The following is a 55351-nucleotide window of genomic DNA, read 5'->3' on the forward strand; positions in this document are numbered from 1 at the left end:
CTGAGCCTCACCCCACCTTCTCGATCACCGCACGGCGGATGAGGAACTTGCCGGGCTCGCGGACCTGTTCGAAGGCCGCGTTGTTGAGCAGGACGCAGCTGCCGGAGACCGAGGCGACCTTCACCGTCGTGGACTTGTTGTTGTCCAGGTTGGTGACCTTCAGGGTCGTCCCCGCCGGGAACTGGTTGCTGGACGCGGCCGGTGCACCGCCCTCGCCGGAGAGCGTCACCGTGGAGCCCTTGCAGACCTGCTGGCCGGAGGCCGCGGCGGCGTCACCGGCGGCGTCACCGGCGTTGTCGCCCGCGTCCCCGGTCTGCCCCGGCTGGGCGCTCTGCTGGGCGCCGCCGGCCTGCTGGTCACCTCCGTGGGCGTCGCCCTGCTGGCCCGCGCCCTCCTGGCCCGCGCCCTGCTGGCCCGCGCCCTGCTGGCCCGCGTCGCCCTGCGCCGCCTGGGAGTCCTGAGCCGACTCCCCAACGGTGCAACCGGACGCCTTCTGCTGGACCTTGATCTGCTCGATGACCGCCTGGCGGTTGGCGATCCGGGCCGCCGACTGCCCGTCCGGGTTCGCCTTCTGGCCCTCGATGAACTTCTCGTTGTTGCCGAGGGCGGTGGCCAGCCCCTGACAGGCGGTCGAGTCCGCGGCGGACAGCGTCTTCGCGTTCTGCGGGCTCTGCGCGGCGTTCGACGTGCTGGCCAGTGCGAAGGCCCCGCCGCCCGCCACCGCCGCGGCACTGACGAGCAGCGCGACCTTCTTCTTCGTGCCGAGAGTTCGCTTACGCGACATGCGCGCCTCCTGAAGAGGTAGGGGAGCGTACGCCGCTATGTACGAGATACCGAACGGGGCTGCTCAGCGGTTACAGGAGTTATCGAAGTAACCTGCGTCACAGTGGAGTTGGGGCTTCTCAGCTCCTGCTGTGGGTGAGGGCCTCCCGCACCGCCTCCTCGGTGCGGGCCACCAGGGCCGTTCCGTCGTCGGCGGTGATGATCGGGCGCTGGATCAGCTTGGGGTGCTCGGCGAGCGCGGTGATCCACCGGTCCCGCGCGCCCTCGTCCCGCGGCCACTCCGTCAGGCCCAGGTCCTTGGCGGCCGCCTCCTGGGTGCGGGTGATGTCCCACGGTTCGAGGCCCAGCCGCTCGAGAACGGCCCTGATCTCGTCCTCGCTGGGCACGTCCTCCAGATACCGGCGGACGGTGTACTCGGCCCCCTCGGCATCGAGCAGGCTGATGGCGCTACGGCACTTGGAGCAGGCCGGGTTGATCCAGATTTCCATGCGGCACACGGTACGCGAAAACCGTCTTCCACCTGCGTCACTGGGGCCCCGAAAGCCCTCGTGGCCAGGGACGTTTGTCAGTGGTGGGCCGTAGAATAGAAGCAGTGTTCGAGGGCATCGCCGGACTCTCCCGGTGGTGTTCTGACCGCGACAGGAGGATGCCTGTGCCCGCTGCCGCCCTGAAGACGAAGCCGTTGCCGACCCAGTCCACCGCCACGCGTTCCGTGCTGTTCGACTCGCCCTACGAGCCCGTGGCGAAGCGACCGCTGCCGGCCGGGCGGCCGCGCGAGTGGTACGTCACGCACAACCGGCGCCTGAAGGCCATGCGCCTCGCCATAGCCCTGCTCGACTCCGGGATCTACCTGCCGGGCCAGGCCCGGGACGAGACGATCCGCAGCACGGCGGAGGACATCGGGATGCGCCCGCCGTCCGACACGACGTGCCACATGGTGCGGGCGTTCATGCGCTACAGCCGGTGAGACCGGCGCCGGGTGCCCCGCGACCGATGTCAGGGCACCCGGCCTGCCGCCCCTGCGGTACGGCGGGATGGCCGACTGGCCGCTCGCCGCGACGCCCGGCCGGGAGACCGACCGGGCGGGTACGGGTGGCAGGGGTCCGTGTGGGGCCGGCTGCCTCAGCCGGGAGGCCGCGAACTCCCGCCGGTCCACCGCATGGCCACGGAAGCACAGGCCCAACCGGTGCCCGGCAGCGGGGAGTTCGAGCCGGGTGTACCCGGCGCGGGCCCACAGCGCGTCCTGCGGGGCCTGTATGACGGCCAGCGCGTCCTGCGGGGCCTGTGTGACGGCCGGCGGGATGACGGCCGGCGGGATGACGGCCGGCGGGATGACCGCGTCGGTGCCCGGAACCGCCGGCACCGCCCGGCCCTCGTACGCCCCGAAACCTCCAGGGCGGGGGAGCCGCGCCAGCTGTCCGGCGTACGGATGATGGCGCTGAACCGGCCCCGGCCGTCACCGAAGGGCACGTCCCAGGCCTTGTGGGCGGAGACGGCGGGCGCGCACAGCCGCACGGCCGCCACCCGGCGCCCGTATCGCCGTACGAGATCGGCGACCGTCCGGCCGCTCCTGCTGAAGCCGACCGCAACCAGCGGGTCGCGGGCCGGTGCATGGGCGTCGAGCACCGCCACCGCCTGCTCGAATCGCCGACCCCGTGCCCGAAAACGGGATGCGGCCGTGGGAGTGGCCTCCCTACGCTGAACGAACGTCGCGAAAGCGACACCCCCCCGTCACTCACCCCACCGCCCCTTGCCGCACTCACCTCACGGAGGTCCGATATGCGGGGCATCGTCGCTACCGGGACCGTCGTCCTGGTGCTTCTCGGATTCGGAAACCATCTCTGGTGGCTCGCCGCCGTCGCGCTGCTCTGTCTGTGCGCGACGCACGGCCGCGGTTCGCCCGCCGCGCCACTCCCGCCCGCCGGTGCGGGTGCCGTCCCCGACAGCTACCGGGCCTACCGTGAGCGCCGGGAGCGGCAGGCCCGGTGGGAGCGCCGCTACCGGCGTGAGCACCCCCTCGAGGTCCGGCGCCAGGGGCGGGAGAAGAGCGGGTGAGCCAGAACGTCCCCGGTCACAGGCCGGGGGCGCCCCACACCGGGAACCAGCGGCTCAGCTCCTGCTCGATCCGCAGATCGTTCCCGAGCGCCGCCTTCACCCGCAGTTCCAGCGCGTTGTCCCGCCGCTCGGCGGCACCGGGCAGCGGAGCGAACGGGTAGAAGGTGCCGCGCTTGTAGAGGTAGACGAGCGCCAGCCGCCGGCCGGCGTCGTCCGTGAACCCGGCGAACGAGCACAGCAGTTGGGGGCCGAAGCCGTCGGCCTCCAGCGAGCTGTTCACCGCGTGCAGGTCGTTGACCAGTTGCGGCAGCTGGTCGGGGGTCCGCCGGGACACCAGCCAGGAGTAGCCGTAGCCGTCCTGCCGCAGCTCCACCGGCGGGCCGGTGCGGTCGGCGTCCGCGTCGAGCAGCGCCTGGACCTCCCGGTGGGTCTGTTCGAAGGCCGCGCCCTCCACCGTGGCGAAGCACACCGCCCCGCATCCGGTCGGCGTGAAACCGGCCGCCGCCTGCAGGGTGACGGCCGCCGAGGGCAGCGCGAACAGCTGGTCGAGATCGGGTGCGACCGGTTTCGTGCGCCCCAGCAGGATGTCCAGCAGCCCCAACGCTCAGCCCGCCTTCCGCAGTGTCGTGTCCTTCTTCAGCGTTCCCCGGGCCGCCGCCCGGGAGTGGCGGCCTCACCCAGCTCCGCGGAGATCCGGCCCAGCTGGTCCAGCCGCTGCTCCAGGGTCGGGTGGGTGGAGAAGAACCGCTCGATGCCGGGCTCCTTGCCGGTCGCCGGGCTGAAGTAGAACGCGTTGAACGCCTGGGCCGTGCGCAGGTCCTTGGTCGGGATCCGCGCGATGTCCCCGGAGACCTTGGTGAGCGCCGACGCCAGCGCCGAGGGCCGGCCGGTCAGCTGCGCGGCGGCACGGTCGGCCGCCAGCTCCCGGTACCGGGACAGCGCCCGGATCAGCAGGAAGCTGATCGCGTACACGGCCGCCGAGACGCCCAGCACGGCGGCGAAGACGGCGGCGGTGTTCTGGTCCCTGCGGCCCCCGCCGAAGAGCTGCGAGTAGAAGGCGAACCGCACGATCAGCCCCGCGATCACCCCGAGGAACGACGCGATGGTGATCACGGCGACGTCCTTGTGTGCCACATGCGACAGCTCGTGCGCGAGCACGCCCTCCAGCTCGGCCGGCTCCAGCCGCCGCAGCAGCCCCGTGGTCACACAGACCACGGCATGGTCGGGACTGCGGCCGGTCGCGAACGCGTTCGGCATGTCCAGCTCGGACACGGCGACCACCGGCTTGGGCATGTCCGCGATCGCGCACAGCCGGTCGACCACCGCGTGCAGCTCGGGATACTGCTCCCGCTCCACCACCCGTCCGCGCATCGCGAACATGGCGATCCGGTCGGAGAACCAGAACTGCGCCACGAACATCGCCCCGATCAGGACGACGACCAGCAGCCAGGACTTCAGCAGCACGATCAGCGCGGCGACGAATCCCACGTACAGCAACCCGAGCAGGAACAGCGTGAGACCCATGCGCACGGTCAGCCGCCGATCGCTCCGGAAGCGGCTCTGCATCTTGCATCACCCCGCAGTCAGGCACTCGTCCCGTGTCCAGTGTGCACCTGCCGACTGCCATGAGGAGGTCGCGATCGGCCCCAGGAGCGCAAAGCCTCCGCCCTGCTAAGAGGAGCGCATCTGCACATAGCCGATCAGGATCATCACCACGGCCACGCAGCCGATCACCACGGCCGTCGACGCCCAGGACGACCGGCGCCGCGCCACCGGGGCCGGGTCGGCGCGGAACGGTGCCGGATCCGGTGGGTTCTCCCTCCAACGGGCGGCGAGCATCCGGGCCCGGGCGGAGGGCTCCTTGTGCTCGGCCGAATTCGCCCAGGCGTGATCGAACTCGCGCTCCCAGCCGTCCTGTTCCGTCATCCCCGTTCAACCTCTCTCGTCCGACAGAGTCAGGAGGGATGATCCCCCGACAATAGGAAGGCTGGGAAGCGGGAAAGGTTGCACACGAATCCGGAACGCCCCGGCCGGTCCTAGCCCAGCGCGGCCGCCGACGGTACGACGACGCCGTACAGGTCCTCGATCGTCGCGAGCGCGCTGTGGTGGACCTGCTCGGCGGAGACCTCGGCGACGGCGGTCCGCAGCGGCCGGGTCGCGCTCGCGTCGGCGACCACGGTGGGCCGGTTGCCACGCAGGAAGGCGCCCTGCGCGGTGCAGGCGACGCACATGTGGGTCATGAAGCCGGCGATGATCACGTCCTTGCGCCCGGCGGCGTCCACCCGGTCGGCCAGGTCGGTGCCGAGGAACGCGTCCGGTACCTGCTTCACGACCACGGCCTCGCCCTCGACGGGCGCGACCTTCGGGTGGATCCGGCCGATCTCGGCGCGGATGTCGTACGGCGTACCCGCGCCGCCGTCGTTGATGACGTGGATGACCGTCGCGCCCGCGGCACGGGCCCGGGCCAGCAGTTCGGCGCCGGCGTCCAGCGCGGCCTGCCAGCCCTCCAGCTCCATCACACCCTGGGTGTAGGTGTTCTGGTAGTCGATCAGGATCAGCGTCGAGTCCGCGAGGGATGCCGGGGTCTGATCGAAGCCGTTGAGTTCACGCAGAGTTGTCGTAGCCATGCCCGCAACGCTATGGGCGGCCCCGCGTGGCGGCAATGTCATGTAACTTGCAGATGCAGACATCCACGCGGAGGGGACGGGGGACGGATGAGCGGCGTCGACCGGTTCATCGCCGTCCTCCTCTTCGAGGGCGTCGACCTGCTCGACGTCACCGGGCCGCCCGAGGTGTTCGCGGCACTGCGCCGCGAGACGGACGACGCGACCGGCTACCACGTCGTGCTGGCCGCCGAGACCCTGGATCCCGTCACGACCGCGGCCGGTGTGCGCGTCCTGCCCGACCTCACCTTCGCGGACGCCGCGGCACGCAGCATCGACACCCTGCTGGTCCCCGGCTCGGTGGAGATCGACGATCAGCGCCGGGCCCGCGCCCTCACCGATCCCGGCCTGGTCCGCTGGGTGAAGACCCTCGCCGGCCGGGCCCGGCGGGTCGCGTCCGTCTGCGTGGGCGCGCACCTGCTCGCCGCCGCCGGACTGCTCGACGGCAAGCGCGCCACCACCCACTGGTCGACCGCGCAGCAGCTCGCCGCCGACCATCCCTCGGTCGAGGTCGATCCCGACCCCATCTTCATCCGCGACGGCACGGTGTGGACCGGCGCGGGCATCACCGCCTGTCTGGACCTCTCCCTCGCCCTCGTCGCCGAGGACTTCGGCGAGGCCGTCGCGCTGCGCGTCGCCCGGCAGCTCGTGATGTACCTGAAGCGACCGAGCGGTCAGAGCCAGTTCAGCGTCCCGATCGAGCCCGTATCGACCACCCGGCGCATGGACGAGCTGCGCCGCCATGTCACGCAGAACATCACCGCACCGCTCACGGTCGCCGATCTCGCCGCCCACGCCCATGTCGGCGAGCGCCAGCTGACCCGGCTGTTCAAGACGGAACTCGGGACGACCCCCGCGTCGTACGTCGAGGCGGCCCGTGTGGAGGCGGCCCGCAACCGGCTGGAGTCCACGGACCACACCCTGGAACGGGTGGCGACCGCCTGCGGCTTCAACACGGTCGACACCCTCATCCGCGCCTTCCGGCGCAAGCTCAACACGACGCCGACGGAGTACCGCAACCGGTTCCGGCACACCCCCTAGGCACGGGAGGGCCGGACACGACGAAGGCCCCCCGGCCGCTCTCCGGAGGGAGAGTGCCGAGGGGCCTGTCGGTATCGAGGGACCCGCGAGGGTCCGTCTGTCACACGTCGAAGAAGTGATGGGGCGTTTTCCTGACCTGCGGTCCTGTAAGCGATCAACGCTGTGACCTGTGGTTGGTCCGTCGACGGTTGTCAGCGTTGGTCGCCCTTGCGCGCCCTCGCACGGCCCGGAGACGGCCCGAGACTCCCGCTGGGGAATGATCTCCTTGGAGGGGTGGTGCTGGTGGACATGCTTGAGCTGATGGCGTGGCTGGCCGAGCGAGGGATCACGACCGTGTTCAAGGTCGACGGTGATCGCATGGCCGAGCACAGGAAGGCATGGATGGTCATCGTCAGTGGTGGGCCGCTTGGCGAGGACTCGTTCTTCCGTGCGGACCTGAGTACGGCCGACGCGTGCCTTGATTCGTTGCTCGCTCACCTCGAGAGCAAGGGCTTGTCGCCGTTCGCGTGACCGCGTCGTCCTGGTGGTCGACGCAGCCACTCGATGCGAACTACGAGCAGGGTGGTCGCTGAGGTCTGCTGGGCTGGTCAGGAGGGCTGCGAGGATCATCGACGGGTGATGCCGGTCGGCATGGTTGCTGTACATCGCTGCTGTACTGCAACCGCTCCGGTACGTATCGACAAGCGCCAATGCCCGTACAGCGAAGGGACTATGGGCTGTTGTCAGTGGCCGCACGTAGCATCCCCGCTATGGAGCTCGGCAACTTCCTCTACACGGTCGGTACCACCTTCGGGGTAGGCACTGACGCCAGCACAAGCACCGACGCGGCTCAGCTACTTCGAGGAGCGCCGGATGAGATCGGGCACTTGGTCCCAGCCGGCTACCTCGTTGAAGGCAGCCCGGGCAGGGGCAACGCCGCAGTCTGCCCATGGGTGTCGTTCTTTGACCCCGACGAGACAACCAGCGCTACCCGCGGCATGTATCTCGTCTACCTCCTCGCCGAGGATAGGAAGACATACGCACTCAGCCTCAACCAAGGCGTCACAGAGATCACCAAAGCTCTAGGCGCCCGCGAAGCGCGCAAAAAGCTGGCTGCACAAGCCGAAGCCATCAGAGAAGCCCTCCCAGTAGAAGTCCGGACGGGCCTGGACACGGTGATCGATCTCGGCGGCCGATCAGGGTTGCCCCGCTCCTACGAGGCCGGCAACCTCCTGGCCATCACTTACGAGATTGCCGCGCTGCCTGACGAGCAGACGTTGCGCGCCGACCTCAGCCGTATGATCACTCTCTATCAAGAGGCCTTGGCAGTGCGCGAGGAAGTTCGTCAAACCACGCGAGACACCATCGTCACCGTAGTCGAACAGTCACCCGTCAAGTCGAGCGAAATCCTGCTGCACTTCGCTCCCAAGAGCGACGAAGAGTACGTCCAGGTTGTTACGGCACGGCGGCTACGCAAGAGCCGCAGCCACGAAACCCTCGTACATCAGTACGGCACGTTCCTGCGCAATCGAGGTATCGAGGTGGGTACGAACGTCCACCCCCGAGACATGGTTGTTATTGCCAACGGAGCTCATTGGCTCGCTGAAGCCAAGTTCATTCGCCGTGGCAACGCTACGGGTGCTGTACGTGAGGCCCTGGGACAGCTGGCCACCTACGCCTTCTGTCTCTACCCCGAAGACGCACAGCCCCACAAGATGGCCCTGTTCTCCGAACCCATCGGCGACGTGTATACCCGACTCCTGGAACATCACGGCATCGCCGCAGTGTGGCGCACAGACGAAGGCTGGGCCGGCTCTCCGTCCGCCCGGATCGCTGGGCTTGCCTAGAAGCCAGCTAGCAGCACCCGATCCAGTTAGAGGTCGTGTCCCATCGCCTCAGCTCACCGGTTCACAAGCTTTCGTTGCCAGGCGAGAGCTCCGGGCTTAGGCATGGCTCAACCAGTGTCGCAGATCCAATCGGGTGACCTGCGGCTGTGGCTCGCTACGACTGTCGTTAGTAGTCGTCACCGGTCGCCACTGAGGGGCCTCGGACGGCCCAGGGACGGCCCAGCATCGGCACGGCTCACTCAAGTGGCTGGGTCGCCACCCAGGGCCGGAAGACGCAGCCGAGGCGTCCAGATGCGCTGCACGACAAGTGGAGAGACGATGTAAAGGTGTTATGTAGGTAGTCCTGCTCTAAACGAAACGACACCGCCGAACCTATAATGCGGGGGTTTCGAGATGGCCTTCTCAGTTGTTGATCCCGAAGAATACCAGCTTCGGCGAGCAACTGTCCCACAGTGCACGGACAATCAATTCGTGACAGCAGCCCTGTTCGACAAGATTGCTGGACACCAGAGTATGCATGCGCTGGCCGAGATGGCACTGGGAGATCACCCAAATCGCACAGCAAGGCGACTATTGGAAGGTGTCAGAATCGAATATATCCGTGCCCTCCTATACTCGCCGCAGGTAGTGGTGAACCGGATGGCATTTTGGAATAATCCGCTCCTCGTAACGTCATCCCTCGGGGCTGATCGAGAGGGTTTGGTGACGCTTCTCGCGCGAGGTGTGATACTGCCCTACCTCCACCGAGAGGATTCATTTGGAGATGACCCAGGTGGTCCAGATTGTCTGGAGCTCGGAAAAAGGGCAATACGCAGTCTTGCAACCGACCCCGACCTAGCAGACCTGACATGCGTCCGATTCGGCGGCTCAGATTCCGACAGTAACAGAGATCACACCGAGACCATCTCTGAAAGGTTTCGGACAGAGTTGCAGAGGCCCCGTCAGGTGCAGCAGGAAAGAGTTGAGTCAATAGCGAGGTCGCTGCTCGGCGGCAGCAGAAGAGCAAGTGGTGCCAGCTCGGCGCTCATAATGCGTTTGCGCGAGCTAGCCACATGGATGGACGTAAGAAACCAGGAGGCTATCGCAGCAAGCGCCAAACCGCCGAGTCGCAACGACGTTTATCGAGCTTTTGTGACTGAGGGGGATCCGGTCCGAACCCCATATCGCACGGATCCATTTACGTTCGAGCTAAAGAAGTGGATTGATCTCATCTATAACGGGATCTTGCCGTGGCAATTGAGTGCCCGAACGTTCACTCCCCGCGGCTTCCCCACCCCACTTGACGTAGGAATGGATTTTGCCATGGCGGCCAAGGGGAGTGCAGGAATTTTGGCCGAGGACTCTCCTGCAGTCATAGACGACTCCCTTGAGAGGGCGCGAGCCCATGCAACTTGGACGGCTTACAACAGTATTCAGCAGCAAGTAGCCGTCCCCGTGCCTTCGCCCCAGGAGCTAACACACCTCGACGTAGTCACCATCCGAAAGTGGGCCGAATGGCATACTATGATGGCGGCAATGGCCGACCATCTAGAAGAGCCATTCGATATCCATCACATGGACGAGTTCTCGCGAAGCTATGACGAGTTCGTCGCCAAGCTGGGAAAATGGTGGGTAAAGGATCGAAAGAAGGAAGCAAGGCGTTCTTACGCAGCAGCCGTAGCCCGGGTATACCGGGTTGGCCAGTGGTTTGTAGGAGTCATGCAGATGGGCGGCTTTCTGTTCCCCATCCTGCCGCCTCCGGGCGCTCCTCTACCCCTCCCGCCAGGTGATGTTATACGGGTGGTCGTTGAGTCAGGCCTATATCTTTATCAGCGAACCGGTGTCGAATGGAAGAGGAGCCAGGCTGCGCGCGGTATGCAAAAAGTCGTCAGGATGCAGCGTGAGGATCTGTTGCGAACTGCACGAGATATTCGCCAGATCTGGCCTGAGCTACAAGATGAAAACTATCCCGGCCGCGACAATCTCGGCAAGAGCGCGATTGAGGAAGATTGCACTAGCGAGTAGTCCGAGACGTCCGCGGTAGCTAAGCTTTTATAGGAGAAGTTGTGGACCTGCCTACGCCGAATCAACCGCCTCCTATAAGACAGCTAGAGCAGAGGTCAGTCTACTCGAACCGGTTTTTGCGAATCTACGACGACATAGTCTCATTCGCTAACGGCAACCCTGGGACTTATGTTCGTATCGTCGAGGCAGAGGGAAAATCCGGGGCTGCCATTCTCCCTCTTGCGGGCGGACATGTTGGGCTGGTCTGTACGTACCGATATCCGATCCGTGAATGGGAGTGGGGAATTCCAAGGGGTTTCGCGCATGGGTCAGATCCCGAAGTTACGGCTCTGGCAGAACTGAGTGAGGAGATTGGCGCTGAGCCTGAGGCGTTGAAAAGAATTGCCACCATCAACCCCAATTCAGGGATCCTCTCTTCGGCCGTTCACGTCTTCGTTGCTCGCTACGCCAAACCCATTTCATGTCCAAGTGATCGCGACGAGATATTTGATGTCCGCTGGCTACACAAAGACGAGTTGATGGCTCACATCGCCTCAGGATGCATAAAGGACGCCTTTACTATCGCGGCTATTGGAGCGACTATCGCCTCCGGGCAATTCTGAGGCTGGGTCACCAGGCAAGTGGAGGTCGGTGTAGCGGCTTTGGGCTGGAGCTGCTTTGGCGCGAGTGATCATGGCCCCGTAAGCTTCCGGCGCGTCGGGCAGTCTGTGGACCTGCCCGGTAAAGCACGACGTTGGGGCCATGATCTTCGAGGCTCGCGCCAAAGTGGCTGCCTAAAGCCGTGGAGCCGACCGGCCTCAGCCACAGAAGGCTTTTTTCCTGCTCTGCCCGCTGCACGTAGCGCGCCGCCGGGCGCGGCCAGCCGGGGCGAAGACAAGAGGCAGGCCGCGCCGCAGAGGCGGCGCGCGCCCGCGCCGTGCGCGGGCCTTGATGCGGCAGGGAAACCGTTACCGCTCCTGGCTGAAGTAGCCGTCACGCGTCGATGTCAGCGGGGCTCTACCGACGGCCAGCAGGTGTGAACTGGCGGCAAGCAATTCCGGGTACGGCTCCGCCATGCGCGCCGCCTCCATCGCGGAGGCGATCAGCTCATCAGTGGGGCCCTCGCCGGGCTGTTGCTCGGCTGCCTTTACGAGTGACCACGCGGGCCCTTCGATCCCGAAGACCTGCACGTCCGTCAGGCCGGAGTCCGCCAACTCAGCTACAAGCTCCTCGGCCCTGTGGAAGTAGGACAACGTGAACCCTCGTGCGCCGTCATAGACGGCCGTCTCAAGGATCTTGGAAACGGAGTCACGAATGCGCTCCGTATGCAGGTGGGCGTACGTGACGTGCTCGAAGAGCGACGCGTAGCGGTTGATTGCAGCCGCCGCGACCAAGCCGCCCGGCTTCACTACGCGGTGAGCTTCCGACAGTGCCTTACGTCGGTCGTCGGATGCAGGGAGGTGGTAGAGCGGCCCTAGGAGCTGCACGACGTCGAAACTGTCGTCGGGCTCGCGTAGCTCACGGGCGTCTCCCAGAACCGCAGTGCAGACCGCCGACGCGCTCTCCACATGACGGGGCACCGGGTCCACGAGTGTGACCTCGTACCCGTCCTTCACCAGCCATTCAGCGTGAACCCCGGTCCCCCCTCCCACGTCGAGTACGCGTGCCGGCGCGGGGGGCAAGAAGCGTCGGAGAAGCTCTTGAGTCCTCGCCAGCTCCATACGTCCGTCTGCCGACCTGCGCAGGCGGCTGTCCTCGTTCACTGTCTCGCCGTAGAACCGCATCACAGAGGGAGCCAATTCGGGATTCGACATGCCCGCAGTATCGTGTGTACCGGTGGACCAGTCCAGCGCGCGGAGAAGGGGAAGCCATGGCTGTTCTGAAGTACGAAGAGATCGCGGAGTCCCTACGCGCGCGCATCGCCGCTGGTGAGTTCGCCCCTGGCGACACCATCCCATCCGGCCGCGACCTAGCAGAGCAGTGGGACGTGTCACGGGCCACCGCCATCAAAGCCGTGGACGTGCTGCGCAACGACGGCGTGGTGGTCGCCAAGCAAGGTACCGGTTTCGTTGTCACGGAAACGCCCGTGGCGCGTCCTGCCGGCGCACGCCGGGCCGGGTCGGCGCGCATCTTGGGCGGGATGCCGTTCCTGCGCATCGGTGTGCCCGACTGGTCAGAACCTCCCCCCCGTGTCGCCGCCGCGCTCAGGCTTTCGCCCGGGGTGCAGGCGCTCCGGCGCATCCGTGTTCTCCAGCTACCGGACGGCACCCCGAATAGCTGCGTGGAAGCGTGGTTCCCTCCTGAGATCGCGGAGGCGTCACCCCGCCTCGCCGATACCGCCCCCATCGCCGAGGGAACGACGCGCTATGTCCGTCGGCAGACGGGACGGTTCCCAGTCGAGGGAGTCGATGTGACCACCGTGCGCCTCGCCACGGACGAAGAGGCGCACCGTTTGGGCGTACCTCTGGCAAGCGCGGTCGCCGTACTCCTTCACACCGCGTACGACCAGGAGGGTCGCCCTCTGGTCTGCGAAGAGGGGGTCACCCCCTCCTCACTGTTCGAGCAGGTGGACACCTACGCGATGTAGGAAACGTGACAAAACGGAGCTGGACCGGTCCGCCGGTCCAGCTTTTTTGATGCACTTTCAGGTCCATTGAGCTGCAAAAACTCACCTCCACAGCTTTCAACTACCATTTCATCTGTTGACTGGACCGGTCCACCGGTCCAGTCTGTAGGTGCAACGCCGCCCCGCCTCTGGGGGAGCGGCGGCTGGACCGGGATAGCTCGCCACAACAAGGGGCCCCGTGCTGGCAGTTGCTTGAGAACTGCATAGGTGGGCCCCGTCTCCCCGAGTCGAAAAGACGGACCGCGCGACCAGATCGCGCATCGACCTTCGCAGCGTCCAGTGCTGCGACCGGTTGCCTTCGCTGCTCGTCTCGTACGAGCAGCGCTGAGGGGAGCCGGATGTTCCGACTTCAACGGCGCGCGCCCCCGGAGCGGCAACTCCGGGGGCGCTGTTCGGGCCGTTCCTGTCTGAGAGGAAGCAGACCCAATGAGCCCCATCGTTACTGTTCAGGACGCTGTTACCGCGTTCGCCGACTTCATGGAGCCGACGGACGCCGAACTGGACGCGATCGAGCGGGAAATGCCCGCGATCCTCGCGGACGTCGACCTGCTCGACGCGGTGATCGTCAGCCTGGACCGCACCCCGAGTGAGCTGGACGCGCGGCGTATCCGCCGGGCCCGTCGCCAGGTGCTGGCCGAGCGGCGCTCGCTGGCCAACCGCACCTCTGGCGCGACCGGGGGTGCCGCATGAACGCCGACATCCGCGCATTCCTCACGGCGGTCCTGGAGGCCATCGACATCCCCGCACCGGCCACGGTCGGCGATCGCGAAGCCTTCGCGCTCCTGCTGGAAGACCGTGTATTGGACGCGGTCGTTGCCCTGACCGGCGCCTTGGGTGAGCCTCCCGCCGCCGACTGCGGGCTTGGCTGGCACACCGAGTACCTGCGCAAACGGCTCGCGCAGAAGTCGCCGACCACCTACCGCCACTACGGCGTGACCGGGGGTGCCGCATGAGTGGCATCGAGCAGAAGCTGAGTGCCGCGCATGCGGAGGTGAAGGCGGAGATCGCCCGCACCGACAACAAGACGGCACTGCTGCTGGCGTTCGTCGGCGCAGTGCTGGCCGGCGCCTGGTCCATCGCCCGCGACCTGCCGTTGAATCCCGCCGCCGCCGTCGTGGGTGGGCTCGGGATGGCGCTGCTGGTCGCGGCGGCCGCACTGCTGCTGCGCTCTACCCGGCCCAACCTCAAGGGACGTCACGGCTTCCCGCTGTGGGCCACCCTTACCTCCGACGAGATCCCGGACGTCCTGAGCGGCAGCCGCGCCGCCGACGTCGCCGGTCTGTCCCGTCTGGCGGTCGCCAAGTTCACCTGCCTGCGCCGCGCGGTCGACCTCACCCAGGCCGGTGGCGCCCTGCTCGTCCTCGCGCTACTGCTCACCGCCGGGGGTGCCTGATGAACCGGACCACGCTGACGAAGGTTCAGATCGGCGTCCTGACGGCCGCGTTCGTGCCCATGCTGGCCACGGGCGTGATCGGCGGAATCGGCACCTACAGCAACATCGGACACGCCTACGGCCGCGGCACCGCGCTCGGGGCCCTGGGTGCGGGTGAGGGGGCCACGGCGGTGCTCGCCCTGGTCCTGCTCGGGCTGACCCTGCTGGGCCAGTCCTCCCCGCGCGTGGTGCGCGCGGGGTTGTGGGCGCTGCCGGCCGCCGCGTCCGCGATGGGCGCCATGGCCGCACCCGACACTGGGCGTCTCGTCATCTACGCCCTGACCCCGCTGGGCATGTCCGTCTCGGCCGAGGGCATGGCGTTTTTGGCCCGCCGGATCGTGGTGCACACCGATGGCCGCGACGCGGAGATGGAGCGCCGCACCGCCGATCTCGTGCAGGCGCTCGCCTACCATCGGGCCCGCGCCGCGCAGCACCCGAGCAGTCGGGTGCAGTGGTGGTCGGAGCGTAAGTCGTGGCGGCTCGCCCGAAAGATCGGCGTCGGGGATGCGGCGCTGGAATCGAGGCTGCTGGACGTCCAGCGCGATCGGGTCACCGAGGGCGCCGATGCCGCCCTCGCGTCGATGTTCACCACCTCCGCCACTCCCGCACTCACCGTATCCGCGAATGCGGAGGAATCCACCGAGAACATTAGGAAACGGTCTATGGCTGACCTGGGGGAATCGACCCCTGCCCTGGCCGTGACGCTGACCCGACTGTGCGTACCGGAACCGGTCGCGATCGACGCGGGCAAGTCGATTCCTCCGCTCAAGCCCATGCCCGCCATCCCCGCCCCAACTCCCGCCCCGCCGACGTTGATTGTGGCCCCGGCGGGGCGGAGTGTGGCGGTCCGATCGACTCCGCCGCGGGGGGTGACCGGACGGGTTCCCGACGCGGCCCGATCGCCTAGGCCCAAGCGCACCCGGGAACAGCTGCTGGCTGAGGCACGCTCGGCCACGGCCGGTTGGCCGGATGCGAAGGTGACAGCTGAAGGCATCCGCCGCGCGATCCGCACCTCACCGGCCAACGCCCGGATGCTGCGCGACGCGCTGCTTGCGGAGCGGGCCCGCGCCGTGGGGGTGGCGGAATGAGCACACCCACTACGGCTGCGGTGAAGTCGTTCAGCTTCGGCGGGGGCGTGCAGTCGATGGCCGCGATGGTTCTCGCGGCCACGGGTGAGCTGGACTACCGCAGCTTCCTGATGGCCAACGTGGGGGACGACTCCGAGCACCCCGGCACCCTCGCCTACCTGCAAAAGTACGCCATCCCCTACGCCGAAGCACACGGCCTTGAGCTGGTCGTCCTGGACCGGGTGATGAAGCGCTCGGGCGAGGTCCGCACGCTGTACCAGGACCTCACCCGAGAGGCATCCCGTTCACTGAAGATCCCGGTACGCATGTCCAACGGGGCCCCCGGCACTCGTTCCTGCACGGCCCAGTTCAAAATCAAGGTCGTCGGGGACGAACTCAAACGCCGCGGGGCGAGCAAGGACGCGCCGGCCACGGTCGGCATCGGCATCAGCCTGGACGAGATCCACCGGGCGAACAAGCGCCGCTGCGAGCCACACGAGCGCATCGAATACCCGCTGCTGGAACGCGGCATCCGTCGTATCGACTGCGCCCGCATCATCCGGGACGCCGGTCTGCCGGTGCCGCCCAAGTCGTCGTGCTGGTTCTGCCCGTTCCACCGGCCGGAGACCTGGCACGACATGCGCCGCAACGAACCCGAGCTGTTCGAGCGCGCATGCCAGCTCGAAGACCTCCTCAACCGCCGCCGTGACGAACTCGGCAAGGACCACGTGTGGCTGACCCGGTTCAACCGGCCGCTCCGCAAGGCGATCCCGGACGGCGTGGACACCCTCCCGTTCGACGAATGGGACTCCGGCTGCGACTCCGGATGGTGCATGACCTGACGGGCCCCGCCCGCACCCGCACACCCCTCAATTCCACCTGCCTGAGGAAGGTCAAAGACCCATGGCCAAGCCCGACACCCGCCGCCTCGACAAAGAGATCCGGCTGACCGAGCGCAAGTTGGAAGCCGTCCGAAACGGCGAGATGTGGCCCCTGACCAGCCAGGAACGCCGTCAGGTGCTGCGTGGCCTGGTCGGGGGCTCCTACCGGGTGGCGCGGGGCAAGAGCACCGCCCGCGCCGAACAGCAGATGGACTCCGTCTCGGAGTCCGCGCAGATCCGGCTGATCGCCGAACTGACCGCGTTGCAGACCGAGCGGCAGCGCATCGTCAACGAGGCCGCCCAGGCCAAGGCCGCGAAGAAGTCCTCGGGGTGGTGGTGAGCATGGTCGCCCAGCAGACGCCTCCCGGTGAGTTTCCGCAGTGCTGGCAGCACGCCTACGACCGGCGCATTCACCGCAAGCTGAAGCCGCGTGAGGACTGTCCGCAGTGCGTCGACCACATGGTCAACGGTGGCCCCTACATCGTGCCCAAGAAGAAGTCGAGTTGGTGGTGACCACGCCCATCGGACCCGCTCTTCCCGCCGCCTGACCAGCGGCTGTGCATCGCCTCGACTGCCGGGGCGGCCGTACCTGCCACGGACTCGGCCGCCCCGGCAGCCTTCCCTCAACTCCCGCCCTGCTTGGGGCAGTCAGGAGGGAGCTTCAGCATGTCCGAGAACGTCGTTCACCTGCGCAAGAACCCCCAACCGCCCGCCGCCGAACCGGCCGCGGATGCGGGCAGCGTGACCACGCTGACAGTGGTCCCCGACCTGGCACCGGCCAAGCCCGTGCCGTTGTGGGTGCGCTCCGGCCGCGCCGTGCGTACGGCCGTCACTCACGAGACCACCAAGACGACCGTGCGCGCCGTGGCGCGGCACGGCCTGTACATGTTCAACGGGGGCCGGATCGTGGCCCGCCGCACCTGGGACGCGCGTACCCCGGCCCGCTACGAGCGCATGCAGCGTGCTGCCGAAGCGGCCGGCAACTACGAGGTCGCCGCGGAGTGGGAAGAGCGCGGGCAGCGCTTCCGCGAAGCCCGTCACCGCCGCCGCATGGACCTGCTCCACTCGCCCCTCGACGCTGCGAAGGGCATCGGGGTCGGCGTCGGCACCGGGGCCGCCGGCCTGATTGCCCTGGGGGTCGTGATGGCCATCAACAGCCACGACGTCAAAGACGTCATCACCCCGATCAAGGCCGTCATCGACTTCATCGCCACCCTGATCCGGATCGTGCAGATCGTCTGGCCCTACGCGGTCGTGCTCGGTCCGCTGTTCGCCCTGCTCGCCCTGTGGGCGGTCGGCAGCAAGCAGCAGGCCGCACCCCAGTGGGCGCTTCCCGCCAACGTCCGCAACGGTGAGGGCGAGCCGATCACCCCGTCCATCGTCGTCAAGGCCCTGCGCGACCTCGGAGTGCCCGCCCTGCGCAACGCCATCAAGGAGATGGGCGACGCCGGCGCGTCTATGCTGTCCCCGATCACGATCGCCGGGTGCGGCATCGAGGTCGACGTCACGCTTCCCTCCGGGGTGTCGACGAACGAGGTGCAAGACCGGCGCCGCAAGCTGGCGGAGAACCTGTCTCGGCATGAGCACGAGGTGTTCATCAGTATCCCGCCGGCCGCTCGCACGGTGCGGCTGTGGGTCGCCGACTCCGGCGCGCTGGACGAGCCGATCGGCCCGTCCCCGCTGGTCACCGATGCCACGATGACCGCGAACTACAAGACCGGCAAAGCCCCGTGGGGTCAGGACCTGCGCGGGGACGCCGCGGAGCTGAGCGTGTATCAGCGCCACCTGCTCATCACCGGCCGCTCGAACCAGGGCAAGACCGCCTCGCTGCGCTCGCTGGCACTGTGGCTGGCGCTGGACCGGTCGGTCGAGTTCTGGCTTGGCGACCTCAAGGGCGTCGGCGACTGGAAGATGTTCGACGGCATCGCCACCCGCCTGATCCAGGGCCCCACCGACGAGCACGTCATGCAGGTCACCGAGATGGTCGAGGACGCGGTCGATGAGATGAACCGCCGCATCGACGTCCGTCTGACCGACCCCAACGCGGCCTTCCCGCCGCTGATCGTGCTCGTGGACGAGGCGCAGGTGGCGTTCATGTGCCCGGCCGTCGACGAGGACAAGAAGCCCTACGGCGGCGCCAAGGCCACCAGCCGCTACTTCATGGCCGTCCGCAAGATCCACAATCAGGGGCGTGCGGTCGACGTGCTGATGTGGCAGGGCACCCAGGACCCCACCGACCAGAACCTCCCGAAGCTGGTCCGCGAGGGTGCCCACACCCGCGCCTCCCTTGTGCTGGGTACCGAGTCGCAGTCGCGGATGGCGCTGGGCGACAAGGCCGTCGACGACGGCGCCGCCCCGCACCTGCTCAGGCAGGGCCTGGACAAGGGAACCCTGGTGGTCGCCTCCGACGGCATCGCCATGCCCAAGGGTCAGTCGTCCATCACGGTGCGCACCCACTTCATTGACGATGACCCGGCAGCCGAGGTCGCCGAGCGGGCCAAGGCCCTGCGCGACGGAGTCACCACGCTGACCGTCATCGACCGGGGTGAGGAGACTGACGCGCTCGCCGACATCGCCTCTGTGATCGGCGATGCGTCGCGTCTGCTCACTCTCGACATCCTCAAGCGGCTCGCCACGCTGAACGCGGACGCCTACGGCGACTGGACGTTCGGGGACCTCAAGCGCGTGCTGGAGGCCGAGGGCGAGGAACCGAAGAAGTCCAACGGGCGCATGGTCGTCCACCGAGACCACGTCATGCGCGCGCTCGCCAACCGCGACAGCGACGGTTCCGTTTCCGCCTCCGAGTAGCAGGGAGACGCACCCTCCACGGCAGGGAGGCGGGGGGCACTCCCCATCCGCCTCCCCACCCCGCCTCCCCTGCGTTGATCAGCAAAAACACCGTTTCAGGGAGGCAGGGAGGCACCCCAGGCCAGCTCGAAAACCCCCTCCACAGCACCCCTCGAAGGGGGTGTGTCCGCCTCCCCAAACCACCTTCGGAAGGGATTCCGCATGCACGCCGACAACGCCCCCACCGGCGTCCTCCCGGACGCCGTGATGACCGAGGACGAGGCGGCCGTCGAGGCCCGGCGGATCATCGCAGATGCCTACCGGCCCGCCCCCCAGACGCCGACCGCCTACCGCGACGACACCCCGCTGCCCGCCCACGGCCCCACCCCGCCCGTCGCCCAGCCCGGCCGGCCGCCGATGAGCCAGGGCGCCAGCGACGCGAGCGTGCTCATGCTCGCCGGCGCCACCGCCACCACCATGGTCGGCGGCACGGCAGCCGTGCTCATGTACGTCTCCCAGTACGCCGATCCGCTCGTGTGCGGGCTCGTCTTCGGCGCCCCCACTGCTCTCCTGCTCGCGCTCGCCCGCCTGGTCAACCGGGCCAAGCCCGCCCCGGACATCCACCACCACTACGAGGGCCCCGTCCATCAGGACCGGCGCACCGTCCACACCCGCACAACCGGCGTGTGGGCCAAGACCAACAACCACCAGTAGCGACGCCAAGGGCGGCCCCCGTCTCGGCAAAGGTTGGGGCCGCCCTGGTCTCCAGCCCTCATCAGACCTGTTGGAGGTCTCCCAGCATGACCCAACAGACCCCCATCCGGCGAGTGGCGCTCACCCTCGCCGCTGACGGAGTGCCCGTGCTGCCGCTGCGGGCGGGCAAGCTGCCGTTCGGCAACTGCCCGGCCTGCGTCGACAACGCGTGTGGTGGCCGACCGAACATGAAGAGCCCCGGCCCCTGCACCTGCCCGCATCCCTGCCACGGCTGGGCCGCCGCCACCACCGACCCCCACACCCTCAGCTCACCGGCATGGGCGCGGGCGTGGCGTGACGCGGCGGCGGTGGCCTACCACCCCGGCGGTGCGGGCCTGACCGTGGTCGACCTCGACAACGCGGACGCCATCGCCTGGGCGCGCCGGACGCTGTCCGCCACCCGGACCGTGCCCACCACCCGGGGCGAGCACTGGATCTACCGGGGAACCATGCCGTCCTCGAACGCGGTCCGGCCCGGCGTCGACATCAAGTCCCTTATGCAGTACGCCCGTTGGCTCGGAAACGGCACAGGCGCCACGGCCGCTCTCCCGGCCGCTGTGCGCGCCCTGACAGTAAAGGAACCGACGCCCGCCCGCAGGGCGCCACAGAGCCTCACAGTGCCCCTCAGGGGCGGGCAGGGGCAGTGCCGCCACCGCACGCCCGCCTACTTGGAGCGGGGCATCGCCATGGCCGTACAGCGCATCACCGAGGCCCGCAGCGCGATCCACCACACCGTCTACCGCACGTTCCTCGCCGTGCTGTCGAGGCACGGCGGGTGCGGCTGCCTTACCGACGCCCACGTTGCCCGGCTGTTCGCCGCCGCGCAGGCCAAGGGCGAATCGGCCCGGCACTGCACCGACGCGTGGACCAACGCCCGTACCGCACTGGGGATGTGACCGTGTCCGAGGACGAGAAGACTCCGGCCCGCCAGATCATCACCGACTACGCGCAAGCGCACTTCCGGTACTTCCGCACCATCGACGGCACCGTCTACGCGCAGAAGAACGGCCACCCCGTCGCCCGCCCGATCCGCTCCCAGGGCACCACCGGCAGCCATCGCCAGGAACTCATGGTCGGCCTGTTCAAGGACGGGGTCGGCGTGTTCAACGGCACGGCACTCAAGGAGGCACTCGACTTGATCGAAGCACTCGCCCTGACCGAGGACGTCCAGCCCACCCATATCCGCGTCGCGCCCGGATTCGACGGAGCGACCTGGCTCGACCTGGGCCGCACCGACGGCCAGTCCGTCCGCATCCACCCCACCGGCTGGGACATCCGCACCCCCGACCCGCAGGAAGTCTGCTGGCGGCGCACCCAGCTCACCGGGGAACTTCCCCTGCCGGCCAAGGACACCAACGGCAAGGGCATCGACCTCCTGCTGCGCCTGTGCAACTTCGCCAGTGCCGAGACCGAGTGCCTGGCTCTGGCCTGGCTGATCGGCTGCCTGGAACCCTCCGTGCCCGTCCCCGCCCCCTTCCTCACCGGCCCCCAGGGGGCGGGCAAGTCCACCGGCGGCCGGATGCTCGTGCGGATCATCGAAGGGATGAGCGGCGACCTGCGCCGGGCCCCGAAGGACGAGGAGAACATGATTACGGCCGTTGCTGCCGGATGGGTCACCGCCTTGGACAACCTCTCCCATCTGCCCCCGGACCTGTCCGACCTCATGTGCTGCATCGTGACCGGTGCCGAGAGCATCAAGCGCGCGCTCTTCACCGACGGCGACGTCGTCCGCTCCCGCTACCGGCGCCCCATGCTGCTGACCGGTATCGACGTCGGCGTCATCCGGCCCGACCTCGCCGAACGCCTCCTCCCGCTCCGTCTCGTGCGGCCCCGGGTGCGGCGGACCGAGGCAGAGCTGTGGGCGGAGTACGCGGAGATCCTGCCCGTCGTCCTCGGCTCCCTGCTGGACCTGACGGTGAAGGTGCGGGCCGCCCAGGCGGACACCCCCACCGACCTGCGGATGGCCGACTTCGCCCACCTGTGCGCACAACTCGACGCGGCAACCGGCTTCGGCTCGCTGGCCGCATACCGGGCCAGCCTCGACGACCTCAACGACGACGTCATCGAAGGTGACCTGCTGGCTCAGACGGTCCTGAAGCACGCGGCCGGACTCGACGAGGGGACGGAAGTCCGCATGACGTCCTCGGAGTGGCTGCACTGCCTCACCACCCTCTACAGCGGTGAGGAGTGCCGTCCCCTGCCCAAGGGCTGGCCCACCACGGGCAAGGTCCTCTCCGACCGTCTCAAGCGGCTGCAACCAACCCTTGCCGCACGCGGCGTGCTCATCGACTGGGGACGCACCAGCGCCGCCCGCTACATCGAGATGACCCGCGCCGCCGCGCTCGCCCCCCACCAGCAGGAAGCGGCGTTCTGAGCCGCGCCGGCGCTCGGACAAGCAAGAGGAGCACCCCGGCCCGGCCGATGGTGCTCCTCTTGTTGTTCCGGCGGCGTGCCGCCGCATAGGCGTGCCGCTGCGCGGCTCCGTATTCGCGTCCTGAGCCGCGCCGCACCACCACAGATACCACCCCCTTTTTTTCCTAAGAGAAGAGCCCCTGCGTCACCCACGTCACCAGCCACCCGAACTCGGTCGCTGACCAGCGGCTACGACTGTGACGCAGACGGCCAAACCCAGCGTCACCCCCCGTCATCCGCGTCACAGGTGACAGAACCCCGCCCCGCCCTGTGACACGCCGCGGACTGCCCGCGTCACCGCATAACCGCAGGTCAGAACCACAAATGACGTGCGTGACGCGATGACGCAGAAATCCCCGCTTCGGACAGATGCAGGCTCCCGCCGCCTGCACGCCCCCGGCGCCCGAACCCACCGCAGGACACCTCACCCAACCCCATCCCGGACATGAGGAGTCACCACCCATGGCCAGCAAAGAGCCGACCGACCCGCGCGCGATCCTGCGCGGCGGACTCCCGGACTGCTACCTGACCCCGGAAGACCTGGTCGTCATGTTCAAGCTGCCGAGCGTCGAGACCGTCTACCAGTGGCGCCGCAAGCGCATCGGCCCGGCCGGCTTCCGCGTCGGCCGCTACCTCCGCTTCAACCCCGCCGCCGTACAGGCGTGGGAGGCCGAACGCACCGCCTTCGACGACGCGGCCTGAGCCTGCCGCACCCCGTACCACCCAACTTCCAGGGGAGGGCCACGCCCTGGCCCTCCCCGTCCCATGCCCAGAAGGGACCACGCCCCACATGGCAGGCCACATCCAAGACCGCTGGTACAAGACCGAGACCGCATCCAACGGCAAGACGATCAGGGCAAAGACCGACCGGTACGGCACGGGCTTGCGCTACCGGGCCCGCTACGTCGCCCCAGACGGAAGCGAACGCAGCAAGTCCTTCCCGGACAAACAGAAGCGACTCGCAGAGGCGTGGCTGACGCAGATCGCGGCTGACATGACCCGTGGCCAGTACGTCGACCCGTCGGCCGGCAAGGAGACGTTCAGGGAGTTCGCCACCCGGTGGCTGGCCTCCCAGACCACGGACCCTTCCACCATCGTGAATATGGAGCTGAGGTTTCGGCTGCACGCATTTCCGTACATCGGTTCTCGCTCCCTGAGCGCTTTCCAACCCGCCCATATCCGGACGTGGGCACGGACCCTCGCAGACTCCGGGATGGCAGCGTCGTATCAGCGGACCGTCTTCGCGAACGTCTCCGCTGTGTTCGGCGCCGCCGTAGACGACGGAGTTCTGGTCCGGAACCCTTGCCGTGCAGGCTCAGTGCGGGCACCCAAGCTGGATCGACGGAAGATCAAGCCGTGGACGCGTGACCGGGTGGTGGCCGTAAGGAACGGACTCCCGAGCCAGTACGCGACCGCCGTGGACGTCGGTGCCGGGTGTGGTTTGCGGCAGGGCGAGATTTTCGGGCTTGCTGTAGACGAAGTCGACTTCGTCGGGGGAACAGTGCACGTCGTGCGACAGGTCAAGCTGGTCGGCCCGCAGATGGTGTTCGCCCCGCCTAAGGGCGGCAAGCTGCGAGACGTTCCTCTGCCCGACGTGGTGTCGGATGCACTCGCCGCGCACATCACCCGTCGGCCCCCTATCGACGTCACCTTGCCGTGGAAGACCCCGGATGGGCCGCCGGTCACAGCGAAGCTGCTGTTCTACTCGCGGGAGCGTAAGGCGCTGAACAGGAACTACTTCAACATGTACCTGTGGAAGCCCGCCCTGATTACGGCCGGCGTCATCCCGGAACGGGTGCCTGGAGAGCGGTTCAAACCGTCGCGTGAGCACGGCATGCACGCCTTGCGGCACTACTACGCATCGGTGCTGCTGGACTCGGGGGAGAACATCAAGGCCCTGGCCGAGTACCTCGGTCACTCCGACCCGGGATTCACGCTCCGGACCTACACGCACCTCATGCCGAACAGTCGGGACCGTGCTCGTAGGGCCATCGACGCCGCGTTCGGCGTACCGGCTGCGGTCACCGACACCGGCGGAGCCGATGCGCTGATCTGAGCGGCGGCGGTGCCGTGGCTCGCGACCGTCATCCGCGGTACGGGGCCCAAAAAAAGGGCCGTCGGCCGTGCCCTTCCAGAAAGGAAGAACACGGCCGACGGCCCACACACGGCCCAGGGGAGCGGAAACCCGCTCTGACCTGGGGCGATATCACACGTCGAAGTACAGCTCGAACTCGTGCGGGTGCGGACGCAGCTGCAGCGGCGCGATCTCGTTGGTGCGCTTGAAGTCGATCCACGTCTCGATCAGGTCGGACGTGAAGACGTCACCCTGGAGGAGGAACTCGTGGTCGGCCTCGAGCGCGTCGAGGACGGCGTTCAGCGAGGTCGGGACCTGGGCGACGTTCGCGTGCTCCTCGGGAGCCAGCTCGTACAGGTCCTTGTCGATCGGCTCGGCCGGCTCGATCTTGTTCTTGATGCCGTCCAGACCCGCGAGGAGCAGGGCGGAGAAGGCCAGGTACGGGTTGCCGGAGGAGTCCGGGGCGCGGAACTCGACGCGCTTGGCCTTCGGGTTGGAGCCGGTGATCGGGATACGCATGGCCGCGGAGCGGTTGCGCTGCGAGTACACCAGGTTGATCGGCGCCTCGAAGCCCGGCACCAGACGGTGGTACGAGTTCACCGTCGGGTTGGTGAAGGCGAGCAGCGACGGGGCGTGCTTGAGGATGCCGCCGATGTAGTAGCGGGCGGTGTCCGACAGGCCCGCGTAGCCGGCCTCGTCGTAGAACAGCGGGTCGCCGTTGCTCCACAGCGACTGGTGCACGTGCATGCCCGAGCCGTTGTCACCGAAGATCGGCTTCGGCATGAAGGTCGCGGTCTTGCCGTTGCGCCAGGCCACGTTCTTCACGATGTACTTGAAGAGCTGCAGGTCGTCGGCGGCGGCGAGCAGGGTGTTGAACTTGTAGTTGATCTCCGCCTGGCCGGCGGTGCCCACCTCGTGGTGCTGGCGCTCGACCTTCAGGCCCTGCTTGTCCAGCTCCAGGGAGATCTCGGCGCGCAGGTCGGCGAAGTGGTCGACCGGCGGGACCGGGAAGTAGCCGCCCTTGTAGCGGACCTTGTACCCACGGTTGTCCTCGAGGGCGCCGGTGTTCCAGGCACCCGCCTCGGAGTCGATGTGGTAGAAGGACTCGTTCGCGCTGGTCGCGAAGCGCACGGAGTCGAAGACGTAGAACTCGGCCTCGGGACCGAAGTACGCGGTGTCCGCGATACCGGTCGAGGCGAGGTAGGCCTCCGCCTTCTTCGCCACGTTGCGCGGGTCACGGGAGTACTGCTCGCCCGTGATCGGGTCGTGGATGAAGAAGTTGATGTTGAGGGTCTTGTCGCGGCGGAACGGGTCCACACGGGCGGTGGACAGGTCGGCACGCAGAGCCATGTCGGACTCGTGGATGGCCTGGAAACCACGGATCGACGATCCGTCGAAGGCCAGCTCCTCGTCCGGGTCGAACGCCTCAACGGGCACCGTGAAGTGCTGCATGACGCCCGGCAGGTCGCAGAATCGGACGTCGACGAACTTGACGTCCTCGTCCGCGATGAACTTCTTGGCCTCGTCGGCGTTCTGGAACATCCAGCTCCTCCTACTCCCGACCGTCCTCGCCGGGGTGGTAGATCGTTCGTGCGGCCAGTGCGGTGGCACACGCTGGTCTCGACCCTAGGGATGGGTGATTTCTCGGGCGTGACCCGTTTGTTTCGCAGAAGTTAACGGCCACCTGTCCACCGTAGCCCCGACACACCCCTCGGTGTAGTGCCCGAAACCGGGCACAGTACCGTGGACGGGTGGACAACAGGCAGGCAATCGGATCGTGGCTCTCCGGGCCGCGCGCGGCCATGGAAGAGGCCGGTGCGGACTTCGGATACCGGGGCGAGCGGCTGGGTCTCCCGGAGGAGGGGCCGAACTCGATCGCCCGGCCCGGACGGCGGCTCGGCGCACTCGCCGTGGACTGGGCGCTGTGCGTCCTGATCGCATACGGTCTGATCACCGACGGCTACACCCCCGCTACGAGCAACTGGGCGCTCGGCGTCTTCTTCGTCCTGAGCGTCCTGACCGTCGGCACGGTCGGCTTCACCCCGGGCAAGCGCCTCTTCGGCATCCGGGTCCTGGCCCTGGAGACCGGCACGGTCAGCCCGATGCGCTCCCTGCTGCGCACGGTCCTGCTCTGCCTCGCGATCCCGGCCCTGATCTGGGACCGGGACGGCCGCGGCCTGCACGACCGGCTCGCGAAGACGGTCGAAGTACGGATCTAGGGGCCCAGGAAGCAGGCCGGCTGACGGGCCAAGGCCACCCGCACCGCCCGGGGCGGGTAGGGCCTTCGCGTGTTTCAGGCGGGTGAACCGGTTCAGCGGGTCCGAAGGACCGCCGCCAGCACCTCCCGCAGCCCGGCCTCGGGATCCGGTACGGCCCCGGGCGAGCGCCAGGCCACGAACCCGTCGGGCCGTACCAGTACCGCCCCGTCGGCCGCCGTGCCGTGGACCGCCGCCCAGTCGTCGCCCTCCGCGTCGTACGCCAGATCGGCATCCGCCCCCGCACCGATCCGGTACGTGTCCAGCCGTACGCCGTCCGTGTCGGCGATGCGGCGGGCGGCGGCCTGCCAGGCGGCGCCCGCGCCGGACCCGCCGCCGCTGAGCAGCACCAGTGACCGCTCGTAGAGATCGAGGGTGGAGAGCCGTTCGCCCGCGCGGCGCAGCCACATGTGCGGGGCCCGGCTGCCCGGCTCTCCGGTCAGGCGCATCCCCTCGGGTACGACCGGCTGGGACGGGTCGGTGCCCACGACGGCGCCCTCCGGGTAGCGGTAGCCGAGGACGATGTTGAGGATGCCGCCGCGCCTGCCGCCGCCGATGCCGGGGGCCGGGGCGAAACCGGGGTGGCTGTGTTCCACGGAGCGGGCCGAGGCACGGGCGCTGGTGGCCAGGGCGACGGGCCGGCGCTCGGCGTCATACGTCTCCAGCAGTCCCGGTCCGGCCCAGCCGTCGAGGACGGCGGCCAGCTTCCAGGCCAGGTTGTGGGCATCCTGGATGCCCGTGTTGGAGCCGAACGCGCCCGTCGGGGACATCTCGTGGGCGGAGTCGCCGGCGAGGAAGACCCGGTCGGCGGCATACCGTTCGGCGACGCGTTCGGCGGCGCGCCAGGACGCCTTTCCGGTGATCTCGACGTCGAGGTCGGGAACGCCGACGGCGTGGCGGATGTGCCGCTGGAGCCGTTCCTCGGTGAACTCCGGCAGCGTCTCCCCGTTTTCCGGGTGCCAGGGGGCGTGGAAGACCCAGTTCTCCTTGTTGTCGACGGGCAGCAGCGCGCCGTCGGCCCCGGGGTCGGTGAGGTAGCAGCAGATGAAACGCCGCTCGCCGACGACATCGGCGAGCAGCTTGGAGCGGAAGGTGACGCTCACGTTGGCGAAGAGGTCGCCGGGTCCGCTCTGCCCGATGCCGAGCCGCCCCCGGATGGGGCTGCGCGGGCCGTCGGCCGCGACCAGGTAGTCCGCGCGGACCGTGTAGAGCCTGTCGCTGTCGCGGTCCCGGACGTACCCCGTCACTCCTTCGGGGTCCTGTTCGAACGACTCCAGCTCGTGGAAGTACCGGAGGTCACCGCCGAGCGCGCGGGCCCCCTTCAGCAGCACCGGTTCCAGGTCGTTCTGGCTGCACAGGCACCACCCCGTGGGGCTGAACCTGGCGAGGCCGCCGCCGGGGTCGATCTCCTTGAACAGCCACTCGCCGGCGTCGCCGACCAGGGTCGGGGTCTGCAGGATGCCGTGGTTGTCCGCGAGGAGCGAGGCCGCCGACTTGATGTCCGGCTCGACGCCGGCCACCCGGAACAGCTCCATCGTCCGCACGTTGTTGCCGCGGCCGCGCGGATGGATCGAGGTTCCGGAGTGCCGCTCCACGAGCATGTGGCGTACGCCGAGACGGCCCAGGAACAGGGACAGGGACAGGCCCACCAGAGAGCCGCCCACGACGAGGACGGGAACCTGGTGATCGGCTTTCTGCTGCATCAAGGACTCCTGAGGCAGGGGTGGGGGTGCGGGGCGTGTTGGAGTTTCCATGCCCTCTGGGAGGGCTTCCGCGTGCTCAATCACCCACGTGGTTCACGCGAGTCGCGCGCATCGGGGGACCGGCACAGGATCAAAAGGCGCTGACGTCGCGTCATCGGCGGCCGGCGTTCGCCTCTGCCCCCCGTGAAGGAGATGTGCGCAGTGACCACCACATCGCAAAAGGTCTCGCAGCAGTTGACGCGACAGGCGTCGAAGCGGGTCTCCCAATCCGTGTTCGACGGCTCCCGCCTCCGGGTCGTCCTGCTGGTGGACGTACACGACGGCGCCCAGCAGCAGTTCCTGGAGGCCTACGAGCAACTGTGCAACCAGGTCGCGTCGGTGCCCGGCCACGTCAGCGACCAGCTCTGCCAGTCGATCGAGAACCCCTCCCAATGGCTCATCACCAGTGAGTGGGAGAGCGCACCGCCGTTCCTCGCCTGGGTGAACAGCGAGGAGCACGTGCGGATGGTGGAACCACTGCACAGCTGCGTGCGGGACACCCGCTCGCTGCGCTTCCACATCGTCCGCGAGACGGGCGGCGACGCGGCCTCGGCCTCGGCGGCACAGCGCCGGCTCCAGGCGTCCCCGCGGATCGGCGACGGTGTGATCCGGCACGCGCTCACCTTCACGGTCAAGCCGGGCAGCGAGCCGGAGGTCGCGAAGATCCTCGCGAACTACGCCTCGCCCAAGGCGCGGGTCGACGAGACCACCCGTCTGGTGCGCACCTCCCTGTTCATGCACGGCAACCGGGTCGTACGGGCCATCGAGGTCCGCGGCGACCTGATGGCGGCGCTGCGCCACGTCGCCCGGCAGCCCGAGGTACGGGCCGTCGAGGAGGCCATCAACCCCTACCTGGAGCAGGAGCGGGACCTGGACGACCAGGAGTCCGCCCGCGTGTTCTTCACCCGGGCGGCGCTGCCGGCCGTGCATCACGTCAACGCGGACGAACGGCCCGAGGGCGAGCGGCACGCGCTGTACTACCCGGCCCGGCCGGGCCGCGGGATGCAGCTGGCCGAGCTGCTCGCCCGGCAGGACGAGGAGGCGGCGGACGACCCGGGCAGCCCGGTCCTGCGCAGCACGATCTTCCAGCGTGACGACGTCGTCGTACGGCTGATCGACGTACGCCCCGGCCCGGGGGCCGACGCCGCGCTGCCGAGGTCCGGTTCCCAGGCCCCGCTGAAGGCCCTGCTGGACGGCGACGCCGTCCGCATGGAGCTCATCACCGACCGCCGCTCGCCGGACGCCTGACCCCGTCAGGCGCAGCACACCCACGGAGGAACGTCGTGATCAAACCCCTTCCGAAGATCGTGGACCTCAGCGAGGTCGAGCCGAACACCCGGCGCGGCGGCGATCTGCGCGCCATGCTCACCCCGGCCACGGTGGGCTCCACCAGCGGTTTCATGGGCGTGGCCATCGTGCAGCCCGGCGACCGCATCGGTGAGCACTACCACCCCTACTCCGAGGAGTTCGTGTACGTCCTGTGCGGGCAGCTGGAGGTGGACCTGGACGGCGAGCCGCACCCGCTCCGGCCGGAGCAGGGGCTGATGATCCCCATCAACATGCGGCACCGGTTCCGCAATGTGGGCAACGTGGAGGCGCGCATCGTCTTCCACCTGGGTCCGCTGGCCCCGCGCCCGAACCTGGGCCACGTCGACACGGAGGAGACGGAGCCCGTCACCGTCGCCGCCGAGCCGGCCGGCCGGGGGCAGGTCCGTTCATGACCCGGCGCGTGGCGGTCACCGGCATAGGCATCGTGGCTCCGGGCGGGATCGGCGTACCGGCGTTCTGGAATCTGCTCGCCGAAGGCCGTACCGCGACGCGGGGCATCACCTTCTTCGACCCGACCGGGCTGCGGTCGCGGATCGCCGCCGAGTGCGACTTCGATCCCGTCGCGCACGGCCTGGACACCGAGCAGGTCGAACGGGCGGATCGGTACATACAGTTCGCCCTGGTCGCCGGCGCCGAGGCGGTACGGGATTCCGGTCTCGACCTGGCCCGGGAGGACCCCTGGCGGGTCGGGGTCTCCCTGGGCACCGCCGTCGGCGGCACCACCCGGCTGGAGCACGACTACGTCCTGGTCAGCCATCACGGGCAGCGCTGGGACGTCGACCACACCGAGGCGGAGCCCCAGCTGCACCGGGCGTTCTCGCCGAGCACCGTGGCCTCCGCGGTGGCGGAACGTTTCGGTGCCCATGGTCCCGTGCAGACCGTGTCCACCGGCTGCACCTCCGGCCTGGATGCGGTCGGGTACGCCTTCCACACCGTCCAGGAAGGCCGGGCCGACATCTGCATCGCGGGCGCCTCGGACTCCCCGATCTCCCCGATCACCATGGCCTGCTTCGACGCGATCAAGGCCACGTCCCCGAACAACGACGACCCCGCGCACGCCTCCCGGCCCTTCGACAACAACCGTGACGGCTTCGTCATGGGCGAGGGCGGCGCGGTGCTCGTCCTGGAGGAACTGGAGCACGCCCGGGCCCGCGGTGCCCACGTGTACTGCGAGTTCGGCGGCTACGCCACCTTCGGCAACGCCTACCACATGACCGGTCTGACCAAGGAGGGACTGGAGATGGCACGGGCCATCGAGACCGCCCTCGACCAGGCACGGCTCGACCCGACGGCGATCGACTACGTCAACGCGCACGGCTCCGGCACCCGGCAGAACGACCGCCACGAGACGGCGGCCGTGAAGCGGGCGCTCGGCCACCACGCCTACGACACCCCGATGAGCTCCATCAAGTCCATGGTGGGGCACTCCCTCGGGGCGATCGGCGCCATCGAACTGGTCGCCTGCGTGCTGGCCCTGGCCAAGCAGGTCGTACCGCCGACCGCGAACTACGAGATCCCCGACCCCGAGTGCGACCTGGACTACGTCCCGCGGGTCGCCCGCGAACAGAAGCTGACCAGCGTGCTGTCCGTGGGCAGCGGATTCGGCGGCTTCCAGTCCGCGGTGATCCTGACCCGGCCGAGGGAGTGAGGACACGATGAGCGAACCACAGGACCGGCGTGCGGCCGTCACCGGCATCGGCGTGGTCGCGCCCAACGGCACCAGCACCGACACCTTCTGGAAGGCCACCCAAGAGGGCCTCAGCGTCCTCGACCGGATCACCCGCGAGGGCTGCGAGCACCTTCCCCTGAAGGTGGCCGGTGAGGTCCGCGCCTTCGATCCGGCCGCGACGATCGAGGAGCGCTTCCTCGTCCAGACCGACCGGTTCACGCACTACGCCATGGCCGCGGCCGACTTCGCGCTGGAGGACGCCCGGCTCCGGCAGGCCGACACGCCCGACGCACCGTACTCCATCGGCGTGGTCACCGCCGCCGGGTCCGGCGGCGGTGAGTTCGGCCAGCGCGAGCTGCAGCGGCTGTGGGGCAAGGGCAGCCGGTTCGTGGGCCCCTACCAGTCCATCGCCTGGTTCTACGCCGCGAGCACCGGCCAGGTCTCCATCCGCCGCGGCTTCAAGGGGCCCTGCTCGGTCGTCGCCTCCGACGAGGCCGGCGGCCTGGACGCCCTCGCGCACGCGGCACGGGCGGTGCGACGCGGCACCGACGTGATAGTGGCCGGCTCCACCGAGGCACCGCTCGCGCCGTACTCGATGGTCTGCCAGCTCGGTTACGAGGAGCTGAGCCGCGAGGCGGACCCGTCCCGGGCGTACCGTCCGTTCACGGAGGCGGCGTGCGGGTTCGTGCCGGCCGAGGGCGGCGCGATGCTCGTGGTGGAGGCGGCGTGCGCCGCCCGCGCACGCGGTGCCGAGATCCGGGCCGTCGTGGCGGGTCACGCGGCCACCTTCACCGGCGCCTCACGCTGGGCGGAGACCCGCGAGGGCCTCGCCCACGCCATCCGGCAGGCCCTTTCGGAGGCCGACTGCGCCCCGGAGGAGGTCGACGTGGTCTTCGCCGACGCCCTCGGGGTGCCGGCGGCGGACCGCGCCGAGGCGCTGGCACTCGCCGACGCCCTCGGCGGGCACGGCACCCGGGTGCCGGTCACGGCGCCGAAGACCGGAATCGGCCGGGGGTACTGCGCGGCCCCCGTCCTGGACACCGCGGCGGCCGTGCTCGCGATGGAACACGGCCTGATCCCACCGACGCCGAACGTCTTCGGCGTCTGCCACGACCTCGACCTCGTGACCGGCCGCGCCCGGGTCGCCGAAGTGCGGACGGCACTGGTCCTCAGCCGGGGACTCATGGGGTCGAACTCGGCGCTGGTGCTACGGCACGGCGCCGCGCAGTGAGCACAGCAAAGGAGGAAAGCACATGCCCCAGATCACCGTGGAAGAACTCGCCGCGCTGATGAAGAAGGCCGCCGGGGTGACCGTCAGCCCGCAGCAGCTCCAGGAGAAGCCGGACACCGGATTCGACGTCCTCGGCATCGACTCGCTGGGCCTGCTCGGCATCGTCGGCGAGCTGGAGAACGCGCACGGCACCCCGATGCCGGTCGACGCGGAGCGCTGCAAGACGCCCCAGCAGTTCCTCGACCTCGTCAACTCCACCCTGATGGCAGGAGCCTGAGATGGCAGGACACACCCAGAACGAGATCACCATCGCCGCCCCGCTGGACCTGGTCTGGGACATGACCAACGACCTGGAGCGGTGGCCGCAGCTGTTCACCGAGTACGCGTCGGTGGAGATCCTCAAGCGGGAGGGCAAGAAGACGACGTTCCGGCTGACCATGCACCCGGACGACAACGGCACGGTCTGGAGCTGGGTCTCCGAGCGCGAGCCGGACCGCGACAGCCTCACCGTCAAGGCGCGCCGGGTCGAGACCGGGCCCTTCGCCCACATGGACATCCACTGGCGGTACGAGGAGGTCCCCGCCGGCACCCGGATGGTCTGGACGCAGGACTTCGCGATGAAGCCGGACGCGCCCGTCGACGACGCCTGGATGACCGACAACATCAACAAGAACTCCAAGATCCAGATGGCTCTGATCCGGGACAAGATCGAGAAGGCGGCCACCGGTCACCGGCCCGCCCCGGCCCTGGCCGACTGAGCCGGACGACAGGAGAAGACCGTGCACCAGGCCCTGATCGTCGCCCGCATGGCCCCGGGTTCCGCCCCCGACATCGCCAAGGTGTTCGCCGAGTCCGACCGGGGAGAGCTGCCGCACCTCGTCGGCGTCGTCCGGCGCAGCCTCTTCCAGTTCGGCGATGTGTACATGCACCTCATCGAGTCGGAGCGCGAGCCGGGACCGGCGATCGCCAAGGTCACCTCGCACCCGGAGTTCAAGGAGGTCAGCGAGCGCCTCTCGGCGTACGTCAGTGCGTACGACCCGGAGACCTGGCGGTCACCGAAGGACGCGATGGCGCAGCGCTTCTACCTCTGGGAGCGCGACGCCGGCGTCTGAACCCCGTCCGGCCACCGGTGCCGGGCCCGCGTCCGACGCGGGCCCGGCACCGGTGTTTCTCCGGGGGGAGTCTTCGATTACGCGGTGACCGTGCAGTCGAACGCGTGCAGGTAGGGGTTGACCGGCCGGATGTCGCCGATGGTCAGGCCCGCGGCCCTGAGCCGCCCGACCATGCTGTCGGTGGTGTGCTTGGCCCCGCCGACGTTCAGCAGCAGCAGCAGGTCCATGGCGGTGCTGAAGCGCATCGACGGGGTGTCGTCGACGAGGTTCTCGATGACGACGACCCGCGTGCCGGGCCCACCCGCCTCGACGACGTTGCGCAGCAGTCTGGCCGTGGACTCGTCGTCCCACTCCAGGATGTTCTTGATGATGTAGACGTCGGCCTTGACCGGGACGGACACACGGACGTCGCCGGGCACGATGCGCGCCCGGTCGGCGAGGTCGCCGCCCGGCCGCAGCCGCGGCACGGCGTTCTCCACCACCCGCGGCAGATCGAGCAGGAAGCCCTGCATCGCCGGATACTTGTCCAGCAGACTCGCCACCACGTGCCCCTGCCCGCCGCCGAGGTCCGCGACGGACGAACTGCCGGACAGGTCCAGCAGCGCGGCGACATCGCGTGCCGACTGCTCGCTGGAGGTCGTCATCGCGCGGTTGAAGACGTCGGCCGACTCCGGGGCGTCCTCGTTCAGGTAGACGAAGAACTCCTTGCCGTAGAGGTCCTCGACGACGTTCCTGCCGGTGCGCACGGCCTCGTCCAGCTTCGGCCAGGCGTCCCAGGTCCACGGCTCGGTGCACCACAGGGAGATGTACCGCAGGCTGTTCGGGTCGTCCTCGCGCAGCAGCCGGGACATGTCGGTGTGGGCGAAGGTCCCGTCGGGCCGCTCGGCGAAGACGCCGTAGCAGGACAGGGCGCGCAGCAGCCGGCGCAGCGGCTTCGGCTCGGTCCTCACCGCGGCCGCGAGGTGCTCCACGGTCATGGGGGCGTCCCCGAGCGCGTCGGCGAGGCCCAGCCGGGCGGCCGCGCGGACGGCGGCGGCACATGCCGCCCCGAACACGAGCTCTCTCAGCCGCATCGACGGCGGAGGGGGTGGGGGTGCCCCCTGCTCGAGGGGAGCCGAGAGCTCGGGGGATGGTGCGGTCATGTGCCGCCTTCCTTCCTTGCGTGAGTGAGGTACGGCCGTCCGGTCAGCACAGACCCGCGGGCTTGGAGGCCCGGCAGGAGTTGTGGTCGAAGGCGTTGCCGCTCTTGGCGGCTTCCTGGTTGACGAGATCCGCCGGGGAGTTGTTCTCCAGGCGGTTGCCGGTGATCCGGTTCCGCTCGCTCGTGACACCCACGAAGCTCTTGAACAGGACGATGCCACCCGACAGCGGGGACTTGCCCGAGTGGCCGGTGACCACGTTCTGTGTGACCAGGGTCTTCTCGGTGCCGGTCAGCACGATGCCGGAGCCCTGCAGATAGGGCAGCCGGGCGGTCTTCGCGCAGTACTTGTTGTTGCGCTCGACGCGGTTGCCGCTGACGGTCAGGGCACCCGCCTTCGGCTTGTTCTCGTCGCCGACGACGAACACACCCGCGCAGTTGCCGGTGAGGTAGTTGCCCGTGACGGCAAGGTTCCGCAGCCGGCGGACGGTGATGCCGATCCGGTTGTTCGTGAGGCGGTTCCACTCGATCACGGCGCCGTTGCTGTTCATGGCGCCTTCCTCGGCCTTCACGTTGTTGGCCAGGAACAGGCCCGCGTCACCGTTGCCCCGGGCGGTGTTGCCCCGGAAGACGCCGCGGGTGGAGTGCTCCTGGGCGATGCCCCACTGCCCGTTGTCGTCGGCGGTCACCCGCTGCACGGTCAGGTGGTCGGTCCCCATGGACCACAGGCCGGTGGTGGAGAAGCCGGTCACCCTCAGGTCGGCGACGGTGACATCCGGGAGGGCCTTGTCCTTCCCGCCGACCACGCAGATTCCGTTGCCGCTCTCGAGACAGCTGACGGAAGCCTTTCGGGTGCCCGGTGCGGTCTTCTTCGGGGCCGTCTTCCGGACCGGCGTGATCACCGTGCGGTCACCCACGCCGCGCAGGGTCAGTCGCGGCGTTCGCACCGTGATGCTCTCGTGGTAGGTGCCGGCCAGCACGAGCACTGTGTCGCCCGGCCGGGCGGCGTTCACCGCCTTCTGGATCGACTCACCCGGCCGCACCACGTGGAAACGGTGGGCGGCCGATGCCGGGGCGGTACCGACGAGCGCGCCGAGGAGCGCCGTCGTGCATGCGAGGTACGTAATATGGCGTTTCGTCACATTGCGAAGGCTAGGAGCGAATGAGCCGATTACCGGCCGGATGCTCCGTTCGGCGGCGTGTCATGGAAAAGAGCGGCGCCCACCTGCGCCGGACAGCAGTCCGGGGCAGGTGGGCGCCGCGTCTTCGATCCCCGCGTCACCCGACCGGGGCTCAGCGGCCCTTCGGCATCCGCATGCCCTTGGGCATGGGGCCCTTGGGCAGCGGCATGTTGCTCATCAGGTCGCCCAGGGCGCGCAGCCGGTCGTTGGTGGCCGTCACCTGGGGGCCGGTCAGCACGCGCGGGAACTTGAGCATGGTCGTGCGCAGCTTCTTCAGCTCGACCTGGCCCTCGCCGTTGCCGACGATCAGGTCGTGCACCGGTACGTCCGCGACGATACGGTTCATCTTCTTCTTCTCGGCGGCCAGCAGGCTCTTCACCCGGTTCGGGTTGCCCTCGGCGACCAGCACGATGCCGGCCTTCCCGACCGCCCGGTGCACCACGTCCTGGCTGCGGTTCATCGCCACCGCCGGAGTGGTCGTCCAGCCCCGGCCGATGTTGTCCAGCACGGCCGCCGCCGCGCCCGGCTGACCCTCCATCTGGCCGAAGGCGGCCCGCTCGGCCCGGCGGCCGAACACGATCGCCGTCGCCAGCAGGGCGATCAGCAGTCCGAAGACGCCCAGATAGATCGGGTGGTCGATCAAGAAGCCGATCGCGAGGAAGACACCGAGGGTGCCGATGCCGACGGCCGCGAGTACAAGGCCGATCTTCTTGTCGGCCTTGCGGGTCATCTTGTACGTGAGGGCGATCTGCTTCAGTCGCCCTGCGTTCGCGGCGTCCGCCGCGGTTTCCTTCCTCGCCATGCCACGAAGTCTACGTGGCTCCCGGAGCGCCGACGACGGCAGTGCCCGGCGGTAAGGGCGTCAGGAGCGGGTGGCCGCCTGCTCCAGGACGCGCTGAGCCTCGACGCGGTCCTTGGCACGGCGGCGGTCCTCCAGGACGGAGGTCCAGGCGTTGCGGCGGGCGGTGCGCTGACCGCTGCTCATGAGCAGGGACTCGACGGCGCGGAGGGCGTCGGTGAAGGACGGGATGGCGGTGGCGCGAACGGGCGCGGCCTGCATGATCGAGGTCCCCCCTCGGTCTGAGTGTACGGGGCGTGATACCAGAGTCACTCATTGGTGTTACCAGGGCGTGACGGACCGGTCAAACACGCATGAAGCCTCGATGCGCAGTGGCGAAACGCCGACGCGGCCCTGACGGTCGCCCTATCAGCGAGGACGGTCAGGACCGCGTCGTCTCGGCCATTACTGGCCAGTAATTACTTGTGCGCGAATTCACACGCTTGGCTCACACCGCCTGGGCGGCGATGAACGTCCCGCCCTGCTGCGGAGCAGCCGACTGACGCTGTTCGATCGCCATCCCGTACAGGCGGCCGGCGCGGTACGAGGAGCGCACCAGCGGGCCGGACATCACACCGGAGAAGCCGATCTGCTCGGCCTCCTCCTTCAGCTCCACGAACTCCTGCGGCTTCACCCAGCGCTCCACCGGGTGGTGCCGCACGGAGGGGCGCAGGTACTGGGTGATGGTGACCAGCTCGCAGCCGGCGTCGTGCAGCTGCCTGAGCGCCTCGCTGACCTCTTCACGGGTCTCGCCCATGCCGAGGATCAGGTTGGACTTGGTGACCAGGCCGAAGTCGCGGGCCTCGGTGATGACCTTGAGGGAGCGCTCGTAGCGGAAGCCGGGGCGGATGCGCTTGAAGATCCGGGGGACCGTCTCGACGTTGTGCGCGAAGACCTCGGGGCGGGAGGAGAAGACCTCGGCGAGCTGCTCGGGGACCGCGTTGAAGTCGGGGGCCAGCAGCTCGACCTTGGTACGGCCGCCCTCGCGCTCGGCGGTCTGCGCGTGGATCTGGCGGACCGTCTCGGCGTACAGCCAGGCGCCGCCGTCCGCCAGGTCGTCGCGGGCGACGCCGGTGATGGTGGCGTAGTTCAGGTCCATGGTCACCACGGACTCGCCGACGCGGCGCGGCTCGTCACGGTCCAGGGCCTCGGGCTTGCCGGTGTCGATCTGGCAGAAGTCGCAGCGCCGGGTGCACTGGTCGCCGCCGATGAGGAAGGTCGCCTCGCGGTCCTCCCAGCACTCGTAGATGTTCGGGCAGCCGGCTTCCTGGCAGACCGTGTGCAGCCCCTCGCTCTTCACGAGGTTCTGCATCTTCGTGTACTCGGGACCCATTTTCGCCCGGGTCTTGATCCACTCGGGCTTGCGCTCGATGGGGGTCTGACTGTTGCGGACCTCCAGGCGCAGCATCTTGCGTCCGTCGGGTGCGACTGCGGACACGACCGGCTCCCTGTAGCTTCGATTCTTCGGCGTACACCAGGGTACGCCCGTGCTCATTGCGCCCTGCCGTGGAGGCCAACCTCACTGCCGCAGGGTGCATTCCCCGACGGAGGCGGTCAGGCGGTCGCCTTCTCGATCACCCGGGGCCTGAGGTCCGCCTTCTCCAGCACGTCCTTCAGGTGCTTCTCGACCACCGGCAGAACCTCCTCGATGGTGACGTCCCGGCCCAGCTCGCCCGCGAGGGAGGCCACTCCGGCGTCCCGGATCCCGCACGGGATGATCCGGTCGAACCACTTGTTGTCGGGGTTCACGTTGAGCGCGAAGCCGTGCATCGTGACGCCCTTGGCGACGCGGATGCCGATCGCGGCGATCTTCCGGTCCTCGCGGCGCTGGCCCGCGTTGGAGGGCGCGTACTCGGGGCCGTTCAGACGGGGATCGAACTCCTCGTCGTGCAGTCGCGGATCGAAGTCGAGGGAGAGCCCGCCGAGCGCCGGCCGCCGCTCGACGGGATCGCCGAGCACCCAGACCCCGCTGCGGCCCTCGACCCGGGTGGTCTCCAGGCCGAACTCGGCGCAGGTGCGGATCAGGGCCTCCTCGAGGCGTCGTACGTGGGCGACCACGTCCACCGGGCGGGGCAGCTTCTGGATCGGGTAGCCGACGAGCTGGCCGGGACCGTGCCAGGTGATCTTGCCGCCGCGGTCCACGTCGATGACCGGTGTGCCGTCCAGCGGGCGCTCGCTGTCCTCGGTGCGCCGGCCGGCCGTGTACACCGGGGGGTGTTCCAGGAGCAGCACGGTGTCCGGGACCTCGTCGGCGAACCGGGCCGCGTGCACCCGGCGCTGCTCGTCCCAGGCCTCCTGGTACTCGACGGCATCCGCACCGAACCCCATGCGGACGAACCGCAACCCACTCACGGCAAGCGCCTCCCTCAGTGACCGGTGTGCCAGGCGCGTCACGCGCCCACGCCACTGTACGTCCGACCGGCGCACGTCAGCCCTGCGGGCAATCCTCACACGATCGGATGAATGCACACCGAAGAGTGCGATCGCCTGCTCACTCTCCGCTACATTCGCGCCGTTCGTGAGGCCATAAGGGCTGCTGAAAGGCAATCCGGGCACTTCAAGGGCCCGGAAGGCAGGAGACCGCACCGCAGATGACGGACCGACCCGCGCAGCGCACCCCCAACCGCCAGCTCGCCGCGCTCATCGCAGAAGCGGGGTTCTCCAACGCTGGTCTGGCCCGTCGCGTCGACCAGCTCGGCCTGGAGCACGGGCTGGACCTGAGATACGACAAGACATCGGTCACCCGGTGGCTGCGGGGACAGCAGCCGCGCGGTACGACGCCCGCCCTCATCGCCGAGGTGTTCACACGCCGGCTCGGACGCCGGCTCACGGCCCAGGACCTCGGCCTGGACGCCTGTGCGCCGGTCTACGCCGGGCTGGAGTTCGCGGCCACCCCGGAGGAGGCCGTCGACATCGTCAGCGGACTGTGGCGCAAGGACTCCGGCAGCCATGCCGAGCTGCGCAAGATCGCCTTTACCCCGGCCGGGCTCGTCGTGCCCAGCCGGGACTGGCTGATCGGCAAGTCGGACGACAAGGTGGCCCGGGACCCGGCCCCCCGGGTGCCTCCGCAGGTCCGGCCCGGTGCCGCCAAGGCCCAGCCGGTCAGTCCGCCACGGGCCCGTGGGCACGCCGAGCGCGGCGCCGGCCACAAGGTCACCGGCGGCGACATCGCCGCGCTGCGCTCGGTCGGCGAGCTTTTCCGCACCCTCGACGACCGGTTCGGCGGCGGCCACGCCCGGCAGGCCCTGGTGCGCTACCTGGAGCACGAGTGCGAGCCGATGCTGCGCGGCAGCTACGGCGAGCAGACCGGCCGCCGCCTGTTCGCGGCCGCCGCCGATCTGACCCGGCTCGCGGGCTGGACCTCGTACGACATCGCCGCGCACGGGCTCGCCCAGCGCTACTTCGTCCAGGCCCTGCGGCTCGCCCAGGCGGCCGGCGACCGGGCCTACGGCTCCTACGTCCTGGTCACCATGAGCCGCCAGGCCGTCTATCTGGGCCACGGCAGGGAAGCCGTGCAACTCGCCCGGGTCGCCCAGCAGGGGGTCGGCACCGGTGCCCCGCCGGTCGTCCAGGCGCTGCTGCACGCGGCCGAGGCGAGGGCGCACGGGGTCCTGGGCGAGGTGCGGGCGTGCACCGCGGCGCTGGTCCGGGCCGAGCGCGCCCTGGAGGCGGCCCGCCCCGGGGACGAGGTGCCGTACTGGGTCAAGTTCTTCGACGAGGCCCAGCTCGCCGACGAGCTGGGGCACTGCCACCGGGATCTGCAGCAGTTCCGGGCCGCCGCCCAGCACGCCGAGCGCTCCCTTCAGCTGCGTGCGCCCTCCTACGCCCGCAGCCGCCTGTTCTGCCGGGTCGTCCTCGCCACCGCCCGCCTCGGTCTCGGCGAACTCGACCAGGCCTGCGCGCTGGCCGCGGAGGCCGCCGGCCAGGCGGTGGAGATGCGGAGCGCTCGCGCGATCGAGTACGTCAGGGACTTCGAACGCCGCCTGGAGCCGTACAAGGACGCGGCACCGGTGAGGGGATACCGGCAGAAGGTGGCGGCGCTGGGATGAGGGGGTCACTGCGCGACCGGGGACGGGATGGGGTGGCCGGGCGGAGTTCGGCACCGATGGACACCGCCGCGGTGGCTATGCGCCGTCGCGGTGGTGCTCACTTCCCGTCCGGGGGCGCCGAACCCGCTCAGCCGCCCCTGGCTGAACGCCGTCTGTTCGTCTACGCCGCTCGCGGCACCGCCGGTCTCACGCCGCCCTCGGCAGGGTCGGTGCGGGAGCGGCGCTGTTCATCGAGCCCGCCGCGCCCAGGTCGGCCAGTATCGCCGCGGCGGCCCGGTGGGCCGAGTGCAGGGCGCCCTGGACCGTGCTGGTGTCCCGGTGGTCGCCGCAGACGTACAGCCCGGCCAGCAGCCGTACCGGCCGGCGCAGGTCGTGCGGCGGGCGCATCGCCGGGACCGCCTCCGGCGTGTGGTGCACGGCCAGCGTCTCCCAGCGGCGCGTCGAGGTGCCGTAGAGCCGGGCGAGGTGGATGCGGACCGCCGTGTCCACGCCTTCCGGCGGGGTGCCCAGCACGGTCGAGGAGACCAGCATCCGGCCACCCGGGGCCCGGCTCGGGTCCACGTTGCTGAGCACGGACGTGTGCGCCACCGGCCCGCCCCGGTCGGCGTCCAGCAGCAGCGAGGTACCGGTCGAGAAGGCCACGGCCGGGTCATCGGTGGTGTGGTGCACCACCGTCACCGGGTGGAAGTCCGGCACCCTGAGCCCCGGCAGCAGCTCCGCCGCGACGCGCGCGTCGGTCGCCACCAGCACCGCCCGGCAGCGGACCTCCCCGTGCTCGGCGGTGGTCACCGAGGTCGTGGACACGGAGGTGACCCGGACCCCGGTGTGCACGGTGCCGGGCGGCAGCTCCCGGGCCAGCAGTTCCGGCAGCATCTCCGCGCCGCCCTCCGGCACGCCCAGCCGCCCGCACGCGAAGGCGCGCAGCGCCAGGTCGGCACACCGGCTGGACGTGGTCAGCTCGGGGTCGCACAGCAGCGCGGCGAGCAGCGGGCGCAGGAAGCCGTCGATGGTGCGGGCCGGAACTCCGCGCTGGGCGAGTGCTTGGGCGGCGGGCATCTCGGGGCGGTTCAGGATGCGTTCGGCGGGGGTCGCGGCGATCCGGCCCAGCGCGGCGCCCAGCCGTGCCTGGTCCACCGCACCGCCCACCGGCGCGCCGGCCCGGCCGGGCGTGGCCGCCGCGCCCCTCGGGGCGCTTGCGAGAGCGCGCACCACATGGAGTGCGCCCCTTGCGCTCCCTCCGACCGCCGGGGCGCCCGCGCGGTGCCTGCGTCCGTCGCGGTGCAGCAGGACACCCGGCGCGAAGCGGCGCAGCACCAGGGAGTCGAGGCCCGGTGACAGGCGGAGTTCGGGACAGGACGTGGACAGCAGCTGTCCGATGCGGTCGAGCCGGAAGCCGTCGACCTTCTCCGTCGACATACGGCCGCCGACGTACGGGGCGGCCTCCAGGACCGCGGTCGTGATTCCTGCGCTGGTCAGCCGATGAGCCGCCGAGAGGCCGGCGATTCCGGCTCCCACGATGACGACGTCCACCTGGTACGCGGGCTCAAGCACGAGGCCCCTCCTGTGGTTGCACGGCCGGTGGAGACGTCATGCCCCCAACTGGCTCCAGGGATACCCGAGTTCGCGTCGAGGTTAGGGCCGTGATCGGTCAAGAACAGTCGCGCATCGACAGGGCACGGTCGCATAGAGGTCGCATACGGTCACAAGAGATCTCACGAGATCGCAGGACATCCCTGGCGTATGTCAGGCAGCCCGTACCGATTCCTCGATGCCCGGAAACGCGAACCGGAACCCCGACGCCAACAACCGCTTCGGCACCACCCGTTGGCTGCCCAGCACATCCCCGGCCATCTCGCCCAGCACCGCCCGCAGCACCGGCACGGGCACCGCGAGGCGCGCCGGCCGGTGCAGCACCCGCGCCATCGCCTCGGTGATCTCACGGTTCGTCAGCGGCTGGGGCGCCGTCAGGTTGAACGGCCCGGACAGCACCTCGCCGTCGATGAGATGCCGGATCGCGGCCACCTCGTCGTACAGCGCGATGTACGACCAGTACTGCCGCCCGTCGCCCAGGCGCCCACCGAGCCCCGCCCGGAACAGCGGGAACAGCCGCCCCCAGGCCCCACCGCCACGCGCCACGACCAGCCCCGTGCGCAGGAACACCGTCCGTACGCCCGCCTCCTCGACGGGCGCAGCCGCCCTCTCCCACTCCACGCACAGCCGGGGCAGGAAGCCGTCACCCGGCGGGGCGCTCTCGTCCACCACCCGGTCGCCGGTCTCGCCGTAGAAGCCGATCGCGCTGCCGTTCAGGAACACCCGCGGCGGCTCCGGCAGCGCGGCCACCGCCTCGGCCAGCGTGGCCGTGCCCAGCACCCGGCTGTCCCGGATCAGCCGCTTGTACTCCGGTGTCCAGCGCCGGTCGCCCACCCCCGCCCCGGCCAGGTTGACCACCACGTCGCAGCCGATCAGCCCGGCCGCGTCCACGTGCCGCCGAGCGGGGTCCCAGCGGATCTCGTCCGGGCCCCGGGGCGCCCGGCGCACCAGACGGACCACCTCGTGCCCGTCCGCGGTAAGGGACCGCACCAGAGCGCTGCCGATCAGACCGGAGGCGCCGGCCACCGCGATTCGCGAATGTTCCATGACCTCAGCATGACGTCACGGCCGGCACAGAACGCGGTGGGAGCGCCAGGGGTCCCACCGTAGGGTGATCGCCATGCCGGAGCCGTACATACGCACCGCCCGCCCCGACGACGACGGGGAACTGTCCGTCCTCGACCGGGCCACCTGGTCCACCCTGCACGAGGTGATGCCCGCACCGCAGCCACCGTACGAGCCCTTCTTCGACGAGCGCCGCGGCCCGGACGACCACCTGGTCGCCGAACACGACGGGCGCATCGCCGGCTACATCCGGCTCGCCCGCCCGACCCCGCTCGCCTCGAACGCGCACGTCCTCGCGATCCAGGGCTTCGCCGTCGCCGGCGAAGCGCGCGGACGGGGCATCGGGCGCGCGCTGATCCGGGCCGCCGTCGAGGAGGCGCGCAGGCGGGGGGCGCGGCGCCTCACCCTGCGCGTACTCGGGCACAACACCCCGGCCCGCACGCTCTACGAGTCCGAGGGCTTCACCGTCGAGGGCGTGCTGCCCGGGGAGTTCCACCTGGACGGCCGGTACGTCGACGACGTCCTCATGGGCCGCCGGCTCTGAGACCCGTTCCGGGGCCGTTGCCCGTCGACCCCGTTCACCGGCCCTAGGAGTCGACCAGTTCGCCGGTGTCCACCGCCGCCGTCGCCATGGCCGCGCGCCGGGCGTCGCCCGCCACCTCGGACGCCGTCAGCACGTACCCCGTCTCGGCGTCCGAGGTGGAGCGGGCGAAGACCACCCCGAACACCTTGCCGTCCGTGGTCAACAACGGGCCGCCGGAGTTGCCCGGCCGGACCGTGGAGCGGATCGAGTAGATCTCCCGGGTGACCGCGCGGTCGTTGTAGATGTTCTGGCCGGTCGCCCGCACCTTGTTCGCCACCTTCGCCGCCTGCAGGTTCAGGTTTCCGTCCTGCGGATAGCCCGCCACCACCGCCGAGTCCCCGCGCACGGCACCCGTGTCGAAACGCAGGCCCGGGGCACGCAGCGCCGGCACGTACAGCACGGCCACGTCCCGGTCGGGGTCGAAGAGCACCACCCGGGCCTCGTACGACCGCCCGACCCCGCCCACCCGCACGCTCGGCCGGTCGATGCCCGCCACCACGTGCGCGTTGGTCATCACATGCCGCGCGGAGTAGACGAAGCCGCTACCCTCCCGGCCCTCGGTACCCGAAGCACCCTCGATCTTCACCGTGCTCAGCTTGGCGGCGCTCGCGGCGGCCGGAGTGACACTGTCGCCGGTGGGCCGGGCCACCTGGGCCGTCGACTCGTTCTCGAACGGGTTGAAGACCTGTGGGAAACCCGCCTCGGTCAGCGCGGACGTGGCCCGCGAGAACCACGCGGGAGTCGTCTGCGGCATCGCCTGCTGCACCGTGCCCAGCAGCGCCGAGTTGCGTATCGCCGTCGTCAGGGCCTGCGACGGGGCCGCGCCCAGCACGCTCGCCGCCACCCAGGCCACGATCAGCACCGCGACCGAGTTGGCCGCCGCGCCCCCGATCCCGTCCGCCACCCGCAGCGGACCCCGGTCCAGCTCGCCGCGCAGCCGCAGCGCCAGCCGGCCCGCCAGCTCGTGCCCCACCACCGCCGGCACCAGCACCGTCAGCACCGCGAGCACCGTCGCCTGCGCCGAGCCGCGCTCCACCAGCCCCGTCACCCACGGCAGCACCCACACGCCGACGACGGCGCCGCCGACGAACCCGGCCAGCGACACGCACCCCGCCACCAGCCCACGCCGGTAACCCGACACCGCGTGGACGAGGACCACCAGCACAAGCACCAGGTCGAGCAGGTCCACGGAGCCGCCTTTCTCTCGGACCCCTCAGTACGGACGGGACGGGCCCCCTGATCAGTCACACGCACGCGAGCGGCCACCGGGCGGCGAACCGGCCACATATCCATGTACCCACAGAACGTCCCGGACCAGGACGATGGTTCCACCGGGTGGCGCAGCGCACACCTCGGGCACGGCGCAACGCACCGAGAGCGGGATCGTGCCGGTCGCCCGAAGAGCGCGGGGCCACCGATACGACGAGGCGCACGGCCCCGGGCGCCCTGCCGGTGCCGCCCGGCCTGCCGGTCTGCCTCGCGCCGGCTCTGTGCGCCCGTGGCGTCGAGTGCTCCGCCACCGCCCGCCCCGCCCGGCCCGGCCCCCGCCGCCCACCGTGCCGTGCGGCCGCCCGTCCTGCCCCGCCCGGCCGGGCCGCCACCGGACACGCCAGGCCGCCCCCCCGCCACGACGACCGGGTGGTCGCCGTCTTCCTCCACCACACCGACTGGCCGCCCGCCTCCCCGGGATCCGGGCGACAGCCGGCCCGACCGCCGGGGCCGGACGCCCACAGGAACGCCATAGGCGCCACGCAGCCCGCACCGAGCCCCGCCCCCTACGGTCGAGGACCACACAAACCGACGGGAGGTGGGGCCGTGGACAGCGGTCGTAGCGAGTCCGTGCGGCAGCGGACCGGCCGGACCCGGACCGCGCGCGGCCCCTGGGCGGTGGTCTGCGCGGTCGCGGCCGTCGTACTCGGCCCGGCCTCGGTCACCGCGTCCGCCCTGGACCAGGCCGACGCCGCCCCGCCGCACCACGCGGTGAAGGCCGACCGGTCCCGGTCCCACCCGCCGACGGACACCAGCCGCAGGCACACGACGGCATGAGACCCGGCGTCAGCCCCTGAAACGCTCCCACAGCCGGGGATACCGCTCCGCGAGCGCCCGCTCGTTCTCGAAGTCCAAAGGCCTGCCCGCCGGCTCGGCGGGCGCCGGGGCGATGCCCAGGTCGGGCGCCACGGTGCCGGTCAGCTGCTCGTAGGCCTCGTCCGCCGCGTAGCCCAGCTCCTCGCCGTCGCCGTCGATCTCCTCGTCGAACTCGTCCAGCAGCTCGGCCAGGGCGTCCGGATCGTGCAGGGCGCCCTCGAAGACATCCCGCCCCTGGCCGATCAGCCAGCACCGGAAGAAGTCGAACGCGTCGTCGCTGCAGCCGTCCAGGAGCACCCAGGCGGCGCCCCACAGATCCCAGCGGTAGGCGCGGTTGTAACGGGCCTCGAAGTGACGGGCGAAGTCCAGGACCATCTCCGGCTCCAGCTGGAGCAGACGCTCCACCAGCAGGTCGGCCTGCTCCTCGGGGTCGCCCTCGGCGGCCCCGCGGGTGGCGTCGATCAGCTCCCAGAACTCCGTCTCGTCCATCACGCCACCAGCATCGGGCCTCGGCCGGTGGGCCGCACGCGGAGTGCCGCGGATCGTTACCCGGCATCCGGGCGCCGGTACAGCTCCGCGATCCGGGCCGCGTCCGCGGCGAACCGCTCCCGCAGGCTCACCGGTGCCAGCACCTCGGCCTCCGGACCGAGCGCGGTCAGCTGGGTGTGCGCGACCTCCTCCGACTCCACCGGCAGCGTCAAGGTCACCCAGCCCTCGCCGTCCGGTTCGACGGCGCCACCGAGCGCCTCGCGCGCGGACAGCGGATCGACGGTGTGCGGCAGCCTGCGCACGCCCTCCGGGGACAGCCGTACGACGACCTCGGCGCGCAGGATCGACCGGGCGAACCGCTCGGCCTGCGCCGCCCAGTGGCCGGGCAGATCGAAGTCCGGGTCGCGGCCGAAGCGCTCGTCCAGGGTGTCCAGGCCGGTGAACCGGTCGATCCGGTAGGTCCGGAAGGAGCCGCCGGCCACCCGCGCGCACAGGTACCAGACCCCCGCCTTCAGCACGAGTCCGTACGGCTCCAGCCGCCGCTCCACCTCGCCGTCCCCGCGCCGGTAACGGGCGATGACACGGCTGTCCTCCCACACCGCCTCGGCGAGCACCGGCAGCAGCGCGGGCGTCTCCGGCTCCCGGAACCAGGCGGGCGCGTCCAGATGGAAGCGCTGGGCGGCGCTGTCCGGGGCGTCCCGCAGGGAGGGCAGCAGCGCGGCGGAGACCTTCAAACGGGCCGCCGACGCCGCGTCCTCCAGGCCCATCTCCCTGAGCGCCCCCGGCACCCCGCTCAGGAACAACGCCTCGGCCTCGCTCCGGGCCAGCCCCGTCAGCCGCGTCCGGTATCCGCCGACCAGCCGGTACCCCCCGGCCCGCCCCCGGTCGGCATACACCGGCACCCCCGCCTCCGACAGCGCCTGCGCGTCCCGGGTGACCGTCCGCTCCGACACCTCCAGCTCCCGCGCCAGCTCACCGGCGGTCATGGAGGGCCGGGACTGCAGGAGGAGCACCATCTTGATGAGGCGTGCGGCGCGCATGCCTCTCATGATGCCGGGGCGACTTCGCGCGCAGGGAAACGGAGGCGGCGGACCCGAGGGTGTGCACCCTCGGGTCCGCCGCGACAGCTCTGGCCTACAGGCCGTACTTCTCCCGGGCCTCCTTGACCGCCGTCGCCCGGACCTCGCCGCGCTTGGCCAGCTGGGCCAGGGCCGCCACGACGATCGACCGGGCGTCGATGCCGAAGTGGCGGCGGGCGGCCTCACGGGTGTCCGACAGGCCGAAGCCGTCGGCGCCCAGCGAGGAGTAGTCCTGCTCGACCCACTGCGCGATCTGGTCCGGGACCTGGCGCATGTAGTCGGAGACGGCCAGCACCGGGCCCTCGGCGCCCTGCAGCGCCTGGCGGACGTACGGCACGCGCTCCTCGCCGCGCAGCAGGGCCGCGTCGGCCTCGAGGGCGTCGCGACGCAGCTCCGTCCAGGAGGTCGCCGACCAGACGTCGGCGGCCACGCCCCACTCCCCGGCGAGCAGCTTCTGCGCCTCGAGGGCCCAGTGGATCGCCGTACCGGAGCCGAGCAGCTGGATCCGCGGGGCGTCGGCCGGGGCGGCCACGCCCGCGGACTCCGCCGTGTTGAAGCGGTACAGGCCCTTGACGATGCCCTGGTCGATGCCCAGACCCTGCGGCTTGGCCGGCTGCGGCAGCGGCTCGTTGTAGACCGTCAGGTAGTAGAAGACGTCCTGGTCCTCGCCCGGCTTGGCCTCGCCGTACATCCGGCGCAGGCCCTCGCGGACGATGACCGCGACCTCGTAGGCGAAGGCGGGGTCGTACGTGAGCGCGGCCGGGTTGGTGGCCGCGATGACGGGGGAGTGCCCGTCGGCGTGCTGGAGGCCCTCGCCCGTCAGGGTCGTGCGGCCGGCCGTCGCGCCGACGAGGAAGCCGCGGCCGAGCTGGTCGCCGAGCTGCCACATCTGGTCGGCCGTGCGCTGCCAGCCGAACATCGAGTAGAAGATGTAGAACGGGATCATCGCTTCGCCGTGCGTGGAGTACGCGGTGGACGCGGCGATGAAGTCGGCCATCGAACCGGCCTCGGTGATCCCCTCGTTGAGGATCTGGCCGTTCTCGGCCTCCTTGTAGTACATCAGCTGGTCGCGGTCGACCGGCTCGTACGTCTGGCCCTTGGGGGAGTAGATCCCGAGGGACGGGAACAGCGACTCCATGCCGAAGGTGCGCGCCTCGTCGGGGACGATCGGCACCCAGCGCTTACCCGTCTCCTTGTCGCGGACCAGGTCCTTGACCAGGCGGACGAAGGCCATGGTCGTCGCCACGTTCTGCGAGCCCGAGCCCTTGTCGAAGGAGGCGAACGCCTTCTCCGCGGGGGCCGGCAGCGGGGCCAGCGCGTGCGTACGGCGGGCCGGGGCGGGACCGCCGAGGGCCGCGCGGCGCTCCTGGAGGTAGCGGACCTCGGGGGAGTCGGCGCCCGGGTGGCCGTAGGGCACCACGCCGTCGACGAAGTCGCTGTCCTTGATCGGCAGTTCCAGCAGGTCGCGCATCGCCTTGAACTCGTCCACCGAGAGCTTCTTCATCTGGTGGTTGGCGTTCTTCGACGCGAAGCCCTCGCCCAGGGTGTGGCCCTTGACCGTCTGGGCCAGGATCACGGTCGGCGCGCCCTTGTGCTCGACCGCGGCCTTGTACGCGGCGTAGACCTTGCGGGACTCGTGACCGCCGCGGGAGAGGTGGAAGCACTCGAGGATCTTGTCGTCGCTGAGCAGCTTCGCCATCTCCACCAGCGCCGGGTCGGCACCGAAGAAGTCCTGGCGGATGTAGGCGGCGTCGCGGGTCTGGTACGTCTGGACCTGCGCGTCCGGTACCTGGCGCAGACGGCGTACGAGCGCGCCCGTGGTGTCGAGCTGGAACAGCTCGTCCCAGGCGGAGCCCCACAGCGTCTTGACGACGTTCCAGCCGGCGCCGCGGAACTGGGCCTCCAACTCCTGCACGATCTTGAAGTTGGCGCGCACCGGGCCGTCGAGGCGCTGCAGGTTGCAGTTGATGACGAAGGTGAGGTTGTCCAGCTCCTCACGGGCGGCGAGCGCGAGGGCCGCGGTCGACTCCGGCTCGTCCATCTCGCCGTCGCCGAGGAAGGCCCAGACGTGGGACGCGGAGACGTCCTTGATGCCGCGGTTGGTGAGGTAGCGGTTGAAGCGCGCCTGGTAGATCGCCGACAGCGGGCCGAGGCCCATGGAGACGGTCGGGAACTCCCAGAGCCAGGGCAGGCGCCGCGGGTGCGGGTACGACGGCAGGCCGTTGCCGCCGGCCTCCTGGCGGAAGTTGTCGAGGTGCGCCTCGTTCAGGCGGCCGTCGAGGAAGGCGCGGGCGTAGATGCCGGGGGAGGCGTGGCCCTGGATGTAGAGCTGGTCGCCGGACCCGTCACCCTCCTTGCCCTTGAAGAAGTGGTTGAACCCGGTCTCGTACAGCCAGGCCGCCGAGGCGAAGGTGGCGATGTGGCCGCCGACGCCGTACTTCGAGCCACGGGTCACCATCGCGGCCGCGTTCCAGCGGTTCCACGCGGTGATCCGGGCCTCCATCTCCGGGTCGCCGGGCAGGCCCGGCTCGGCGGAGGTGGGGATGGTGTTGACGTAGTCCGTCTCGAGGAGCTTCGGCAGCGCGATGCCGCCCGCCTCGGCGCGCTCCAGCGTGCGGCGCATCAGGTACGCGGCGCGGTGCGGCCCGGCCTCCCTGGCGACGGCGTCGAGAGAGGCCTGCCACTCGGCGGTCTCCTCCGGGTCGCGGTCCGGGAGCTGGTCGAGCGCGCTCGGCTGGATGGCGTGGGGGTCGGTCATGTCGCCGCCTTCCTCAGTCGAAGGGGGTTCCCTCATCGGTAAGGGTTCGGGGGTGCCCTTGGTCTTTGGCAGGACAGGGCAGAGGACTTCGGTGGAAGTCCGTCGGCGACTGTAACCCCCTGATCGATGATCGATCAAAGGGTTGAGGGGGAAAACCTCTCGATTTCGAGAAAGTAGGCACCGGGTGCCTCTGAAATGGGCACCGGGTGCCGTGCCTGCGAGGGGTTTCCGCAGGTGAGCGCCGGTATGCTCGGCTGGGTCAGGCCCGCGGCGCGCACCCCAGGACGTGCGCCTTCACCAGCTCGGCGATGCGCGGGTCCCGGCGCTTGAACGCCTGCACCAGCTCCTCGTGCTCCTCGGCGTACGACTGCTGCACCGTGCCGAGCCAGCGGATGGACAGGGCGGTGAACACCTCGATGCCCAGGCCCTCCCAGGTGTGCAGCAGGACCGAGTTGCCCGCCGCACGGACCAGCTCGCGGTGGAAGCCGACCGTGTGGCGCACCTGGGCCGTGCCGTCGGCCTCGCGGTCGGCCTCGTACAGGGCCAGTACGTGCGGCTCCAGGGCCGAGCAGTCCTCCGCGAGGCGCCCCGCCGCCAGCTCCGCCGCGATGGCCTCCAGGCCGGCCCGCACGGGGTAGCTCTCCTCCAGGTCGGCCGCGGTCAGGTTCCGGACCCGTACACCCTTGTTCGGGGCCGACTCGATCAGCCGCAGGGACTCCAGCTCGCGCAGGGCCTCCCGGACCGGGGTCTGGCTGACCTCCAGCTCGGTGGCGATCCGCCGCTCCACGATGCGCTCGCCCGGCTGCCAGCGCCCACTGACGATCCCCTCCACGATGTGCTCGCGGATCTGCTCGCGCAGCGAGTGGACGACGGGCGCGGTCATGAGGGCTCCTCGGCAGTGCGGACCCGGCGGGTCGGCGGGACCCTTAGACAATACGGCCGTGGCCCCGGACGGAAGGGGCACGGCTGCTCTCACCTCAGGTGATACCTGTTACAGAGAGGTGCCCGCCCGGGTGGCGAGGCATGCGGCATCGTCGTCGGCGGTTCCGGACGAGACGCCAACGCCGCTGTCCGTCAACGACCTTGAGGCTCGCGACCGACCGGTGAATCTTGAACCTGTCGAATCCGCCTTCGATTAAGTTGGTCTCGGCGGGCGTGGCAGGCAGCCGAGGCAGAGCGGAACGGGGGGCATGGTGGGTTACAAGAAGGACCTGGCGGCCAAGCACGAGGATCTGACCAAGCTGGCCGACGACCTCGGCGCCATGCAGGAACATCTGACCCGGCAGGTCGAGCGCATGGACCGGGTCGTCGACGAGATCGAGGGCGGCTGGCAGGGACCCGCGGCGGCCGAGTACCGCAAGTTCCACCGCTCCGTCGCCGAGGACGCCGTGCGGATCCGCGACGTCATGAAGAAGCTCGAGGCGGCCGTGCGGCTGAGCCGGGACGGGTTCACCGAGACGGATCTCGACGTACTGGCGCGCATGCGCGCCGTCAAGATCGACATCGAGGCGGAGGTGGACGAGCTGTCCACACCGGCCGAGGCGCCGCCGACGCACCCGCGCAGCAGCCTCGACCGGCTGTGACACCGGCCGTAGTCAGTGAACGACGCGCAGGACAGCGGCGCTGGGGTGCCGCAGTCCAGGAAGGGGGGAACGAGGCATGCAGGACGGCAGCGCCGAAGGCGACTACATCGCGGTCTCGTTCGGCACGCTGGAACACCTGACCGTCGAGCTCGACGACATCCTCAAGCAGCTCGAGGGGCAACTGGAAAACCTCTACACACGTCTGGTGCCGGTCGTCGCGTCCTGGCAGGGCGAGGCCCGGGAGGTGTTCCTCAAGGAGCTCGACAGGTGGGATAAGTCGGCGAGGGACCTGCAGGCGGCCCAGAAGTGGCTGCACGAGGTCGTGACCAGCGGTCATCGCGGGTACGCGGCCGCGCACCGCGCGGTGCTGCGGGGATGGGGCGGCGCCTGATGGCCGAGCGGCGGCCCACCGACGAGCAGCGGCAGAAGGAGCGGGCCGAGGCCCGGACCCGCTCGCCCAAGACGAGCGGCGGCGGCTTCGACGTCCAGCCGCCGCACCTGTACTACACCTCCCTCGTGGTGCGCGACGGGCAGTTCGACTACGACAAGGGCGCCACGGCGCTGGTCGAGGTGCTGAACCAGTACAGCCAGTCGGCGGGCGCCGGCCGGGGCGCGGACGAGTTCTCGGCGGCGTACAAGTCGGTGGCCGAGAAGTTCCTGGAACTGTGGGCGAAGAGCGTGGTCAGCGTGGGCGGGGTCGCCGTCGGCCTGACACACACGGCGAACAAGTACGTCCAGGCCGACTGGCAGGCGCGCAGGATGTACGGCCCGCCGCCCGTCGCGAAGACGCCGCCCGTCGTCATCGAGAAGCCGCCCACGTACGGCCCGGTCAACGACATCAAGTGGTCCGGTACCGGCGAGGACGCGGACTCCTCGGAGATCGCGGGCATCCTCGGCGAGATCCCCGACTTCCTCGCCGACGTGATCCGGCCGGCCATCGAGCACGGCCTCAGGCTCGGCAAGATGCACGAGATCACGCCGGGATGCAAGGACGAGGAGTTCAAGGACATGGCCACCGCCTGGGGCGCGGCCGCGAAGGCGGCCACGGGCGCGTCCAGTGACTTCAACGGTGCCATCAAGTTCATCAGCAACAACAAGGGCAACGACGAGTGGCAGGGCGCCATGAAGGCCTTCTGCCAGACCATCTGGGGCACCACCGGATGGGGCAGGACCTACGACAAGCAGATGCAGCGGGCCTCCATCGGTCGTAGCTGGAACACGGACCGCAAGGTCGTGCCCGCGAAGCGGCGTCCCATCATCGACATCCTCCAGGAGACGGCGACCGCCGTGCAGAAGGAACTCGACGAGTTGGCCGGCGTGGCGGTCACGACCAGGGAGACAACCACCCGGCTGGGCAAAGAGGCGGCGATGGCCACGGTCAGGGACCTGACCACGGACCTCGACCCGTTCGAGATGACGCGGCTCGCGGCGACCCTGGCGTTCGGCGAGATCGTGCTGACGTTCCGCTCGCACATGGACAAGGCGGCCGCGGACGCGGCGGTCGAGAAGTACCACCAGGCCTTCAGCGAAGCCGCCACCAAGCTCAAGGCGCTGGAGCCCGAGTTGGACGAGGCGCTGCTCAGTGTGCCGACGTTCGTGGCGGAGGAGGCGCGCGCGGAGGGGTACGGAGCGCGCTCCCTCAACGACTTCAAAAAGGAGCACAGCTGGCAGCGGCCGGAGAGTCCGATTCCGTACAAGTACAGCCTCGATCTTGCGTCCGAGGAGGAACTGTACGGCGGACACAGCATCGACAAGCATGTGGGTCTGACGGACATGCAGCTGACGCAGCGGTTGCGGGACGAGTCGAGCGGATCGGGGAAAGTGAACATTCCCGCAGCGTCCAGCTTCACGGACCTGGAGTCGGCGCAGAATTACACGCAGTACAATCTTCAGTGCAATTCGACGGAAATTGACAAGTGGCTTAAACGTCCTCCGCATCCGGGTGACACAGAGGATTTCTCGGTGGGGGCGGTCGACACCGGAAACCACGCGCTTCCGGTCGTGACCGGGCGTACGGCGCAAGTGGTGAATGATCATCCGACGCCGCCGAAGGACGCCCATGGGGTCTCGACGGTACTCAAGTACGAACCCAGCCTGGATCCGCCGTTCGTCGTTTATACGTCCATGCCCCAATGATGAGTGAGGAGACAGTGATGGCTGAGCTCGATGAGCGGTCGTGGGCCGATGCGCTTGGGATGTACGCGCGCAGGCTCACTATTGCGAAGGTGACGCGGAGGGAGCACGGGGACTGGGTGCTCGACCTGCACACGCTGATGCGCGGTGACACGCCGGATGCACGCGGCTGGCATGTGAACGATGCTTTCGCGGAAGAGTTCGAAAGGCTCGATGACCCGTTCTATCCCTTCGTCAGACTGCCGGAGGACCCGGAGAAGGCGGAGGCCCTCAAGTCCCGCCTGTACGAGATTCCGCGCTCTTCCGCCAAAAAGTTCCTCGTAGCCCTTTCCACGTTGTGGCTGAACGTGGAAAAACACCCGGACTTCGAGGAACGCAGGGCTGGGTTGGAGGAGAAGGCCGACATCATCCTGTCACGTTTTCCCGAAGGCTCCCGCTTCTACGCCAACACCGGCCGGGACAGCAAGCACCGCGACTACTACAAGCGTATTTCCGGCTGTTCGGGTGTTTCCTCGTACGACTGGGACCTGGGTCTGGTCCTTGTCTCGGAGACAGAGGTCGGTATGGTCTGGTCCTTCGACCCGAAGTGATCCGGAGTCATTCCGCCGCCGCGCGCCCGAAGGAGCCCCGTGCGCACCCGCACCGCCACCTACCCCGACCGGGAAACCGCCCAGTGGGCGACCCAGCACGTGGTCACCCGCAACGAACAGGTCATCCACCGCTGGCTGGCCCAGTCCACCCGGGCGCGGCTGACGATCGAGGCGGCCTGGCCGTCCCGGGACGAGCCCGTCGGCAGGGTGCTGCTGCAGGCCATGATGCTGGCCGGCAGGGGAGCCGTCGACGTACGGGCCGCCCGGGTCGTGCTGCGCCGCGAACCGTCCGCCCCGCACGGGTTCGCCGTGCACGCCAGCTTCCCCGTCTACCTGTGAAGGCAGTGGTCCGACCGTGGCGCTGACCCCCCTTGAACACGACCGCGGATACGGCGAGCTGGACCAGGTCCTGCGCGCCTACCTGGGCCGGCCCGCCGATGACACCGAGGAGAAGCCGGGCGCGGCCCTC

61 protein-coding genes (2 of these 61 running past the window's edge) are annotated in these 55351 nt (G+C 69.6%); 39 read left to right on the forward strand and 22 right to left on the reverse strand.

From position 1 onward, the window contains the following. A protein-coding gene (locus ABZ079_RS05170) for an alpha/beta hydrolase (RefSeq protein ID WP_356938023.1) crosses the window boundary here: on the forward strand, positions 1–4 show its 3' portion. 887 nt of this gene lie to the left of the window's left edge; 4 of the gene's 891 nt are visible here — the last part of the coding sequence; its start codon lies beyond the left edge, outside the window; the stop codon is at positions 2–4. Positions 5–7: 3 nt separating this feature from the next. Here ABZ079_RS05170 and ABZ079_RS05175 read toward each other — a convergent pair whose 3' ends face one another. Together ABZ079_RS05175 and ABZ079_RS05180 are read right to left on the reverse strand one after the other, a co-directional pair. Then, entirely contained in the window at positions 8–784 is a 777-nt protein-coding gene (locus tag ABZ079_RS05175) for a hypothetical protein (RefSeq protein ID WP_356938024.1), read from the reverse strand. 118 nt (positions 785–902) lie between these two features. After that, positions 903–1271 (reverse strand): arsenate reductase family protein, encoded by a 369-nt coding sequence (locus ABZ079_RS05180; protein ID WP_356938025.1) that lies wholly within the window; start codon positions 1269–1271, stop codon positions 903–905. A gap of 164 nt (positions 1272–1435) precedes the next feature. On the opposite strand from ABZ079_RS05180, the gene ABZ079_RS05185 reads away from it, so the two are divergent. Together ABZ079_RS05185 and ABZ079_RS05190 are read left to right on the forward strand one after the other, a co-directional pair. After that, positions 1436–1750 (forward strand): hypothetical protein, encoded by a 315-nt coding sequence (locus ABZ079_RS05185; protein WP_356938026.1) that lies wholly within the window; start codon positions 1436–1438, stop codon positions 1748–1750. A gap of 812 nt (positions 1751–2562) precedes the next feature. Further along, the gene (locus tag ABZ079_RS05190; protein ID WP_356938027.1) at positions 2563–2838 is read left to right on the forward strand and encodes a hypothetical protein; all 276 of its coding nucleotides are present in this window, start codon (positions 2563–2565) and stop codon (positions 2836–2838) included. A 16-nt stretch (positions 2839–2854) separates the two neighbouring features. Here ABZ079_RS05190 and ABZ079_RS05195 read toward each other — a convergent pair whose 3' ends face one another. The 4 genes from ABZ079_RS05195 to ABZ079_RS05210 form a co-directional block, all read right to left on the reverse strand. After that, positions 2855–3439, reverse strand: a complete 585-nt coding sequence (locus ABZ079_RS05195) for a hypothetical protein (RefSeq protein ID WP_356938028.1) — start codon at positions 3437–3439, stop codon at positions 2855–2857. Between the two features lie 35 nt (positions 3440–3474). Continuing rightward, entirely contained in the window at positions 3475–4404 is a 930-nt protein-coding gene (gene htpX / locus ABZ079_RS05200; RefSeq protein WP_356938029.1) for a zinc metalloprotease HtpX, read from the reverse strand. A 105-nt stretch (positions 4405–4509) separates the two neighbouring features. Beyond that, a complete protein-coding gene (locus tag ABZ079_RS05205; protein WP_356938030.1) occupies positions 4510–4764 on the reverse strand; it encodes a hypothetical protein in 255 nt (84 codons plus the stop codon). Positions 4765–4874: 110 nt separating this feature from the next. Beyond that, the gene (locus ABZ079_RS05210) at positions 4875–5465 is read right to left on the reverse strand and encodes an isochorismatase family protein (RefSeq protein WP_356938031.1); all 591 of its coding nucleotides are present in this window, start codon (positions 5463–5465) and stop codon (positions 4875–4877) included. An 87-nt stretch (positions 5466–5552) separates the two neighbouring features. Here ABZ079_RS05210 and ABZ079_RS05215 point away from each other — a divergent pair, with 87 nt between their 5' ends. The 5 genes from ABZ079_RS05215 (at position 5553) to ABZ079_RS05235 (ending at position 10974) form a co-directional block, all read left to right on the forward strand. Further along, positions 5553–6542, forward strand: coding sequence for a DJ-1/PfpI family protein (locus tag ABZ079_RS05215; protein WP_356938032.1), 990 nt, complete (start codon positions 5553–5555; stop codon positions 6540–6542). Positions 6543–6815: 273 nt separating this feature from the next. Continuing rightward, complete coding sequence (locus ABZ079_RS05220) at positions 6816–7052, forward strand: hypothetical protein (RefSeq protein ID WP_356938033.1); 237 nt, start codon at positions 6816–6818, stop codon at positions 7050–7052. 239 nt (positions 7053–7291) lie between these two features. Continuing rightward, a complete protein-coding gene (locus ABZ079_RS05225) occupies positions 7292–8368 on the forward strand; it encodes a DUF3578 domain-containing protein (RefSeq protein ID WP_356938034.1) in 1077 nt (358 codons plus the stop codon). Positions 8369–8839: 471 nt separating this feature from the next. Then, entirely contained in the window at positions 8840–10372 is a 1533-nt protein-coding gene (locus ABZ079_RS05230; protein WP_356938035.1) for a hypothetical protein, read from the forward strand. Positions 10373–10413: 41 nt separating this feature from the next. Then, the gene (locus tag ABZ079_RS05235; RefSeq protein ID WP_356938036.1) at positions 10414–10974 is read left to right on the forward strand and encodes an NUDIX hydrolase; all 561 of its coding nucleotides are present in this window, start codon (positions 10414–10416) and stop codon (positions 10972–10974) included. 345 nt (positions 10975–11319) lie between these two features. Here ABZ079_RS05235 and ABZ079_RS05240 read toward each other — a convergent pair whose 3' ends face one another. Beyond that, on the reverse strand, positions 11320–12165 hold the full coding sequence (locus ABZ079_RS05240) for a class I SAM-dependent methyltransferase (protein WP_356938037.1): 846 nt from the start codon (positions 12163–12165) through the stop codon (positions 11320–11322). Between the two features lie 56 nt (positions 12166–12221). On the opposite strand from ABZ079_RS05240, the gene ABZ079_RS05245 reads away from it, so the two are divergent. The 14 genes from ABZ079_RS05245 (at position 12222) to ABZ079_RS05310 (ending at position 24365) form a co-directional block, all read left to right on the forward strand. Next, positions 12222–12938 (forward strand): GntR family transcriptional regulator, encoded by a 717-nt coding sequence (locus ABZ079_RS05245; protein WP_356938038.1) that lies wholly within the window; start codon positions 12222–12224, stop codon positions 12936–12938. 465 nt (positions 12939–13403) lie between these two features. After that, a complete protein-coding gene (locus ABZ079_RS05250; protein WP_356938039.1) occupies positions 13404–13667 on the forward strand; it encodes a DUF6284 family protein in 264 nt (87 codons plus the stop codon). Next, positions 13664–13930, forward strand: a complete 267-nt coding sequence (locus tag ABZ079_RS05255) for a hypothetical protein (protein WP_356938040.1) — start codon at positions 13664–13666, stop codon at positions 13928–13930. Before ABZ079_RS05250 ends, ABZ079_RS05255 begins: the two co-directional genes overlap by 4 nt. Beyond that, positions 13927–14370 (forward strand): Pycsar system effector family protein, encoded by a 444-nt coding sequence (locus tag ABZ079_RS05260; RefSeq protein ID WP_356938041.1) that lies wholly within the window; start codon positions 13927–13929, stop codon positions 14368–14370. Before ABZ079_RS05255 ends, ABZ079_RS05260 begins: the two co-directional genes overlap by 4 nt. Beyond that, entirely contained in the window at positions 14370–15497 is a 1128-nt protein-coding gene (locus ABZ079_RS05265; RefSeq protein WP_356938042.1) for a conjugal transfer protein, read from the forward strand. The genes ABZ079_RS05260 and ABZ079_RS05265 overlap by 1 nt, the downstream gene beginning before the upstream one ends. Next, positions 15494–16318: a phosphoadenosine phosphosulfate reductase gene (locus ABZ079_RS05270; RefSeq protein WP_356938043.1), complete on the forward strand. Its 825-nt coding sequence runs from the start codon at positions 15494–15496 to the stop codon at positions 16316–16318. The genes ABZ079_RS05265 and ABZ079_RS05270 overlap by 4 nt, the downstream gene beginning before the upstream one ends. Positions 16319–16379: 61 nt before the next feature. Then, on the forward strand, positions 16380–16697 hold the full coding sequence (locus tag ABZ079_RS05275; protein ID WP_356938044.1) for a hypothetical protein: 318 nt from the start codon (positions 16380–16382) through the stop codon (positions 16695–16697). 2 nt (positions 16698–16699) lie between these two features. Then, positions 16700–16870 (forward strand): pRL2-8, encoded by a 171-nt coding sequence (locus ABZ079_RS05280; RefSeq protein ID WP_356938128.1) that lies wholly within the window; start codon positions 16700–16702, stop codon positions 16868–16870. A 153-nt stretch (positions 16871–17023) separates the two neighbouring features. Next, positions 17024–19165 (forward strand): FtsK/SpoIIIE domain-containing protein, encoded by a 2142-nt coding sequence (locus tag ABZ079_RS05285; protein ID WP_356938045.1) that lies wholly within the window; start codon positions 17024–17026, stop codon positions 19163–19165. A 201-nt stretch (positions 19166–19366) separates the two neighbouring features. Beyond that, positions 19367–19858: a hypothetical protein gene (locus ABZ079_RS05290; protein ID WP_356938046.1), complete on the forward strand. Its 492-nt coding sequence runs from the start codon at positions 19367–19369 to the stop codon at positions 19856–19858. A gap of 86 nt (positions 19859–19944) precedes the next feature. Continuing rightward, positions 19945–20793, forward strand: a complete 849-nt coding sequence (locus ABZ079_RS05295) for a bifunctional DNA primase/polymerase (protein ID WP_356938047.1) — start codon at positions 19945–19947, stop codon at positions 20791–20793. A gap of 2 nt (positions 20794–20795) precedes the next feature. Continuing rightward, complete coding sequence (locus ABZ079_RS05300; protein ID WP_356938048.1) at positions 20796–22271, forward strand: ATP-binding protein; 1476 nt, start codon at positions 20796–20798, stop codon at positions 22269–22271. A gap of 500 nt (positions 22272–22771) precedes the next feature. Further along, a complete protein-coding gene (locus ABZ079_RS05305) occupies positions 22772–23011 on the forward strand; it encodes a helix-turn-helix domain-containing protein (protein ID WP_356938049.1) in 240 nt (79 codons plus the stop codon). Between the two features lie 88 nt (positions 23012–23099). Then, on the forward strand, positions 23100–24365 hold the full coding sequence (locus ABZ079_RS05310; protein ID WP_356938050.1) for a site-specific integrase: 1266 nt from the start codon (positions 23100–23102) through the stop codon (positions 24363–24365). 150 nt (positions 24366–24515) lie between these two features. On the opposite strand, the gene glnA is transcribed toward ABZ079_RS05310, so the two are convergent. After that, positions 24516–25925 (reverse strand): type I glutamate--ammonia ligase, encoded by a 1410-nt coding sequence (glnA, locus tag ABZ079_RS05315; RefSeq protein WP_356938051.1) that lies wholly within the window; start codon positions 25923–25925, stop codon positions 24516–24518. Between the two features lie 209 nt (positions 25926–26134). Here glnA and ABZ079_RS05320 point away from each other — a divergent pair, with 209 nt between their 5' ends. Beyond that, positions 26135–26602, forward strand: a complete 468-nt coding sequence (locus tag ABZ079_RS05320; protein ID WP_356938052.1) for an RDD family protein — start codon at positions 26135–26137, stop codon at positions 26600–26602. 92 nt (positions 26603–26694) lie between these two features. Here ABZ079_RS05320 and ABZ079_RS05325 read toward each other — a convergent pair whose 3' ends face one another. Further along, positions 26695–28341: an FAD-dependent monooxygenase gene (locus ABZ079_RS05325; RefSeq protein WP_356938053.1), complete on the reverse strand. Its 1647-nt coding sequence runs from the start codon at positions 28339–28341 to the stop codon at positions 26695–26697. 201 nt (positions 28342–28542) lie between these two features. Here ABZ079_RS05325 and ABZ079_RS05330 point away from each other — a divergent pair, with 201 nt between their 5' ends. The 7 genes from ABZ079_RS05330 to ABZ079_RS05360 are packed head-to-tail and all read left to right on the forward strand — an operon-like array spanning position 28543 to position 33721. Next, on the forward strand, positions 28543–29628 hold the full coding sequence (locus ABZ079_RS05330) for a SchA/CurD-like domain-containing protein (protein WP_356938054.1): 1086 nt from the start codon (positions 28543–28545) through the stop codon (positions 29626–29628). Positions 29629–29663: 35 nt separating this feature from the next. Further along, positions 29664–30101, forward strand: a complete 438-nt coding sequence (locus tag ABZ079_RS05335; protein WP_356938055.1) for a cupin domain-containing protein — start codon at positions 29664–29666, stop codon at positions 30099–30101. Beyond that, the gene (locus tag ABZ079_RS05340; protein WP_356938056.1) at positions 30098–31357 is read left to right on the forward strand and encodes a beta-ketoacyl-[acyl-carrier-protein] synthase family protein; all 1260 of its coding nucleotides are present in this window, start codon (positions 30098–30100) and stop codon (positions 31355–31357) included. Before ABZ079_RS05335 ends, ABZ079_RS05340 begins: the two co-directional genes overlap by 4 nt. 7 nt (positions 31358–31364) lie before the next feature. After that, a complete protein-coding gene (locus tag ABZ079_RS05345) occupies positions 31365–32609 on the forward strand; it encodes a ketosynthase chain-length factor (RefSeq protein WP_356938057.1) in 1245 nt (414 codons plus the stop codon). Positions 32610–32631: 22 nt separating this feature from the next. Continuing rightward, the gene (locus ABZ079_RS05350; RefSeq protein WP_356938058.1) at positions 32632–32886 is read left to right on the forward strand and encodes an acyl carrier protein; all 255 of its coding nucleotides are present in this window, start codon (positions 32632–32634) and stop codon (positions 32884–32886) included. Between the two features lies 1 nt (position 32887). Next, positions 32888–33367: an SRPBCC family protein gene (locus ABZ079_RS05355; protein WP_356938059.1), complete on the forward strand. Its 480-nt coding sequence runs from the start codon at positions 32888–32890 to the stop codon at positions 33365–33367. A 21-nt stretch (positions 33368–33388) separates the two neighbouring features. After that, positions 33389–33721 carry a TcmI family type II polyketide cyclase gene (locus ABZ079_RS05360; protein WP_356938060.1) on the forward strand — a complete coding sequence of 111 codons (333 nt, stop codon included), beginning with the start codon at positions 33389–33391 and terminating at the stop codon, positions 33719–33721. A gap of 77 nt (positions 33722–33798) precedes the next feature. Here the strand turns inward: ABZ079_RS05360 and ABZ079_RS05365 are convergent, their stop codons facing one another. The 6 genes from ABZ079_RS05365 to lipB form a co-directional block, all read right to left on the reverse strand. Further along, the gene (locus tag ABZ079_RS05365; RefSeq protein WP_356938061.1) at positions 33799–34863 is read right to left on the reverse strand and encodes a methyltransferase; all 1065 of its coding nucleotides are present in this window, start codon (positions 34861–34863) and stop codon (positions 33799–33801) included. 43 nt (positions 34864–34906) lie between these two features. After that, positions 34907–36001, reverse strand: coding sequence for a right-handed parallel beta-helix repeat-containing protein (locus ABZ079_RS05370; protein WP_356938062.1), 1095 nt, complete (start codon positions 35999–36001; stop codon positions 34907–34909). A 151-nt stretch (positions 36002–36152) separates the two neighbouring features. Beyond that, positions 36153–36842 (reverse strand): DUF4191 domain-containing protein, encoded by a 690-nt coding sequence (locus ABZ079_RS05375; RefSeq protein ID WP_356938063.1) that lies wholly within the window; start codon positions 36840–36842, stop codon positions 36153–36155. A 60-nt stretch (positions 36843–36902) separates the two neighbouring features. Further along, the gene (locus ABZ079_RS05380) at positions 36903–37100 is read right to left on the reverse strand and encodes a hypothetical protein (RefSeq protein ID WP_356938064.1); all 198 of its coding nucleotides are present in this window, start codon (positions 37098–37100) and stop codon (positions 36903–36905) included. 226 nt (positions 37101–37326) lie between these two features. Further along, complete coding sequence (lipA, locus tag ABZ079_RS05385; RefSeq protein WP_356938065.1) at positions 37327–38316, reverse strand: lipoyl synthase; 990 nt, start codon at positions 38314–38316, stop codon at positions 37327–37329. A gap of 116 nt (positions 38317–38432) precedes the next feature. Beyond that, positions 38433–39230, reverse strand: a complete 798-nt coding sequence (lipB, locus tag ABZ079_RS05390) for a lipoyl(octanoyl) transferase LipB (RefSeq protein ID WP_356938066.1) — start codon at positions 39228–39230, stop codon at positions 38433–38435. 239 nt (positions 39231–39469) lie between these two features. Between lipB and ABZ079_RS05395 the strand changes: the two genes are divergently transcribed. Further along, positions 39470–40927: a regulator gene (locus ABZ079_RS05395; protein ID WP_356938067.1), complete on the forward strand. Its 1458-nt coding sequence runs from the start codon at positions 39470–39472 to the stop codon at positions 40925–40927. Between the two features lie 186 nt (positions 40928–41113). Here the strand turns inward: ABZ079_RS05395 and ABZ079_RS05400 are convergent, their stop codons facing one another. Together ABZ079_RS05400 and ABZ079_RS05405 are read right to left on the reverse strand one after the other, a co-directional pair. Next, entirely contained in the window at positions 41114–42478 is a 1365-nt protein-coding gene (locus ABZ079_RS05400) for an NAD(P)/FAD-dependent oxidoreductase (RefSeq protein ID WP_356938068.1), read from the reverse strand. A gap of 192 nt (positions 42479–42670) precedes the next feature. Then, positions 42671–43564, reverse strand: coding sequence for a TIGR01777 family oxidoreductase (locus ABZ079_RS05405; RefSeq protein WP_356938069.1), 894 nt, complete (start codon positions 43562–43564; stop codon positions 42671–42673). 73 nt (positions 43565–43637) lie between these two features. Here ABZ079_RS05405 and ABZ079_RS05410 point away from each other — a divergent pair, with 73 nt between their 5' ends. After that, the gene (locus ABZ079_RS05410; protein ID WP_356938070.1) at positions 43638–44126 is read left to right on the forward strand and encodes a GNAT family N-acetyltransferase; all 489 of its coding nucleotides are present in this window, start codon (positions 43638–43640) and stop codon (positions 44124–44126) included. A gap of 43 nt (positions 44127–44169) precedes the next feature. Here ABZ079_RS05410 and ABZ079_RS05415 read toward each other — a convergent pair whose 3' ends face one another. Further along, a complete protein-coding gene (locus ABZ079_RS05415) occupies positions 44170–45354 on the reverse strand; it encodes a MarP family serine protease (RefSeq protein WP_356938071.1) in 1185 nt (394 codons plus the stop codon). Between the two features lie 626 nt (positions 45355–45980). On the opposite strand from ABZ079_RS05415, the gene ABZ079_RS05420 reads away from it, so the two are divergent. Beyond that, positions 45981–46211, forward strand: a complete 231-nt coding sequence (locus ABZ079_RS05420) for a hypothetical protein (protein WP_356938072.1) — start codon at positions 45981–45983, stop codon at positions 46209–46211. Positions 46212–46220: 9 nt separating this feature from the next. Here the strand turns inward: ABZ079_RS05420 and ABZ079_RS05425 are convergent, their stop codons facing one another. The 4 genes from ABZ079_RS05425 to ABZ079_RS05440 all read right to left on the reverse strand — a co-directional run bounded on the left by ABZ079_RS05425 (position 46221) and on the right by ABZ079_RS05440 (position 51459). Then, on the reverse strand, positions 46221–46739 hold the full coding sequence (locus ABZ079_RS05425; RefSeq protein WP_356938129.1) for a DUF4240 domain-containing protein: 519 nt from the start codon (positions 46737–46739) through the stop codon (positions 46221–46223). A 56-nt stretch (positions 46740–46795) separates the two neighbouring features. Beyond that, the gene (locus ABZ079_RS05430; RefSeq protein ID WP_356938073.1) at positions 46796–47779 is read right to left on the reverse strand and encodes a YafY family protein; all 984 of its coding nucleotides are present in this window, start codon (positions 47777–47779) and stop codon (positions 46796–46798) included. A 94-nt stretch (positions 47780–47873) separates the two neighbouring features. Continuing rightward, positions 47874–50576: a pyruvate dehydrogenase (acetyl-transferring), homodimeric type gene (gene aceE, locus ABZ079_RS05435; RefSeq protein ID WP_356938074.1), complete on the reverse strand. Its 2703-nt coding sequence runs from the start codon at positions 50574–50576 to the stop codon at positions 47874–47876. 259 nt (positions 50577–50835) lie between these two features. Continuing rightward, positions 50836–51459, reverse strand: coding sequence for a GntR family transcriptional regulator (locus ABZ079_RS05440; protein WP_356938075.1), 624 nt, complete (start codon positions 51457–51459; stop codon positions 50836–50838). Positions 51460–51766: 307 nt separating this feature from the next. Here ABZ079_RS05440 and ABZ079_RS05445 point away from each other — a divergent pair, with 307 nt between their 5' ends. The 6 genes from ABZ079_RS05445 to ABZ079_RS05470 form a co-directional block, all read left to right on the forward strand. Beyond that, the gene (locus ABZ079_RS05445) at positions 51767–52159 is read left to right on the forward strand and encodes a WXG100 family type VII secretion target (RefSeq protein WP_356938076.1); all 393 of its coding nucleotides are present in this window, start codon (positions 51767–51769) and stop codon (positions 52157–52159) included. 76 nt (positions 52160–52235) lie between these two features. Beyond that, on the forward strand, positions 52236–52550 hold the full coding sequence (locus tag ABZ079_RS05450; RefSeq protein ID WP_356938077.1) for a WXG100 family type VII secretion target: 315 nt from the start codon (positions 52236–52238) through the stop codon (positions 52548–52550). Beyond that, positions 52535–54295, forward strand: a complete 1761-nt coding sequence (locus ABZ079_RS05455) for an RNase A-like domain-containing protein (protein ID WP_356938078.1) — start codon at positions 52535–52537, stop codon at positions 54293–54295. The genes ABZ079_RS05450 and ABZ079_RS05455 overlap by 16 nt, the downstream gene beginning before the upstream one ends. Positions 54296–54312: 17 nt before the next feature. Beyond that, positions 54313–54882 (forward strand): hypothetical protein, encoded by a 570-nt coding sequence (locus ABZ079_RS05460; RefSeq protein ID WP_356938079.1) that lies wholly within the window; start codon positions 54313–54315, stop codon positions 54880–54882. Positions 54883–54891: 9 nt separating this feature from the next. Further along, positions 54892–55221, forward strand: coding sequence for an RNase A-like domain-containing protein (locus tag ABZ079_RS05465; protein WP_356938130.1), 330 nt, complete (start codon positions 54892–54894; stop codon positions 55219–55221). A gap of 16 nt (positions 55222–55237) precedes the next feature. Further along, positions 55238–55351, forward strand: partial view of a contact-dependent growth inhibition system immunity protein gene (locus ABZ079_RS05470; RefSeq protein WP_356938080.1) — the 5' portion only. Its footprint extends 537 nt past the window's final position; the window shows 114 of its 651 coding nt (coding positions 1–114); the start codon lies at positions 55238–55240; its stop codon lies beyond the right edge, outside the window.

This window comes from Streptomyces sp. NPDC006314 (genome assembly GCF_040613075.1).
GTDB lineage: Bacteria > Actinomycetota > Actinomycetes > Streptomycetales > Streptomycetaceae > Streptomyces.

Excerpts from the sequence above, each read along its gene's own strand:
- ABZ079_RS05190 (WP_356938027.1), top strand. The coding sequence starts at position 2,563 with ATGCGGGGCATCGTCGCTACCGGGACCGTCGTCCTGGTGCTTCTCGGA.
- ABZ079_RS05215 (WP_356938032.1), top strand. The coding sequence starts at position 5,553 with ATGAGCGGCGTCGACCGGTTCATCGCCGTCCTCCTCTTCGAGGGCGTC.
- ABZ079_RS05240 (WP_356938037.1), bottom strand. The coding sequence starts at position 12,165 with ATGTCGAATCCCGAATTGGCTCCCTCTGTGATGCGGTTCTACGGCGAG.
- ABZ079_RS05450 (WP_356938077.1), top strand. The coding sequence starts at position 52,236 with ATGCAGGACGGCAGCGCCGAAGGCGACTACATCGCGGTCTCGTTCGGC.
- ABZ079_RS05430 (WP_356938073.1), bottom strand. The coding sequence starts at position 47,779 with ATGCGCGCCGCACGCCTCATCAAGATGGTGCTCCTCCTGCAGTCCCGG.
- ABZ079_RS05270 (WP_356938043.1), top strand. The coding sequence starts at position 15,494 with ATGAGCACACCCACTACGGCTGCGGTGAAGTCGTTCAGCTTCGGCGGG.
- ABZ079_RS05410 (WP_356938070.1), top strand. The coding sequence starts at position 43,638 with ATGCCGGAGCCGTACATACGCACCGCCCGCCCCGACGACGACGGGGAA.
- ABZ079_RS05365 (WP_356938061.1), bottom strand. The coding sequence starts at position 34,863 with ATGACCGCACCATCCCCCGAGCTCTCGGCTCCCCTCGAGCAGGGGGCA.
- ABZ079_RS05425 (WP_356938129.1), bottom strand. The coding sequence starts at position 46,739 with ATGGACGAGACGGAGTTCTGGGAGCTGATCGACGCCACCCGCGGGGCC.
- ABZ079_RS05375 (WP_356938063.1), bottom strand. The coding sequence starts at position 36,842 with ATGGCGAGGAAGGAAACCGCGGCGGACGCCGCGAACGCAGGGCGACTG.
- ABZ079_RS05305 (WP_356938049.1), top strand. The coding sequence starts at position 22,772 with ATGGCCAGCAAAGAGCCGACCGACCCGCGCGCGATCCTGCGCGGCGGA.
- ABZ079_RS05295 (WP_356938047.1), top strand. The coding sequence starts at position 19,945 with ATGACCCAACAGACCCCCATCCGGCGAGTGGCGCTCACCCTCGCCGCT.
- ABZ079_RS05355 (WP_356938059.1), top strand. The coding sequence starts at position 32,888 with ATGGCAGGACACACCCAGAACGAGATCACCATCGCCGCCCCGCTGGAC.
- ABZ079_RS05285 (WP_356938045.1), top strand. The coding sequence starts at position 17,024 with ATGTCCGAGAACGTCGTTCACCTGCGCAAGAACCCCCAACCGCCCGCC.
- ABZ079_RS05255 (WP_356938040.1), top strand. The coding sequence starts at position 13,664 with ATGAACGCCGACATCCGCGCATTCCTCACGGCGGTCCTGGAGGCCATC.
- aceE (WP_356938074.1), bottom strand. The coding sequence starts at position 50,576 with ATGACCGACCCCCACGCCATCCAGCCGAGCGCGCTCGACCAGCTCCCG.
- ABZ079_RS05350 (WP_356938058.1), top strand. The coding sequence starts at position 32,632 with ATGCCCCAGATCACCGTGGAAGAACTCGCCGCGCTGATGAAGAAGGCC.
- ABZ079_RS05245 (WP_356938038.1), top strand. The coding sequence starts at position 12,222 with ATGGCTGTTCTGAAGTACGAAGAGATCGCGGAGTCCCTACGCGCGCGC.
- ABZ079_RS05345 (WP_356938057.1), top strand. The coding sequence starts at position 31,365 with ATGAGCGAACCACAGGACCGGCGTGCGGCCGTCACCGGCATCGGCGTG.
- ABZ079_RS05250 (WP_356938039.1), top strand. The coding sequence starts at position 13,404 with ATGAGCCCCATCGTTACTGTTCAGGACGCTGTTACCGCGTTCGCCGAC.
- glnA (WP_356938051.1), bottom strand. The coding sequence starts at position 25,925 with ATGTTCCAGAACGCCGACGAGGCCAAGAAGTTCATCGCGGACGAGGAC.
- ABZ079_RS05260 (WP_356938041.1), top strand. The coding sequence starts at position 13,927 with ATGAGTGGCATCGAGCAGAAGCTGAGTGCCGCGCATGCGGAGGTGAAG.
- ABZ079_RS05205 (WP_356938030.1), bottom strand. The coding sequence starts at position 4,764 with ATGACGGAACAGGACGGCTGGGAGCGCGAGTTCGATCACGCCTGGGCG.
- ABZ079_RS05440 (WP_356938075.1), bottom strand. The coding sequence starts at position 51,459 with ATGACCGCGCCCGTCGTCCACTCGCTGCGCGAGCAGATCCGCGAGCAC.
- ABZ079_RS05265 (WP_356938042.1), top strand. The coding sequence starts at position 14,370 with ATGAACCGGACCACGCTGACGAAGGTTCAGATCGGCGTCCTGACGGCC.
- ABZ079_RS05380 (WP_356938064.1), bottom strand. The coding sequence starts at position 37,100 with ATGCAGGCCGCGCCCGTTCGCGCCACCGCCATCCCGTCCTTCACCGAC.
- ABZ079_RS05460 (WP_356938079.1), top strand. The coding sequence starts at position 54,313 with ATGGCTGAGCTCGATGAGCGGTCGTGGGCCGATGCGCTTGGGATGTAC.
- ABZ079_RS05395 (WP_356938067.1), top strand. The coding sequence starts at position 39,470 with ATGACGGACCGACCCGCGCAGCGCACCCCCAACCGCCAGCTCGCCGCG.
- ABZ079_RS05175 (WP_356938024.1), bottom strand. The coding sequence starts at position 784 with ATGTCGCGTAAGCGAACTCTCGGCACGAAGAAGAAGGTCGCGCTGCTC.
- ABZ079_RS05445 (WP_356938076.1), top strand. The coding sequence starts at position 51,767 with ATGGTGGGTTACAAGAAGGACCTGGCGGCCAAGCACGAGGATCTGACC.
- ABZ079_RS05340 (WP_356938056.1), top strand. The coding sequence starts at position 30,098 with ATGACCCGGCGCGTGGCGGTCACCGGCATAGGCATCGTGGCTCCGGGC.
- ABZ079_RS05455 (WP_356938078.1), top strand. The coding sequence starts at position 52,535 with ATGGGGCGGCGCCTGATGGCCGAGCGGCGGCCCACCGACGAGCAGCGG.
- ABZ079_RS05225 (WP_356938034.1), top strand. The coding sequence starts at position 7,292 with ATGGAGCTCGGCAACTTCCTCTACACGGTCGGTACCACCTTCGGGGTA.
- ABZ079_RS05405 (WP_356938069.1), bottom strand. The coding sequence starts at position 43,564 with ATGGAACATTCGCGAATCGCGGTGGCCGGCGCCTCCGGTCTGATCGGC.
- ABZ079_RS05275 (WP_356938044.1), top strand. The coding sequence starts at position 16,380 with ATGGCCAAGCCCGACACCCGCCGCCTCGACAAAGAGATCCGGCTGACC.
- ABZ079_RS05290 (WP_356938046.1), top strand. The coding sequence starts at position 19,367 with ATGCACGCCGACAACGCCCCCACCGGCGTCCTCCCGGACGCCGTGATG.
- htpX (WP_356938029.1), bottom strand. The coding sequence starts at position 4,404 with ATGCAGAGCCGCTTCCGGAGCGATCGGCGGCTGACCGTGCGCATGGGT.
- ABZ079_RS05310 (WP_356938050.1), top strand. The coding sequence starts at position 23,100 with ATGGCAGGCCACATCCAAGACCGCTGGTACAAGACCGAGACCGCATCC.
- ABZ079_RS05210 (WP_356938031.1), bottom strand. The coding sequence starts at position 5,465 with ATGGCTACGACAACTCTGCGTGAACTCAACGGCTTCGATCAGACCCCG.
- ABZ079_RS05325 (WP_356938053.1), bottom strand. The coding sequence starts at position 28,341 with ATGCAGCAGAAAGCCGATCACCAGGTTCCCGTCCTCGTCGTGGGCGGC.
- ABZ079_RS05280 (WP_356938128.1), top strand. The coding sequence starts at position 16,700 with ATGGTCGCCCAGCAGACGCCTCCCGGTGAGTTTCCGCAGTGCTGGCAG.
- ABZ079_RS05180 (WP_356938025.1), bottom strand. The coding sequence starts at position 1,271 with ATGGAAATCTGGATCAACCCGGCCTGCTCCAAGTGCCGTAGCGCCATC.